Below are 55,748 nucleotides of genomic sequence, written 5' to 3' on the forward strand. Positions count from 1 at the left end.
ATGCTCAGCGAAATTGAATTCTCCGTGAAGATGCGGAGTACCCGCGGTTAGACGGAAAGACCCCGTGCACCTTTACTGCAGCTTCAGAGTGGCATTAGGAAAGAGTTGTGTAGCATAGGTGGGAGGCTTTGAAGCGAGAGCGCCAGTTCTCGTGGAGCCATAGGTGAAATACCACCCTGCTGTTTTCTGATGTCTAACCAGCTACCGTTATCCGGTAGTGGGACCCTCTGTGGCGGGTAGTTTGACTGGGGCGGTCGCCTCCTAAAGAGTAACGGAGGCGCGCGATGGTAGGCTCAGGACGGTTGGAAACCGTCTGCAAGAGTGCAATGGCATAAGCCTGCCTGACTGCGAGACTGACGAGTCGAGCAGAGACGAAAGTCGGTCATAGTGATCCGGTGGTCCCTCGTGGAAGGGCCATCGCTCAACGGATAAAAGGTACGCCGGGGATAACAGGCTGATGATTCCCAAGAGCTCATATCGACGGAATCGTTTGGCACCTCGATGTCGGCTCATCACATCCTGGGGCTGGAGCAGGTCCCAAGGGTTTGGCTGTTCGCCAATTAAAGTGGTACGTGAGCTGGGTTCAGAACGTCGCGAGACAGTTTGGTCCCTATCTGCCGTGGGCGTCGATACTTGAAAGGAGTTGCCCCTAGTACGAGAGGACCGGGGTGAACGTACCTCTGGTGTACCTGTCATCCTGCCAAGGGTGCCGCAGGGTAGCTATGTACGGACGGGATAACCGCTGAAAGCATCTAAGCGGGAAGCCTCCCTTAAGATAAGGTATCTTCGAACCGTCGTAGACCACGACGTTGATAGGCCGGGTGTGGAAGCGCAGTAATGTGTGGAGCTAACCGGTCCTAATAGTTCTTTTCGCGCTTGTAGGATCCATACCATCAACGACAGCTCTGATGCTGTCCGCGAGGTGGAGGAAACTCTAGCCGGATAAGCCCAACAAAGCTCAAAGCATCGATTTAAACCCATGTCCGCCAGCTCTATTGCTTGGTGACCTTAGCGTCTGTGACCCACCCGATCCCATCTCGAACTCGGCCGTGAAACCGGACAGCGCCGATGGTACTAGTGCTCAAGCACTGGAAGAGTAGGTCGTCGCCAGGCATTAAAGCCGGCGGGCATGCGGGAAACAAACCCATTCACAGTTTCAAAAAAGCCGCTGCCGGGCAAACCCGAGCGGCGGCTTTTTCGTCTCTGGCCTCTCCAAGCCGGTGACGAAGGCGCCATCGAAGTGCGCAGCACTTCGCAAGGCCGACCGGCCGTCCGCAGCGACGCGACCTTCAGGTCGCATGAGCGAGGATAGCCAAGCCGACGGAGGTCGGCGCCGGCGCTTGAGGCGAAACAAAAAATTACCGCGGGGTGGAGCAGTCCGGTAGCTCGTCAGGCTCATAACCTGAAGGTCGTTGGTTCAAATCCAACCCCCGCAACCACCATTACAGAACACTCCCTCCGGACAGCCCAGTCGGCGTCATTCAGCGAAGCCGCGTAGGTCGCCAAATCGACCACATTTGCGGAAATCTCTCCCTCGGGCGCCTCGCCTGGATAAATCGTGACGCTCTGAATGAGCGCTCCGACGACCTCCACGGCCTGCAATCGAATGGTCTCATCTTCCAACGCCGCGCGAAGGTTCTTCACCTTTGCCTTGAACCGCTGGACAAGGACCGGGTGAGGAAGGACTTTCATTTTGGGACTGGCGGTGGGCTTTGCTGTTTCGAGTGCATTCTTTTCGCGCTCAAGATCGGCGAGCATCTTGTGCAAGGTTGGGCTCGCTGAGCTAACAAGCATATTGTTGGCGAGTGTCGCGATCTGTCCTTCGAGCTCCTTCAACCGCGCCGCGTTTCGGATGTCACTGGCGTCCGCGCTGCGGCTCTGAAGCTCGATTTGCCTGTGGACCTTGGCAACGAAGAGCTCGACAAGCTTCGGATCCAGGAGATGGTTCTCGATACAGGAAAGCGCTGCCTCCTCGATATCGCGACGCCGGATCGACAGTGAGTTGTGGCAGGTACCCCGCTCCCTGTTCCCCGGACAACGGTAGTAATCTTTGCGAGCAATCGTAAACTTCGAGCCGCACGATGCGCGCTTTGCAGCAATGCTCGCTTGGGTTGATCAAGATCGCGGCCTCTATCTCATCCCAGACGAGGACGCCGACGAATGGGGAGAGATCTCCTTCAAGTTCGATCGCGGACTCCGAAAGGTCGATCAGCCTTGGGCTGATGAGGCCGACCGGCAGCGCGGTCTCGCCGAAGCGATGGCCCTGCTCCTGGCTGAAGGGTTCGAGCGCCGGGCCAGCTGACCCCGGAATGAAGTGAAGTCTCGGCGTGTAGGCCGAGTGAGTTATGAAAATAGATGAGGGAGGTCGAGCTCGGCCAGAGCGGCCTCCCTCGAAGGAATAATACAATGAATGCAATTTCTTTGCACCGCCCTCTCGAGGGCGAGCCCATGCTGCGGCCTATCACCCATCGCACGGGTAGCCGCTTCGCCTCACTGCTGATCTCTTGCGGCCTCGTCACCGTCGAGACAGTTCGCTTCGACGAACGCATCAGGGGCGGCTTCTTCGAGAGCGAAGATGCCGGAGTGCTGGTCACAGCTACCAGCTGCGATCGACCGCTTTTCTGTCACGAGTGTGAGGTTTTGGCGCACTTTGCGCACAAGGATCTTGTCCTGATGCGCTTCGATCCGCTCGAAGGCGCCTCCTTTGACGTCCTGCTCGAAGGTAGCCAGGCCTGGCAGTGCAACTATCTCGCGTGGGGGCGCGAAGGTGAAGATCTCTGGCTCATTCCCGCACACACCGAAGGACCCTTCTTCCGGCTGAGCGAGAAGGGGCTCGAGACTTTTCAGGGGGCTCCTTACGAAAGCGGCTATCAGCGCTACGCCGGCATTATCCGCGCAACCGAAACTCCCTCGTTCGATGGGAGGTTCTAATCATGGCTCAGGTCACATTACAGACTGGCTTGGATAGCGGATGCGAAGAGGATGCACCACGCAACAAGATGAGCGTCTTCGTTCATGGCATGTGCGACGCGCATCCCGATTTCGCCTTCTCCCGGTATTGGTACAAACAGCAGGAGAACAGGGAGGGCGTGCGCTCCTGGCTCGACAAGAAGATGTTCCCCGGAAAAGACCCCAACTTCGGCTACGCAGCCAAGTACGATGTCCTGCTCCCGCTCACGGCTCCCGGCGATCTTGTCAGGGCCGGGGCGCTTGTCGACCGGTTCGACGATACCCTTCCGCCTTACGAGCATCATGCGATGATCCAGGTGAAGATCATGCTCGACCCCGAAGAGGCTTGGCACCTCGGCTTCGAGCGGGTTCGCAGCTATGCGCGGGCGCATTTCGCTCCACGCCTTGCCACGATCTTGATCGCCCATATCCCCGCGATGGGAGGCCTAAAGGGGCAGGGCAATCACGTTCATTGCGGTGTTCTCTCGCGCGAGTTGAACATCAACGGTTTCGGTGGCGCGTGCACCACCCTGTGTAGCGACCAGGGTTATCAAGCTGCCTTGGCTGCCTGGCGCGAACACAAGGAACAGTGGGAGCCGGGCGCATGAGCAAGTCACAGCGGGCCACCGCATCCGATCCTCTCGCCCGGCATTGGGCCCGGAAGGGCTCAGACGAACTCGATATGATCGAGGCTACTCTCGACCTCGCTCGCCAGCTTCTGGCGAGCGAGGAGGTCCAGCCATACGCGGGAGGGGAAAACCCGTTCGAGCTTGCTCCCTACCCGTGGGAAACCGCGGAGACGACTGCCGAAGATAAGCGTCGTATTTTCCTTGGGACCGTGAGTGAAATGGCCACTGGCCAAGGTCACACGGCTTGGTTCGCGGCTGGTCTCGCCAGGGATGAGAATGAGTTCCGCAGGAAGCTTGCTGCTCATATCGGACATGTTCTGGCCAATGGCGCAGAGGTCAGTGCGGGCTTGGGGGACTTCCCCTTGTCGCGGACCTTCATCTCGGCGCCGCTGCGACGGACTTTGGAGAGATTCGACAACAGCAAGGATGCGCCAGCAAGTTTCTTTTTCACCAGCCAATGGCACGAAAATCGTTCGTAAATCTGAAGCAACTGCCGCTCACTGCTAAGTTATAGCAGGGGCGGCCGCTTTGCGCCCATATTCGCCATTCCAACGATCGTTGCGATTGCCCGAAAGCCGACGTTCGCATGGTCGGCAATCTGCCATGTTTGGATTCTTTCCACTACCGAATGCGGCCGTTTGGTTATGCTATTCGAATAGCTAAACCGCCGAGCTGAATACTCGGCCTTGCGGCTGCCGATAGCGATCGAAGATTGCCGCGACGGTTCGCGCATAGGGCAAGCCTTCGGGCAGGATATCGAGCCATTGCCGGTCGACCGAAGCAAGCCCGCGATCAAGGAATGGCCGCAGTGCCTCGCTCGCCTCCCGCATCAGGCAGGCACCGAGTTGCGCGCGGCCCTGGCACAGCAGTTGCTCGATAACGGCCGCTCTATAGCGGTCGTCGGCGGTGCGCCTGATGCCTCGATTGGCTGCGAGTTGATCCTGCGAGGCGATCATCCGGTAGCGGCCGCTGTTCTTTTCGTTCTGCGCAAGCAGGTGCGGGAAACTGCTGATGGCCGATGCGCCGAGACCGATCAATATGTCGCTCGGATCGTCGGTAAAACCCTGGAAATTGCGGCGCAGCTTGCCCTCGAATGCCGCCCTCGCCAGCGGATCGCCTCCGGGCTTGGCAAAATGGTCGAACCCGATCGGCACATAGCCGTGAGTGGCGAAGTAAGTATAACCAAGCTCGGCCATGGCGAAGCGCTGGCGCTGGTCAGGAAGGTTGCTGTCGTCGATAGCCCTTTGCCGCGGCACGATATGCGGGACATGCGCGTAACCGAACAGAGCCACGCGGTCGGCGCCAAGCACACGAGTACGCTGGAGGCTGTCCTCCAGATCGCGCATCAATTGGCCGGGAAGTCCGTACATGAGGTCGAAATTGAGCGAGGTAACGCCCGCATCGCGCAGCCAGTCGACCGTCTGGACGATACAGTCTTCCGATTGGACGCGGCCAATGCCCTCTTGGCAATGGGTCGCGAAAGTTTGAACACCCAAGCTGGCACGTTCGATGCCGACACGCTCGATCGCCGCAGCCCACTCGCGAGTCATCGTTCGCGGGTCGAGTTCGATGGAAATGGTCGGATCGGGCGCGGCAAAGTTGAAGAACAGCGCATCGACCACGCGCTGGAAGTCGTCCGGGGCGAGGGCATTGGGGCTCCCGCCGCCAAACGAGATGCGCCTTATGCGGGTCGATGGCGGGAGCAGCGATGCGACGTGGACGATCTCATGATGGAGAGCATCGAGGTAGGATTCCAGCCGCTGACGCCGTCCCGCAGCTGCCGTGTTGCAGCCGCAGTAGAAGCAGATTTTCTCGCAGAACGGGATATGAATGTAGAGCGAGACGTCGCCATCTGCGTGGCGCAGGGCCTGCCGGTAATGGTCGGGATCGAGCTCACCGAATTCTGCAGCGGTGGGGTAGCTCGTATAGCGGGGAACGGGCTTTGCGAGTAGGTCTGGGTAATAGGTCCACATGGCGACCCTAATGGGCCGGCGATGAAGATCGGTCATTGAGCCAGATCAAATCTTTTGCGGCACGATCCGGCATGGCAAGCTTTTGCAGAACAAGGCGGATCGGGAGGCGACTTGCGCTTGATCGGGATTTCCACAAATCCGCCGCCGCATAGCTTGGCGGTGATTTTTGTGTCGGCAGCAGGCAGTGGTCCCAGCGCCAACGGCAAGAGGGCGCACAGTGCGGCAAGCGATGCGAGGCTCATCGCTCGTCTTCTTCGTCGTCGATCAGGATGCGCCGGGCGGCACCGTCCAGATCCTCGAACTGGCCCTTGCGCATGGCCCAGAAGAACGCCGCCAGACCCAGCAATCCTAGCCCCAGTGCGATAGGGATCAGGAAGGCCAGCCCACTCATTGCGCGGCCTTTGCGAGCCGGAGCGAATTGCCGACGACCACCAGCGAACTCAGTGACATAGCGACGGCGGCAATAAGCGGAGTGACCATGCCTGCCAGCGCCAAGGGTACCGCAAAGACGTTGTAGATTATCGCGAATGCGAAGTTCTGGCGCACGATTACCATGGTCTTGCGGGCAACCCGCACGGCTAGCGCGACCGGCATGAGCGCCCGGCCAAGAAAAACGGCGTCGGCTGCCTGCTGGCTCGCATCGCTGGCGCTTCCAGGCGCGATCGATGCGTGCGCGGCGGCCAGAGCGGGGCCGTCGTTCATTCCGTCACCGACCATCAGCGGCTTGTGCCCGTCGGACTTCAGGCCTTCAAGCAAACGCAGCTTGCCATCGGGAAGCAGTCCGGCCTGGGCGGCAATGCCGAGCTTCCTTGCTATCGCTTCAACCGGTCCGGGCCGGTCGCCCGATATGATCGAGGACCCTACGCCTTCGCGATTCAATGCTGCAAGCGCTTCTCCGGCATCTTCGCGGGGCGGGTCCGTAAAGGCGATCTCGATCGCCTCATCGCCAATCTTGAGACTGGTCGCGATGCGGTCGCCGGCATTCTGCGGGCGAACGAGCGCGACCGGCGTATCGCCGCTGCGCGCCAAGATACCGAGGCCGCTTTCTTCGCGCAGCCCGGACAAGGTGGCAGGCGCGATCCCTTCCGCTTCGAGCATCTTCGCTATTCCCTTGCTCAGCGGATGCCTGCTGCTGCGCGCCAAGGCGAGCGCGACCGAAGCCTGATATGTGGTGAGGTGGCCGAGTTGTGGTACCGGCTCGCCCAGCGTCAGCGTGCCCGTCTTGTCGAACAGGGCGACATCGACTTCAGCCAGCCGCTCGAGAGCGCTGCCGTCCTTGACCAGCAATCCGCGTTTCGCGAGAGCGCCCGAAGCCACCACCTGCGCGGCTGGTACGGCAAGTCCCATGGCGCATGGACAGGTAATGATCAGCACGGCGATCGCAATGATCACCGACTGGTGCCAGCCAGCCCCGGCGATCATCCACCCTGCAAAAGCCAACAGGGCAAGCGAATGGACGGCCGGAGCATAGAGACGGGACGCACGGTCAGCGATGCGGACATAGCTGCTCCGTGACTGCCCTGCTTCGTCCATCAGCCGGGCGATTTCCGCGAGCGCCGTGTCGGAAGCTGCCGCAGTTACCCGCACCTGCACGGGATTGCCGAGGTTGATGGCGCCCGCATGGACGAGATCGCCCTGCCGCACCCCCTCGGGTGTGCTCTCTCCGGTCAGCATGGCGTTGTCGAGCGTGGTCGAGCCCTCTTCGATGACACCGTCTGCCGCCAGCGCCTCTCCGGCCGCCACCAGCATCAGCATAGCGGGTTCAAGATCTTCCGCGGCCAGCCTCCGGTGCGCGCCGTTGCCTTCCAGGACCGTCGCGCTTTTTCCCATCCGCGAGAGCAAGGCACCGATGCCCGCACGCGTCTTGTTGCGCATCACCGCATCGAGCGCCCGACCGGCAAGCAGGAAGAACAGCAGCATCACTGCGCCGTCGAAATAGGCATGCTCCCCTCCGGTCATCGTCTCGGAAATGCTTAGGCCCGTTGCCAGCAGGACGCCGATAGAGATCGGCACGTCCATGTTGGTGCGGCGGTGGCGCAGGGCCATGGCAGCGCTTTCGAAGAATGGGCGACCGGAATAGGCGACGACAGGCACGGCGATCAGCGCGGACAGCCAGTGAAAGAGCTCGCGAGTCACACCGCCCGCGCCAGACCAAACACTGACCGACAGGAGCATGATGTTCATCATGCCGAAGCCCGCCACGGCCAGAGCACGCATCAGCGCTTTGCTCTCCCGGTCGTCCGTTGCCAGCGGGTTGTCGGCAACCTTCTGGGCTTCGAACCCGATCTTCTCGATTGCCTCGACCAAGTTCTGTTCTGTCAGACCCTTATTGTGTCGGACCGCGACCCGCTTGGATGAAAAATTGACTCGCGCCGCTTCGACACCGTCGATTTCCGCCAGTCCGCGTTCGATCTTCGCGATGCAGCCGGCACAGCGCATGCCCGGAACCGTAAAGCGGCTGTCCGTGAGCCGTGCGCCATCGATCGGCCCTCGGGCGAACGGAGCGTTCATTGCAGCTCCGTTTCTTCGACCCAGCGCGTGTCGCCATGCTCGATTGCGAGGCGTGCGATCCAGCGGCCGGACGGCAAGGTCTCGGCCGAGGTATAAGTCTCGTCAGCGAGCCTCTCGAAAGTCATCGCACGGTCCTCAGGCTGGCCAAGCGGCCTGCGCAGACTGGCCGACAGCTTTGCGTACCCCGGAACGCCCGTGGTGGTCACGATCAGCCGCCCATCCTCGGCGCGGGACAGCTTCGCCGAATAGCCCAGTTCTCCGGCAGCCCGCGCGTCCTCCAGCCAACCGTTGAACTTCTGGCTCGCGACGTATGAGTTTTCGACCACGACGCCCCCGAACCCACCGACAGCCAGCGATGCCATGTAAAAATTGACAGCGATCACGATCGCGAAACCGCCGACCAGTATCATAGCCATGTGTTTTCCGGTGAAGGGGCGCTGCATCATTCTTCCTCCGGCGCATCGAAGCGGGTCTGGACGGTATCGGTCTCGCGCTGCGCGTCGAGCGAGGTGACTCGGAAGGTAAACTGCTGGGATTCCGCACCCTCTGGGACAGCGACATAGGCGCGCACCTGCCGCACCAGGTCGGCGGGAACCGTTACCCTTTGGACGGATGATGCCTCGTCGCGCCCGATCGTGTCGGTCCACATCACGCCGCCGGCCAGGCCCTCGACCGCAATCTCCATCTCTCGCGGCCGGCTTTCCATATTGCGCAGCTTGAGCGTGTAGGAATTACGCACCGAACCATCCGACAACAGCATGAAGGGCGGGTTGCGATCGGGCGCGACGGTGAGTTCGGTGTGGCTGCGGTTGCCCAGCGCAAACAGTAACGCGCCGCCGATGCCTGCCCAGATCATGAAATAGGCGATGGTGCGAGGACGCATGAGCGTGCGCAGCGGTGACTTCGGCTCACCTCCCGCCGCCTCGCGCTCGCAGTCTTCCAGCGTCGCATAATCGATAAGTCCGCGCGGGCGGCCGATGTCCTTCATGACCTTGTCGCAAGCGTCGATACACAGCGCACATGTAATGCACCCGATCTGCGGGCCCTCGCGGATATCGATGCCGGTGGGGCAGACCTGCACGCATTGCGTACAATCGATGCAATCGCCGAACTGACCCGGATTCTTCTGCGCTTTCTTGACGCTGCCGCGCGGTTCGCCCCGCCAGTCCTTGTAGGTGACGATCAGCGATTTCTCGTCGAGCATGGCGGTCTGGATGCGCGGCCAGGGGCACATGTAGATGCAGACCTGCTCGCGCATGAAGCCGCCCAGGGTGACGGTAGTCAGCGTGAGGATGGCGACGGTGATATAGGCGACAGGCGCTGCTTCGCCGCGCCAGAAATCATGCACGAGGGTGGGCGCGTCGGCGAAATACATTATCCAAGCGCCACCGGTCCAGAAACCAATTACAAGGTATATCGACCATTTGAATGCCCGGCGCATGACCTTGCCCCAGGTCCAAGGTGCCGCATCGAGACGCACGCGCGCGTTGCGGTCCCCGTCGACGAAGCGGTCGACATGCTGGAACAGGTCGGTCCACACCGTCTGCGGGCAGGCATAGCCACACCACGCGCGGCCAACCGCGCTGGTGACGAGGAAAAGCCCGATCCCCGCCATTATCAGCAATCCGGCGACGAAATAGAATTCGTGTGGCCAGATCTCGATGCTGAACATGTAGAAGCGCCGGTTGGCGAGATCGACCAGCACCGCCTGGTCGGGCGCATAGGGGCCGCGGTCCCAGCGCAGCCACGGGGTCACGTAGTAAATCCCCAGCGTGACCAGCATCACCAGCCATTTGAAACGCCGGAAAGGCCCGTCGATGCGCTTGTTGTGGACCGCCTTGCGCGGTTCGTAGAGCCGTTCGGGCAGGTGCTCACGAGAAGGCTCGTGAGGCTCGTGGCGGCGCGTGGCCGCCTCGGGCTCGGCAACCGCACTGGAAACAGGCTCGTTGGTCTTGGCGACGCCGTCTTCGACGACCACCGACCAGTCGCGCCCGCCTCCCGGCTTGGGGTCGTCAGGGTTGCTCATCGACCTCTACCTCGGGATCCTTGGCGACTTCGATGAAGTCTTCGCCTCCCCCGAGCGAATGGACATAGGCGGCCAGCATCTTGACCGTGACAGGATCGAGACGCCCCTCCCACTTCGGCATCATGCCCATGCGCGGGTCGAGGATCTGTCGCTTGATCGCCTCGCGGCTGCTACCGCGCAGCCAGATGGCATCGTTGAGCCGTGGAGCGCCCAGTTCGCGGTTACCGCCACCACTGGCACCATGGCAGGCTACGCAGTTGTCAGCGTAGAGCTGCGCGCCAGCCCTGCTGCTTTCCGCCTTTCCGCTGAGCGAGAGGACATGGTCCACGAGCTGGTCGAGCTGCGCGTTGTCGAATGCTCCGGCGAAGGGCGGCATCTGGCTGGTGCGCGTCTCGTCGTCGCCAGGCTGCCGGATGCCGTGCGTCAGCGTGTAATGAATTGCCTTGAGATCGCCGCCCCACAGCCAGTCGTCATCGTTGAGATTGGGATAGCCGAGCTCCTGGCTGCCCGCCGCACCGGAGCCATGGCACTGGACGCAATTTACGCGGAAAGCTGCCGCGCCGCCGGCAACGGCCTGTTGCATCAGCTCGCTGTCTTCACCCAGCCTTTCGATCGGCGTGCGAGCCAGTTGTTCGCGCATTGTGGCGCGCGCCTGGTCGGCGGCGGTCATTTCCTTGGCCAGCTGGCCGCGGCTGGTCCAGCCGAGCACGCCTTGTGTCGCCTTGTCGATCATCGGCCAGGCCGGATAGGCAATGACATATCCGATCGCGAAGACGACCGTGAGATAGAAGGTCCACAGCCACCAGCGCGGCAGCGGCGTATCCAGCTCCTCGATACCGTCCCATTCGTGGCCGACAGTCCGCGTGCCGGTCGGTTCATCGATGCGCTTATTCGCCATCGTCTTGTCCTTCGAAGATCAGGGTTGCAGCCTCGTGGTTGCGGTCTTTTGCACCCGGGCGGAACGGCCAAGCGCACAGGCCGACGAAGAGCAGCAGCATCACGACAAGTGCGTAGCTGTCCGCAAAATGGCGCAGTGTTTCGTAAAAGCTCACCGGCCCTTCTCCTCGGCAAGTTCCTCCAGCCCCGCGGCGCTTTCGAAATCGACCAGCGTGCCCAGCATCTGGAGATAAGCGATGAGCGCATCCATCTCGGTCAGGCGATCGGGATCGCCATCGAAATCGCGGATTTGCGCCTTGGGATAGCGCTCTGCGAGATTACCCGAATCGGCGTCGGGATCGGCCTGTGCGAGCATGTCCGCCCGAGCATTTGCGAGGTCTTCCTCGCGATAGGGAACGCCCACGCGCATCAGCGCAACCATGGTCGCTTCGGGATCGCCGATCTCGAGATCAGTTTCCTTGAGGAAGCCGTATTGCGGCATCACGCTTTCGGGCACCACGCTCTGCGGATCGGTGAGGTGCTGCACATGCCACTCGTCCGAATAGCGTCCACCTACACGCGCCAAGTCTGGCCCTGTGCGCTTCGACCCCCACTGAAAGGGGTGATCGTACATGCTTTCCGCTGCAAGACTGTAATGGCCGTATCGTTCGACCTCGTCCCGGAACGGGCGGACCATCTGGCTGTGGCAGACATAGCAGCCCTCGCGAACATAAATGTCACGGCCAGCCTGCTCGAGTGGAGTGTAGGGTCGTACGCCTTCCACCTGCTCGATCGTGTTTTCGAGATAGAACAGCGGCACCAGCTGCACGAGACCGCCAATGGCGACGGTCACGAAGGTACCGATGGCAAGCAGGGTGATATTGCGTTCGAGCCGCTTGTGGCCCGTGACGGTCTCTTCGACGATGGGATCGGTCATGATTGCTGGATCCTATTCGGCCGGAACGGCACTGGGCTGGTTGACGATGGGACGGTCTGCCTGCGGGTCGTAGGCCGCGTCGCGCAGGGGCGCTTCGTCCCGCAGCTTGCCGGCCAGCGTCATCCAGATGTTGTAAGACATGATCAGTGCACCGCCGAGGTACATGAGCCCGCCGACTGCGCGCATAACGTACATTGGGAACATCGCGGCGACGCTGTCGGCGAACGACCAGACGAGATAGCCGTCGGGGCCGTATTCGCGCCACATGAGACCCTGCATGATGCCGGCGACCCACATGCTGGCGGCGTAGAAAACGATGCCGATCGTCGCGAGCCAGAAGTGCCAGTTGATCATGCGCAGCGAGAACATCCGTTCGCGCTTCCACAGGCGCGGCACGAGGAAATAGACGCAGGCGAAGGTGATCATCCCGTTCCATCCCAGCGCGCCTGAATGGACGTGGCCGATGGTCCAGTCGGTGTAGTGCGACAGCGAGTTCACGCTCTTGATCGACAGCATCGGACCTTCGAAGGTGCTCATGCCGTAGAAGGCGAGCGCCATCACCATCATGCGGATAATCGGGTCGGTGCGGACCTTGTCCCAGGCACCGTTCAGGGTCATCAGCCCGTTTATCATCCCGCCCCAGCTCGGCATCCACAGCATGATCGAAAAGACCATGCCCAGCGTCTGCGCCCAGTCCGGCAGTGCGGTGTAATGGAGGTGGTGCGGACCCGCCCAGATGTAGAGGAAGATCAGCGACCAGAAATGGATGATCGACAGGCGGTAAGAATAGACCGGGCGCTCGGCCTGCTTCGGGACGAAGTAGTACATCATCGCCAGGAAGCCCGCGGTCAGGAAGAAGCCGACCGCGTTATGGCCGTACCACCACTGGGTCAGCGCATCCTGCACGCCCGACCACACGACATAGCTTTTTGCGCCGAGCAGGCTGACGGGCATGGCCAGGTTGTTTACGATGTGAAGCATCGCCACGGTCACGATGAATGCGAGGTAGAACCAGTTCGCGACGTAGATGTGCGGCTCTTTGCGTTTGGCGAGCGTGCCCACGAACACGATAAAATAGGCTACCCAGACGATGGTCAGCCACAGATCGACATACCACTCAGGCTCGGCATATTCCTTGGATTGGGTAACGCCCAGCAGGTAGCCGGTGGCCGCCAGCACGATGAACAGTTGGTAGCCCCAGAACACGAAGCGGGCGAGACCCGGAAAGGCGAGCTGGGTTCGGCAGGTGCGCTGGACGACATAGAAGCTGGTCGCCAGCAGGGCATTCCCGCCGAAGGCGAAGATCACCGCGCTGGTATGGAGCGGGCGCAGGCGGCCGAAATTCAGGTAGGGCTCGAAATTGAGCCACGGGAAGGCGAGCTGCGAGGCAATGAATACACCTGCCAGAAGGCCTGCCAGCCCCCAGAACATCGTGGCTATGACGCCCCAACGGACCGGGTCGTCGTCATAGCGCGACGGACCTTCGGGCATGTTGAAAAAGCCCTGCGCCTTGCCCATGGGGTCGAACCGCGATGCGCTTAGCCAGATCATCACGAAGCCCAGCAGGGCGATGATCCAGGCATGCGCGGCAAAGCCGCTATCGGCTGCACCAAGGGCCGCCGCCATCGCGGCAAGCATCACCAGGAACCACAGGCCCACCCGACCCAGCGCAGTTTCCGCTCGCATAAAATTCTCCGTCCTTTTGCCGGGGGTTAGGCTGCAGGGCCGCGATGGGCATTGACCCAGATCAAATTTGGAAAAGAAATCACGCCGCCTCGCGCATAAACCCCGCACGACCCCGCAGGAGCGAGGGTTTGAGGAGGACGATGCCGGAGCGCCCGAGGGTTTCGATGACCCGCTCGTCCCTCAGCTTGGTGAGCTGCCGGCTGACCGTTTCGATCGTCAGGCCGAGGCTCTCGGCAATGTCGCGGCGGGACATTGGCAGGTCGAGCCCGACGCGGCCGTCCTGCTCGACACCGATCCTCTCGGCCATCGCGAGAAGGAATACGGCAAGCCTTTCGCGTGCGTTCTTGCGTCCGAGCGCGATGGTCTTCTCGCGGCAACGCCGCAGCGAAAGCGTCGTGTTCTCGAGCAAATACTGCAACACGCCCGCCTCGCCTGCTGCCAGCGCAAGGAAATCCGTGGATGCGAAGGTCAGGATATCGCTATCGCGCAGCGCGCTGACCGAGTAGGAATAGTTATCGGGTTCGGGGACGGTGAAGACATCTCCGGCGAAATGGAACGCCACGATCTGGTCGCGCGATTGCGAGGCATGGGCGACCAGCTTCGTCGCTCCCCGCGCGACGTAAACGATCTGCTGCCCGTCCTCCCCGATCTCGAGCGACGCATCATGCACAAGCTGGCGCAGGATCGCGAGCGAGCGAAATCGCAGGTGGGCCGCGTCGGTCAGGCTGGCGGGAAGGACCTGGCAGGCGAACAGCTCGAAGGCCTGTGCGAAGGTAATCATGCAGGCTGATTGCTGCGAAACCGGTCGCAACGCCTTGATCCAGATCAATGCCGGGCGATTTGCTCACCCCTAATCCAGCACCCGACGCCGCAAGAACCCTGGGTCGCATCGTGCGACCACTGCGGCGCTAAGGATATGATGATGAAAAAGTTGCTCGCGGCTGCACTCACCGGTGCGGCGATGCTCGCAACCCCTGCGATGGCGCAGGCCGACGAAGGCAAGATCCAGTTCAAGCTTCTCGGCACCTATGTGATGCCCGACGGCGAAATTACTTCGGTCAATACCGACATCGTCGGCCTTCCCGCCGGCACGCAAACCACAGCCAGCGACAATTTCGTGCCCACGCTGGCGATCGAGTATTTCGTCAGCCCTGAATTCTCGATCGAGACGATCTGCTGCATGACGCAGCACGATGTCGATGCGGTCTCCGGCCTGACCGGCGCCGAACTCGTTTCGGATGGCAAGCTCATCCCGGCTACTTTCACCGCCAAATACCACCTGAACGCGGGCGATGTGAAACCTTATGTCGGAGCAGGCGCGACCTACTTCTGGTGGGTCGATGCCGAGCCCGGCGCGGATACGATCCCACTCGGTGTGACGCGTACGACGCTTTCCGACGAGTTTGGCTTTGTCGTGCAGGCAGGTGTCGACATCGCGCTCGGAGACGGCGGCATGGGCGTCGCGCTGGACGCCAAGCGCTATTTCGTGGGCACGACCGCACGATGGTACGCTGGCGATACGCTGGCCATCGAGACCGAGCACGATCTCGATCCTTGGGTCCTGAGCGCGGGCGTCAGCTACCGCTTCTGACCACAATCCAAAAGGACCGTCCTTCGGGGGAGTGGGCGGCCCGCCAGACCCCCGGCACTTCCTCCCGCCGGGGGTCATTCATTCAGCGAAGGACAAGACCATGTCGCACACGACTTTCAAGGACTGGCCCGCAATGGGAGCCGGGCTGATCCCCGCGATCAAGGAACTCCACAAGGGTGCGCCCGGAGTAATGAAAGCCTTTCGCGAGATGGGCAGCGCGGCGCACGAAGGCGGCGCGCTCGATCCCAAGACCAAGGAATTGCTCGCGGTTGCGATCTCGGTCGCAGTGCGCTGCGATCCCTGCATCACCTATCACGTCGAGGGAGCGCGCAAGCACGGCGCGACGCGCGAGGAGATAGCTGAAACACTCGGCCTGGCGATCTATATGGGCGCCGGACCCAGCGCGATGTATGCAGCGCAAGCCCTCGAGGCCTACGACCAATATACCGATCAGGCATGAGGCAAGCGGCTGTGAAGATATGCCGGTCTCGCTCAAAAGGTCCTAGCAGCGATAAGGATCGAGCAAATTTTGCCTGACGGCAGCTAAACCGATAGGAAGCTCCGAAAGCTGACCGTCGGCTACCGGCCCATATGCGGCCATTTTCGGAATATTTCTCCGCACCAACAAGTTCACCGCCGTACGACCGCGTGGTTCGTAAGGCGAAAGCGAGTTCTGCAAAGGTCAAATCGAGCCCCCGCAACCAAATCAATAAGCCCGCCATCCCAGGCGGGCTTTTTTGTGCCCGAAAGGCACTTACGCCTCGTCTTTGCCGTGTTTCGAAAACGATATGCAGGCAAGTTTGGTTTGCGAACATTCGCAGTCTACGAAGCAACCGCATTGGACGAATTCATTGCAATAAAGCGCCGTACCAAGCCGCTGATCGGGGCTCGTTGCCTCGCAGTATCTGACTTATTGCCTCCGTCACTACTGTCGATCGCGTCTGGCATTGGTTCACTGTAGGCTTTCGATACAGCGTGAAGCCTGCGGCGCGGCTCTCGACGGCATTTGTCTTCGCTAGGTAAGCCAAGCGTTAACCATTTTTACCTAGGCCTGTTAGCGAAGGGGCGTGGACGGGTCCGCCCCCTGTGAGGGGTCTTTTAAGAATGACACATGGCTTGGTGTCCGCACAGCGGGCGTTAGGTGCCGCGCCGGTCCAGGTGGGCGGCACGGTTGCGCAAGGTTTCGAACCGGTGGTGCAAGCGTTTACCGCGGCCCTGGAGGCCCGCACGGCGCTTGGCGCGGCCTGCACGATCTATCACCGCGGCGAGAAGGTCGTCGATCTGCAGGGCGGATGGAAGACCACCGATCGCACCCGTGCATGGGATAGCGATACCGCGACGCTGGTCTATTCGCTGACCAAGGGTCTGACCGGTATCGCCGCAGCCGTGGCGGTCTCGCGCGGGCTGTTCTCCTATGAGGAACGGGTCGCCGACATCTGGCCGGAATTCGCCGCGCACGGTAAGGACCGGATGAGCGTGGGCGAGGCGCTGAGCGAGCAGGGCGGGCTTGCGGCCATCGATTTCAAGCTCACGCTCGACAATCTCGCCGACGAGGACGCGATTGCAGCGGCCATCGCGGCGCAAAAGCCCAACTGGACGCCGGGCGAACACGCCGGCAACCACGCCTACACGCTTGGCTGGATCGCCAGCGAACTCATCCGCCGCCGCGATCCGCAAGGCCGTAACCTCGGGCGTTTCTTCGCCGAGGAAGTCGCCGCTCCGCTGGGCGCAGACGTCTGGATCGGCCTGCCCGAAAGCGTGGATCGCGACCGGCTGGCGCGGATCAAGGGCTTCAAACTGCAGGACCTCTTCATCCACCACACCACCATGCCTTGGGCGCTCACCTTCGAGATGTGCCTGCCCGGCACGCTCGCCTTCCGCACGCTCAACAACCCGCTGATCATGCAAGGCCCCGGCGCGCTCGATTGCGAGCAGTTCTGGCAGAGCGGGCAGGGCGGGGCAGGCGGCATCGCGTCTGCCGATGGGCTTGCGAAGGTCTACCAGGCCTTCACCGCAGGCGGCGCGGCGCTAGGCATTACGCCTGAGGTCATGCGCCACCTCACAGAGGGACATAAGCGCCCCTCAAAGGGACTGAAGGACAAGGTGCTGAGCGCCGAAATGTATTACTCGCTCGGTTTCGAAAAGCCGTTCGAGCAATGGGAATACGCCCGCACCCGCAGCGCCTTCGGCAGCTTCGCGGTGGGCGGTTCGCTGGCCTATGCCGACCCGCAGGACGAGGTCGCCTACGCCTGGATCACCAACACCCTCGGCACCGGGAAATGGGACGACCCGCGCGAAAAGATCGTGCGCGAGGCCTTCTATTCCTGCCTGGAGAATATCGCATGAGCATCGCCCATATCGTCCTGTCGGACCTCCACCTCGGCGCGCGTGACAGCCTGCTGACCCATGTCAACGGCGCGGACGAGATTGCCGACGGGCCTTCCGAGGTTCTGGCGAGCTTCGCCAACGCGCTGCGTGAGACGCTGAAGGAGGGCGAGAAGCCGCAACTGGTGCTGCTCGGCGATGCGCTGGATCTCGGCCTCTCGCCCTTTGGCGATGTGTCCAAGAGCTTTCTCCAGCTGATCGACGCCTTCTTCCCGGCCGATGGCGGGGAAATATTCAGCCGCGAAATCATCTACGTCGCGGGCAATCACGATCACCACCTCTGGCGCATGGCGCAGGACCACCGGTTCGTGCGCTCGGTGATGAAGGGCGAAATTCCGGGCGATCTCGAACACGTCACGACCATCACCGGCACGCCGACGCATCGCTGCCGCATGATGGAATCGCTGATCGCGCATCGACCGCACATGGCGGGCGCGCATGTCCACATCGCCTATCCCAACTGGGGCGTCGCCGACCGAAGCCGCAACCGCGCAGTCGTGATGCACCATGGGCATTACATCGATTCCATGTACCGTGCCCTGTCGAACTTCCGCAGCTTCCTCGAAGGGGGCGAAGCGCGGCCGGCGACCATGCACGAGCTGGAAGAACAGAACGGCCCGTGGATCGACTTCCTGTGGTCCGACCTTGGCAGCGCCGGCAAGATCGGCGGCGAGGCGGGCACGCTTTACGAAACCATGCTGAGCGCGGGCGCGAGCCATGACATGGCCGAAAGCATCGCGCGCCGCGTCACCGGCGGGCTGCACGCGAAGCTCGGCATCAATCCCAAGATGGAGCTGAAATACGGCATCACGCTCGATAACCTGATCCGTGCAGGCGTGGACCTGACGGCCGGACGCGGTGCGGAAAAGCAGCGCGAGGGCTATCGCCATGTGCTGGGCGAGGACGAGGTCGACGATATTGGCTGGTATCTCGGCACGCCCATGGCCGCGCAGCTGCGCGAGGAGCTGGGCGAGCTGCCGCAGGAGCTGCATTTCGTCTTCGGCCACACGCACAAGCCGTTCCAGGACGAGCTGATGGTGGAGGGTTACGACTTGCCTGTAGGCGTTTTCAACACCGGCGGCTGGGTGCTCGACGAGCCGGGCCTGATGCCGGTGCAGGGCTGCGCCGCCATGCTGGTGTCGGACGAGCTGGAAGTTGCTTCGCTGCGCCTGTTTAACGATCCGGTCGACGGCGTGATGCTGCCCGTCCGCGTCGAAGGCAGCGGGCGCGAGACGAAGCTGGTGGGCGAAGCCGCCGTCGCGGTTGAGGCCGCTGCCTCGCACTGGGCCGATTTCTCCCGCGCCGTCCACACGCGCATCGACGAGGAGGGCGCCAAGCGCGTGCGCCGCTTCCTCGACAAAACCGAACACATGCGGGAGGCCGCGGAATGACCACCATGCAGAAACGCATCGCCAAGCCGCTGTCGCAGGCGAAATCGCACTACACCGTCGTCGTCATCGGCTCTGGCTATGGCGCAGGTGTCGCCGCGAGCCGCCTTGCGCGTGCCGGACAGGATGTCTGCGTGCTCGAACGCGGCAAGGAGTTCCTGCCGGGCGAATATCCCGACAAGATCGCCGACGCCCAGGGCGCGATGCAGTTCAACGCCAAGGGTGGCCGCATCGGCGAACCTGATGCGCTGTTCGAAGTGCATGTGAACGACGACCAGTATGCGCTGGTCGGTTGCGGCCTCGGCGGTACCTCGCTGATCAACGCCAATGTCGCGCTCGAACTCGACAAGCGCCTGCTCGACGAAGCGCACTGGCCCACCGCCTTCCGCGAGAACCGCGAGGAGATCGACGCCTATTACGAGCGGGCGCGCGAGATGCTTTCGCCCAATCCTTATCCCGACAGCTACCCCGCGCTCGGCAAGCTGGAGGCGCTGGAGCATTCGGCCAAGGCGATGGGCAAGCGATTCTACAAGACGCCGATCAACGTCACTTTCGAGGACAAGACCAACCGCTTCGGCGTGCCGCAACCGGCCTGCACCAATTGCGGTGATTGCGTTTCGGGCTGCAATGTCGGCGCGAAGAACACTACGCTGATGAATTACCTGCCCGATGCGGCGAACCATGGTGCGGAAATCTTCACGCAGGCCAAGGTGCTCTGGATCGAGCGCGAAGGCGATATGTGGCGCGTTCATCTCGAAGCCAATGGCAAGGATGCAGGGCACGGACCTGCCACCATCACCGCCGAGCATGTCATGCTGGGTGCAGGCGCAATCGGTTCGACCGAAATCCTCCTGCGCTCGCGCGACAAGGGCTTGGAGCTGTCAAAGCGCCTTGGCCACGGTTTTTCGGGCAATGGCGACGCGCTGGGCTTTGCCTATGACAGCTATTTCAAGACCGAGAAGCAGGGCGATGTGCTCACCGCGCAGCCGATCCACGCCATCGGCGTGGGCGCGAACAACGTCGCCAAGGAAACCTATCCCGGCCCCTGCATTACCGGCGTGATCGATATTCGCGACACGAAGGACGTGACCAAGGGGCTGGTGATCGAGGAGGGCGTGGCCCCCGGCATCCTCGGCGCCGCGCTCGCGCCTGCTTTCTTCTTCGGCGAGGCGCTGGCCGACGGCTTCACCCGCTTCGGCATGGACCAGGTCAAGCCGCGCCTGCTCGACGCCAAGGCGATGGGCGAGGCGTTCCAGGCCGACCCGGCCAGCATCGGCGAATGGGCCTACAAGGGGCCGCTCTCGCGGATGCAGACCTATCTCGTGATGAGCGTCGACGATTCGCACGGCGAGCTTGCGCTCGAAGATGACCGCATCACCGTTCGCTGGTCCGATGCGGGCAAGCAGGACACCTTTACCCGCGACGACGATCTGATGCGCGAAGCCGCCGAAGCGATCCAGGCGCAATATTTCTCCGACCCGATATGGAACGCGCAGATGGGCCGCAAGCTCGTCACCGTCCACCCGATCGGCGGTTGCGGCATGGGCGATGATGCGGCGAGCGGCGTGGTGGACGATACCTGCCGCGTCTTCGCTGGCGAGGCGGGCACGGAGGTCCACGAGGGTCTCTACGTGTGCGATGGGGCGGCGCTTCCGGGCGCGGTCGGCGTCAATCCGCTGCTGACGATCACCGCCGTGGCCGAACGCGCGCTCGAGAAGATGGCGCAGCGCAACGGATGGTCCATCGACTACACGCTGGGCGCCGAAGGTCCGCTGCCGGAGCCGGTGGAGGACGATTGCGGCGTCGATGACGAACCGTTCAAGGTCAACTTCGGCGAAAAGCTCGAACTCTCGGTGGCAAAATGGGTCGCCGGACACGCCATCGATCCGGTCTCGCGCCAGATCGAGGCGGCAGCGCTCCATTTCGAGAACGACGCCATCGACGAGGGTAAGGCGGCGATCCGCAAGCTGGTGAAGGAGCATCCCGAGGCGATGAGCCCAGGGCTCGCCTTCACCGAGACTATGGCCGGACATATCAGCGCCAAGGGCCGCCACCATCGCCCCTGCGATCATGCCGAGCGTATTCGCGACGATTACGCCAACGGCGCGGCATGGGGGCGCTGCGAGGGAAGCGAATGTAGCTTCCTGCTAACGGTCACCACCGAAAACCTCCACCGCATGATCGAGGAGCGCGAGCATCGCTCGGCCATCACCGGCACGGTGCTGGTGAGCGCGATTTCGCCCGACCCGCTTCCCGTGCGCGCAGGCACGTTCCGCCTGCTGGTGGCCGATCCGGGCCAGCCGGAAAGCTGGAAAATGCTGTACGACATGGTGCTGGAAGGTCCCGAAGGGCCGATCCACTTCCACGGCTTCAAGACGCTGCAGCAGCGCGGCAAGTCCGATCCCTGGACCGATCTCACGACGCTGTTCGTCACCCTGCGCCACGGCGAGGACGAGACTGGCGAGTTGATCGGGCGCGGCGTGCTGAAGCTGGGCGTCAACGAATTCATGCGCCAGCTGACCACGATCGAGGTGCACGATTCCGACACGCTCGTCGGCCATGTCGTGAACCTCATCCCCAAGGCGAAGAAGGCCATCGAGACCGTCTTCGTCGCCAAATACGCGGGCTTCTTCGCGATGACCGTCTTCCGTGCCTATGGTGGGATGCTGGCGACGCTGAACAACTTCCCCAAGACCGATGCGGAAAGCTTCGTGGCCCGCGAGATGCGCCTGCCGCCCGCCGAAAGGCACGTGGTGCCGACGGGCGACGGGGTGAACATCGGCCTGACCCGCTATCGCGGCGGCACGCGCGGCCCGCTGGTGCTGGCCCCCGGCTTCTCGGTGCGTGCCTCCAGCTTTGCGACGCCCACGGTGGACGAGAACCTCACCGAGAGCCTCGTCGCCAAGGGCTACGACGTGTGGCTGTTCGACTACCGCGCCAGCAACGACGCGGGCAACGACGTCGAGCGCCCGCCCGAATTCACCATCGACGATATCGCCCGCTACGACTGGCCCGCCGCGGTCGGTGAAATCCGCAAGGTCACCGGCGCGGACAGCGTCCAGGCGCTGGCGCATTGCGTGGGGTCCATGAGCCTCCTGATGGGCATCGGCGCAGGCCATGTCTCGGGCGTGCGTTCGCTCATCAGTTCGCAGCTGACGCTGCATCCGGTCACCGACTGGCTGAACTACCTCAAGGCCGATCTCGGCGTGGCAGGCGCGCTGTCGCAGATCTCGCTGCTCGACGGGCATCTCGATTTTGTCAGCCAGGGGACCGAGACCGATTACGAGATCGACGCGGTCGCCTACCAGATCCCCATGCCGGACGGGCAGGCCTGCAAGAACCCGACCTGCCGCCGCGTGTTCGGCGTGTTCGGCCCGAGCTGGGATCATGCGCAGCTGGGACACGATACGCATAACGCGCTGGGCAGCATGTTCAGCCGCGTGTCGCTCAAGCCCTTCGAACAGCTCGGCACGATCATGCACGAGGGACTCGCGGTCGATGCAGACGGGCAGGCGGTTTACACCAGCGCCGATGCCGCGCGACGGCTGGCGCTGCCGATCAGCTTCCTGTCGGGCGCGACCAACCGCATCTTCTATCCGGAGAGCGGGCAGCGCACGCGGATGTGGCTGGCCGAGCGCAACGGCGGCGATCTCTACCAGCAGCGCGTCGTGCCGAACTACGGGCACATGGACCTGTTCATCGGCTACAACGCCCATCGCGACGTGACGCCGGTGATCCTCGAGCAGCTCGAATGGCTTGACGCGCAGGCCGAGGCGAGAGGAGAACGCCGCACGGCGTGACATGCTCTCTTGCGGGGCGGCGGGAGCGGGACTAGTCACGCGCCATGACCGAAAAAGCCACAATGACCGGCCGCCCCGTAATCTCCGCAACCGGCCTCTTCACCCCGTCCGAAAGCATTACGAACGAGGAGCTGGTCGCCAGCTTCAACGAATACGTGCGGCGCCACAATGCGGCGAACGCCGAGGCGATCGAGGCGGGCGAAGTGGAGGCTCTCAGCGAAAGCTCGGTCGAATTCATCGAGAAGGCGAGCGGCATCAAGGCCCGCCACGTGATGGCAAAAGAGCCGGTGCTCGATCCGGAAATCATGGCCCCGCGCTGGCCGCAACGGTCGAACGACGAGCTGTCGATCCTCGCCGAAATCGGCGTGAAAGCGGCGACACAGGCGCTGGAGCGCGCCGGGCGCAAGCCGGAGGATGTCGACGCGGTCCTGTGCGCGGCCTCCAACATGGAGCGCCCCTATCCGGCGATGGCGATCGAGATCCAGCAGGCGCTGGGGATCGACGGCTTTGGCTTCGACATGAACGTCGCGTGCTCGTCTGCCACCTTCGGCATCCAGACCGCGGCGGATTATATCCGTGCAGGCAATGCGAAGAGCGTGCTGGTCGTCAGCCCGGAGATTACCAGCGGACACCTCAACTGGCGCGACCGCGACAGCCACTTCATTTTCGGCGACGTGGCGACCGCCGTGCTGGTGGAAGACGCTGCCATCGCCCCTGCGGAGCATTGGGACATCCTCGGCACCAAGCTGAAGACGGTTTTCTCCAACAACATCCGCAACAATTTCGGCTTCCTCAACCGCGCCTATCCCGAGGATGCGGGCGGGCCGGACAAGCTGTTCGTCCAGGAAGGGCGCAAGGTTTTCAAGGAAGTCGTGCCCATGGTCGCGCAGATGATCGTGGACGAAGCCGAGCGGCTCGATCTCGATCCGCAGGGCCTGCGCCGCCTATGGCTGCACCAGGCAAACACCGGCATGAACCGCCTGATCGCGCACCGCGTGCTGGGTCACGAGGCGAATGAGGACGAAAGCCCGACGGTGCTCGACACCTATGGCAACACCTCGAGCGCAGGCTCGATCATCGCCTTCCACCTGCACAGCGAGGACCTGAAGGCCGGCGACACCGGTCTCATCTGCAGCTTCGGCGCGGGTTATTCGGCGGGTACGGTGTTCGTCCGCAAGTCGGCCTGACCGCCGGGGACCGGCACGCGGTCCCACGCCTTGAAGACGAGCTCGGCGAATTTCCAGATCAGCCACACGGCGACGAGGCTGACGAGCCCGTCGAGTGCGTAGTGATAGGCAAGGTGGACCGATCCGATCCAGATCACCACCATGAACCAGAAGAAGAACCGTCCGGCCTTCACCGAGGTTTCGCGAGCGGCCAGCCAGAACAGCACGCACACGGCGATGTGCATGGAAGGCATGGCGCTGATCCCGCGGCCAAGGCTGTTGTCGGAATTCTGGTAGCCTTCGAGCAGCATGTCCTGCACCGGCACGGTCATCACCGGCACCTGCTCGTTGGCCCATCGCAGATAGTCCATCTGCGGGGCGAAATCGGGGATGCCTAGGATCGGCTCGGCGAACACCGGCCCGACCGAGGCAAGCCAGGTCGCCATGAGACCGCCGACGATGGACCAGGCCATCGCGTAGCTCAGGAAGAACTTGCGCCGCACATCGGCGTTAATCGCCGGAGAGATCGCGACCACCGCGACGCCGAAATAAAGGAGAAGGATCCACAGATGATAGAGAACGGCGATGAGCGCCGTCACGATCGGATATCCAAAAACTGGCTGCAGCACTTCCCACGCGTCGTACCCGAACAGCAGCGCGCGCTCCCACGCGATGAATGTCGCGTCCCAGTCGAAATCGGTGAAGAGCGGGATCATCGCCTTCAGGCTGGAAAAGACCGGGATCAGGATAGCGCAGATGAGGAGGACCGGCACACTTGCCACGAGCCGCAGGAGCGCCGAGCGGGTGAAATAGCGCTCCTTCGCCCACGAAAGCGGGCGGGCGGGTCTGTCGCGGTAAAGGCGCCACAATATGTCGACGAAGAACCAACCGATCGCGCCGGTGTAGATGAGCTGGATGCTCATGTTCGAATTCGCATTGTCATACGGAATGTCGAACCGCGCCCACAGGTAGAACACCACCGCCGCGCAGGCGAGGGCGTAGACATAGACCGGAAATTCCCCCCACCAGCGGCGGGCAACCTGGGCAAGCGTTTTCATAAGGCGGCGTTTACCATCGTTGGGTGAAGGAATCTCTAAGCCGGTGATGCACCCGCGTTGCAAGCTTGTGGGCCACGCTTTCCCCGCGTAGTGGACAGCTATGGCAGGAGACCTCCAAGACAATCAGGGGCGGGGCGATACGGTTTCGGCCCTGCCGCGCATCCATCCCGAAGGTCGCAAGTTCGGACTTGCCGCGCTGGGCCTGTCGCTAATTTTCGCGTGGTTTGCGTGGGAAACGCTGGCATGGCCGATGGCTTTCCTCTCGCTCGGCTTTTTCGCTTTCTTCCGCGATCCGGAACGCGTCGTGCCGCAGGACGACCGCTTCATCATTTCGCCCTCCGATGGCCGCGTCCTTAAGATCGAGGAAGTCGCGCCGCCGCGTGAGCTGGTGGTCGACGATGGCAGCGGGACCGAAGGGCTGGCCAACGTGCCCGTCACCCGCGTCTCGATCCACCTGTCCCTGTTCGATGTCCATGTGAACCGCACGCCGATCGCCGGCATGGTGCGGCGCCTGATCTACATTCCGGGCAAATTCCTCAACGCCGATCTCGACAAGGCAAGCGAGGACAACGAACGCCAGCACATCCTGATCGAGCGGTCGGACGGGTTGAAGGTCGGCTTCACCCAGATCGCCGGCATCGTCGCGCGGCGAATTGTTTCCTTTGCGAAACCGGGAGATACGCTGGGCGTTGGTCAGCGGGTGGGCATGATCCGCTTCGGCAGCCGGGTGGACATCTACCTGCCGGCTGGCACGGGGTCCTACGTCATGGTCGGCCAGAAGGTGGTTGCGGGGGAAACCGTGATCGCCGCCGTGGGCAGCCAGCCCCTGCTTGAAGGAGTTACGCAATGAGCCTGCTGTCCGATCCCACGCCGCGCCCCGAGCCGGAAGAGCGCGCGCGGCTCGGCCCCAAGGCGGCCGAGGACGAACAGCCGGTCATGGGCAAGTCGCGCGGCCTGTCGCTGCGCGCCATGGCGCCCAACGCGATTACGGCGGCGGCGCTGTGTTCGGGGCTGACCGGCATCCGCTTTGCCATTTCCGAACAGTGGGCGGCGGCCGCCGTGGCGATCATCGTGGCCGGCATCCTCGACGGGATGGACGGGCGCATCGCGCGCCTCCTGAAGGCACAATCGCGCTTCGGGGCAGAGCTCGACAGCCTTGCCGATTCGCTGAGCTTCGGCACCGCGCCCGCGATCATCATCTACCTGTGGTCGCTTTCGGCGGAGCCGCGCTGGGGCTGGTTCGCCGCTCTGGCGCTGGCGATCTGTTGCGCCCTGCGTCTTGCGCGCTTCAACGCGCAGATCGACATGGAAGAGCAGCCGCACAAATCGCTCGGCTTCCTGACCGGCGTTCCGGCACCCATGGGAGCGGGGCTCGCCTTCATGCCGTTCTACCTGTGGTCGGCAACGGGCTTCGACGTATTTCGCGAGCCGATCTTCGTGGCGCCCTGGCTGCTTGCGACCGCTCTGCTGATGATTTCGAGCATGGCGACGCCGAGCTGGACGTCGCTTCGCCCGCGACGAGGCATTCGTCTCTGGGTACTTGCGTTCGTGGGATTGCTCTTCGCGGCACTGCTGGTCGAGCCCTGGTGGACGCTGAGTGCGATCGGGATCGGTTATTTGGCGCTGCTGCCGTTCACGCTGATGCGCTACGCACGGATCAAGCGGCGCGCTGCGTCACCTGCCGGATGACCGGATAGGCGCGGACCTGACGCCCGAAGCCATTTGCACTGCCTGTAATGATCGATGGGCGAGGGCCGACGCCCGCGCTCGCATACCCCTGTTTCATGCGCTGCCGCAGCGTGCCGAAAGCGGACCACCAACGCAGTCCGCTATCGGCGAGTACGAGCACCGTCGCCACACTGGCGAGGGCGAAAGCGGCAATGAGAACAGTTGCGAACATATCGGCCATCTCCTCCCCGCCCGCCTGTGCACAAAGCTGTTGACAGCCGGGGTAAATTTACGGGAAAACCCCTAAATCCCGCCGGGTGTTCCGGCGATGAGAACAATGTTCCTGTTTTGTTCTCCTTAGTCAAGCGCTTTTTGCGCCCAAGCTGTCTTTTTTTGGGACAAAATGAGTCTGGATTTCGCTTTGGAATCCCGCTAGACGCGCGCCGTTCGCCCCGGATTCGGCCAATTCGGGCCATTCAAAGGGCGGACAAATCCACATGGAAGGCACACATACCGGTGCCCGGCGCGGGACACTCCGCACCACGGGTTCCAGCCTTCCAGAGGTACAACCGGAAAGGAAATGATCATGGCGGCTCCTACCGTCACCATGCAGCAACTGATCGAGGCCGGCGCACACTTCGGCCACCAGACCCACCGTTGGAACCCGCGCATGAAGCCGTACATCTTCGGCGCGCGCAACGGCATCCACATCATCGACCTGTCGCAGTCCGTGCCGCTTTTCGCGCGCGCTCTCGACTTCATCGGCCAGACCGCGCGTTCGGGCGGTAAGGTCCTGTTCGTCGGCACCAAGCGCCAGGCGCAGGACCCGATCCGCGAAGCCGCGCTCGCTTCGGGGCAGCACTTCGTCAACCACCGCTGGCTGGGCGGCATGCTCACCAACTGGAAGACGATCTCGGGCTCCATCAAGGAACTCAAAACGCTGGAAGAAACGCTCTCGGGCGACACCAGCGGCCTGACCAAGAAGGAAGTGCTGAACCTCACGCGCAAGCGCGACAAGCTCGAGCTTTCGCTCGGCGGCATCCGCAACATGGGCGGCATTCCGGACGTGATGTTCGTGATCGACGCCAACAAGGAAGACCTCGCCATCAAGGAAGCCAACGTGCTTGGCATCCCCGTGGTCGCCGTGCTCGACACCAATGTCGATCCGAACGGCATCGCCTTCCCGATCCCGGGCAACGACGACGCTGCCCGCGCCATCAAGCTCTATTGCGACGCGGTTGCCGAAGCAGCTCGTTCGGGCAAGGGCGAAGGCGTGACCGATTCGGGTGCCGACGTCGGCGCGATGGAAAATCCGCCGGAAGAAGCTGCGGCCTGAGGCCATTCCCGTGGGGCGGCTGCGTAGCGTGGCCGTCACACAAGCGAACTATGCGCCGGGCCGCTGATACCAGCTGGCCCGGTGCTGCACGCATCCAAGACTACCCAAGAAGGAATTTACCATGGCTGCATTCACTGCCGCTGACGTGAAGGCCCTGCGCGAGAAGACCGGCGCGGGCATGATGGACGCCAAGAAGGCTCTCGAAGCTGCGAACGGCGATATCGAAGCCGCTGTCGACGCCCTGCGCGCCAAGGGGCTCGCCACCGCCCAGAAGAAGTCGAGCCGTACCGCGGCCGAAGGTCTCGTCGGCATCGCCGTCGAGGCTACCCGTGGCGTTGCCGTCGAAGTGAACTCGGAAACCGACTTCGTTGCGAAGAACGACCAGTTCCAGGACTTCGTTCGCAAGACCACTCAGGTCGCGCTCACCACCGACGGTGACGATGTCGAAGCCCTCAAGGCTGCCGGCTATCCCGACGGCGGTTCGGTCGCCGAAAAGCTGACCAACAATGTCGCCACCATCGGCGAGAACCAGCAGATCCGCCGCATCAAGACCGTTTCGGTCACCAACGGCGTGATCGTGCCCTACATGCACAACGCGGTCGCCCCCGACCTCGGCAAGATCGGCGTCCTCGTCGCTCTCGAAAGCGAAGGCGACAAGGCCAAGCTGGAAGAGCTGGGCAAGAAGCTCGGCATGCACATCGCCGCCGCTTTCCCCCAGGCCCTGACCGCTGACGGCCTCGACGCCGACGTGATCGAGCGTGAACGCGCGATCGCCAAGGAAAAGGCTGCCGAAAGCGGCAAGCCCGAAAACGTCCAGGAAAAGATGGTCGAAGGCGCGGTCAACAAATACGCCAAGGAAAACGCCCTCCTCAGCCAGGTTTATGTCATCGACAACAAGACCCCGATCGCACAGGTCGTGGAACAGGCTGCCAAGGACGTCGGCGCCAAGGTCGAACTGGTGGACTATGTCCGCTTCCAGCTCGGCGAAGGCATCGAGAAGGAAGAGAGCGACTTCGCAGCCGAAGTCGCCGCTGCCGTCGGCGGCTAAGCGAAAGCTTGCTTCGTGAAGAATTGGGCCGCCGGAGTTCGCTCCGGCGGCCTTTTTTCTTTCAGGCCATACGCGGATGAAGGTAGCCGACCAATTGCTGGTGTCTGTCACGCAGAGAAAACGGAGCTATTGCACTTTATTTAATGTGCATCCACGCCGAGAGCGCTGGGATGAGCGGGCCTCCGGTCATAAACCAGACGGAAGCCAACATTGCTCGCTCCCATCGCCGGGTCCCGTCCACTACGCGATGCAGGTCGATAACGTTGGCAGTAATTTGGCGCACACAAATAACTGCCCCCCTTAATTACCCTAGAGGGAAATTTCGGATTTACCGGATCATAAGCCAGGGTTTCGCTTGGTCCTTGGGGATTGTCCCGGTCGTTAGGATCGTGTCCCGCGCGATAGAGATCTGCGGTCATTTCCCACACATTGCCGACCGTGTCGTAAAGGCCGTTCGAGTTGGGCTTGTAGCATCCAACGGGTGCGATGCCTTCAAATCCATCTATCTTTTCATTGGCTACGGGAAAGACCCCCTGCCAGCTGTTCGCTTCAGCGGGCTGTTCACGGCTTGGTTTGGCGTCTGCTTTTGCGGCGTATTCCCATTCGGCTTCGGTGGGAATGCGTCCTCCAGCCCATTTTGCGAAGGCTTCCATGTCCTGGTAGGCGAGATGAACTGCCGGTTCATTCGCGCTGTAGTCTCGCCCCTTTGGGCCAAAGGGTTTTTTCCAGTTTGCACCGGGCAGGTAAATCCACCAATCGCGATAGTGGCTGGACGCCTTCGAAGGCGGAGTGAAAACTGCAGATCCCGGACTAAGCATGTGTGCTGGAATTTGGCTCCGAGGCACATCGAAAAGGGCAGGGTCGACGGGCTTTTCCGCGATGGTCACATAGCCTGTCTCCTCCACGAAGCGCGCGAACCTCTCGTTCGTAACCTCGGTCGTATCGATCCAGAAACCGTTCACGCGGGTTCTGCGCACAGGCCCTTCCTCGCTATAGATACCTTCCTGACCCATCAGGAACTCCCCGGATTCGAGGCGCACAAAGCTCTTCTGAGGTAAGGAGCATTTTCGCTGGGCCGATATCTCCGCTTGGGAATCTACGCTAGATTCCTTTTTTGGTGAGCAAGCGCTTAGGGTGATCATGCAAACAACCGCGACCATTCTATGCATGAATCATGCAACCTTTCGTTTTCGGCCGTGAACTTGGCTCATATGGATTTTTTAGTGGCTGGAGTATGGTTGGTTGACATATTTGGTCTCAGACCTTGGTTGGAGTCCGAACGATCTTATGATCCCGAAGCGACCTTACAGGGTTCTTTGGCGCTCGTCACATCCACAATCTTACGAACAGTTGGGGTCGTGGATCTCACTTTCCGCTAGCAGGGGTTGCCTATTGGGAAAATTCAAATCGATTATTAGGATAAGTCTGCTGAACGGTTGACTTGAGAGAAATTGAAAACCAAGGTCAAGCAAAGTTCGATTGGGGCGGAATTCCATGAAGTTTAAGTTTGTGCTGGCCTTGGCCGGTTGCCTCGCCGCGTGCGGTGGGGAAGGCGGATCACAACCGGCACCCGTCGCGACGTCCTCGCCGACGCCGACACCGACATTGACACCGTCACCGGTTTCCGAACAGCCCAACGTGATCGTCATTCTCGCCGACGATCTCAATGATTATGTCGAGCCGCTACAAGGCCATCCACAGGCATATACGCCTAACTTCTCACGGTTGGCGCGGCTTGGCGTCACGTTTTCCAATGCCCATGCAAATTCACCCGTCTGCTCCCCTTCAAGGGCGAGTTTCATGTCCGGTTATCTTCCGTCCACCAGCGGAAAATACCATTCGACATATCATTTTCGCGATCATGCGGTCCTCAGTGATGCAAAACTTCTTCCAGAGCATTTTCGGGACAACGGATATGCGGTCTACAATGCGGGAAAACTTTTCCATGAGCAGCAGTATGACAACACCGTTTTTGGTAATTTTGAGGAGGAGACACAGGCAACCGGCCGAAATGATCGGTCGGGGGGTTATTTTGGCCCCATGTCTGAATTTGGTCCTTATCCGTGGGACGGGGTTTCGATAGCTGAGGGCAAACCTACTCGTTTCATTCCTTACGGGGTAGAAGGTGCTGACTGGAGTCGGCTGAGGTGGGGTAAGGCGGAATTGTTGCCGGGTGGGCGCTGGAACAGCAATCCGGACTTGCCGGCTGCCATACAATCATGGTCATGGGGCTATGGCAGGATTTCCCAGCCGCCAACGTTTACGTCCGACATGAACAGCTCCTATCCGGCGGGGCATAGCTATAGTGGTTTCGCGGGTCCGTCGGGCGAATTCCGCTATGTCAGCGATAGCGATCGTTCGCTTCTGACCGATGAGCGTATTGCTCGCTGGGCCTCGGAAGTGCTGCGCAAACAAACCCCGAGCGAGCATAAATTTGCAGAAACTGCGCCATTAACCAGCCAGCAATTTATGATGATGCTTGGGCTAACGAAAACGCATAGCGCCAGATACATCCCGGACGCCTATTTCGACGAGTTTATCGCTGCACGAGGCCTACAGTCGATCGACGATGTTCAATTCCCCGAATTATTCGAAGGAAGTCTACACAATAGCGACCTCGCGGACGTTCCGAATTCCGCACTCTATGGCCATGGCCGCAAAAATTTCGACCAGCTAATTGAAGCTGGAAGCTCAGGTGGATTCATCCCAGATCTGGTAAATCCTGGCTCGTTCATACCGAACACCCAAGAGAATCTCCTCCGAAGTCAAATTCTCAGCTACCTCGTGTCGGTGTATGTGGTCGATCAACAGCTTGGACAGATTCTCGATGCAATCGAAGCTGATCCGACGATGAGGAGAAATTCGATCGTTATCGTAACGTCCGATCACGGTTGGGCGACTGGCCAGAAAATGATGTGGGGAAAGATGTCACTTTTCAGCGAAAGCACGCGGATACCGTTGATTATCGCGGATCTGAGAGGGCGCTTCGATAACTCGCGCGGAACAGTGTCGGACATTCCGGTATCGCTGATTGATATTTATCCGACGCTGATCGAACTCGCGGACATACAGGAGGTGTTAGTGCCTGACGGCCGTCCGCAATTAGATGGGCAGTCGCTCGTTCCCGCTATGATGAATCCAGGGCGACCTGCGATGAGCAGAACGCCATACGCCATAACGTCTAACTTTGGTGGTTACTCTGATTCAATTTCGACCGCGGTTCCCAGCTTTCGCAACCATACCATCCGTGGCGGTCGTTGGCGCTTCACCCTTTCACGCGGGAGCGCAGAGGAACTTTACGATCATAAGGCTGATCCCAACGAGTTTCATAATATCCATGATCGCGCTTACTGGATCGATCTTAAACGAAAGCTCGATACCGAGTTGCGGTCGCAAATCGGTATGTAGTATCTGGCGGGGGTCGCCCTCGAGTTGCAGCTCGGCGAAGGCATCATTCCGGTTTTCGCGGGACAACGAGCGCCGCCAAATTTGGGTGCTGCCCCTGTGATGCTCTAATCCTTTCTCTTTGCGCCGTGCACCCTTCCTAGCTAAGGACCCCCAAACCCCAGAAATAGAGACTGCCTCCATGACCCTCCCCAAGATGAACCGCGTCCTCCTCAAGCTTTCGGGCGAGGTGTTGATGGGGGACCAGCAGTTCGGGATCGACCCGGCCTTCGTGCTGGAGCTTGCCAAGGAAGTGAAGGCGGCCAAGGATACCGGCCTTGAAATCTGCCTCGTCATCGGCGGGGGCAATATCTTCCGCGGCATGGCGGGTGCGGCGCAGGGCATGGACCGCGCGCAGGCCGATTACATGGGTATGCTCGCCACCGTGATGAACGCGCTTGCGATGCAGAGCGCGCTCGAGCAGTTGGGCGTGGAAACCCGCGTGCAGAGCGCGGTACAGATGGACCAGGTGTGCGAACCGGTGATCCGCCGCCGCGCCGAGCGTCACCTCGAAAAGGGCCGCATCGTGATCTTCGCCGCCGGCGTCGGCGCGCCCTATTTCACCACCGACAGCGGCGCTGCCCTGCGCGCTGCCGAGATGAAGTGCGACGCGCTGCTGAAGGGCACCAGCGTCGATGGCATCTACGACAGCGATCCCAAGAAGAACGCCGATGCCAAGCGTTACGAAACCGTGAGTTACTCCAAGGTGCTCGCAGACGATCTCAAGGTCATGGACGCCAGCGCCGTGGCCCTTTGCCGCGACAACGAGATTCCCATCGTGGTGTTCTCGATCCGCGAGAAGGGCAATGTCGTGAAGGTTCTTTCGGGCGAGGGCACGCAGACCATCGTCACCGACCACACCGCTTGATACGAAACGAGAAAGACAAGAGGAAGCCGATCATGGCCAAGTACGGAGCTTATAATGAAGTATGATAGGGCCGATATCGAACGCCGCATGAAGGGCGCGATCGAAAGCCTGAAGGGCGATCTTTCGGGCCTGCGCACGGGCCGCGCCAACACCAGCCTGCTCGATCCCGTGGTGGTCGAAGTCTATGGCTCGATGATGCCGCTGAATCAGGTTGCCACCGTCTCGGCGCCCGAACCGCGCATGCTCAGCGTGCAGGTGTGGGACAAGGCCAATGTCACCGCGGTCGAGAAGGGTATCGCCAAGGCCAATCTCGGCCTCAACCCGATGATCGACGGCCAGAACGTGCGCCTGCCGATGCCCGATCTGACCGAGGAACGCCGCAAGGATCTCGCCAAGCTTGCCGGCCAGTATGCCGAACAGTCCAAGATTGCGATCCGCAACGTCCGCCGCGACGGCATGGAAGCCTTGAAGGAAGACGAGAAGAAGAAGGAAATCTCCGAAGACGACCGCAAGCGGTCCGAGGACGAGGTCCAGAAGCTGACCGACAAATACGTCGCCGAAGCCGACCAGGCCGCATCGGCCAAGGAAAAGGAAATCATGACGCAGTGATTATGCGTTTTTTCCAGTTTTCCGTTCGGGCTGAGCTTGTCGAAGCCCCGTCCTTCCTTCAGGAGCTGCACTAGAAGAAAAGTGCGGCCCTTCGACAAGCTCAGGGCGAACGGATTTGGGTATGGAGCCTGACAATAAGATCGCCCGCCATGTCGCCATCATCATGGACGGCAACGGGCGCTGGGCCAAGCGAAAGCACCTGCCGCGCGCCATGGGTCACCGCAAGGGCGTGGAGGCGGTGCGCGAACTGGTGCGCAGTCTCAAGCACACCGAAATCGAGTGCCTGACGCTCTACGCCTTCAGCAGCGAGAACTGGAAGCGCCCGGAGGACGAGGTCGACGACCTGATGAATCTCATGCGCAAGTTCATCAAGTCGGACTTGCCCGAATTCATCGCCAACGACGTGAAGCTGCATATCCTCGGCGACTGGCGCGGGCTGGCGCCCGACATCGTCGCCATGTTGGAGGATGCGCTGGAGCAGACCTCGGGCGGGTCGCGCACGTTGGCCGTGGCGCTCAATTACGGGGCGCAGGCGGAAATCGCCGCGGCCGCGCGGTCTGCGGCCGAGCAGGGCTCGATCACCGAAGAGGCGATCGAGGCCAATCTCTACACCGCCGGCTTGCCGCCGCTCGATCTTCTGATCCGCACCAGCGGCGAAGTGCGCCTGTCCAATTTCCTCTTGTGGCAGGCCGCCTATGCGGAAATGATCTTCACGGAAGTTTTGTGGCCCGACTTCACGTTCGCGCATCTGCAGGATGCGCTGGACCAGTTTGCGGGCAGGGAGAGACGTTTTGGCGGCAGGTGAGAGCGGAGCGGTTTCGTCGGGGGCGAAATCGAAGAATGCGGACCTGCCGATACGGCTGCTGTCCGCCGCCGTGATGATGTCTATCGCCGTGGCCGCCGTGGTGGCGGGCGACCCTTGGCTCGACGGGTTCATCGTCCTCGTCTCGCTGGCGACCTTCGTCGAGTTCGTGCTGCTGATTGTCAAGGTGACGCGGAACGTGCCCTTCCGGCTGGCCGCTATCCTCGCAGGCGCGGTTTATATCGGGCTCGCCGGGTTCGTCCTTTCGCGGCTGCCGGTCCCGATGATCGTGGGCGTGATCGGCGCGGTGATCTTCGTCGACACCTTCGCCTATGGTTTCGGGCGCACGCTGGGCGGGCCGAAGATTGCGCCAAAGATCAGCCCGTCCAAAACCTGGGCCGGGCTACTCGGCGGGATCGTGGGCGCCAGCACCTGGCTTGCGCTGTTTGTCTATGTCGCGGCGCGGCAGGTCAGCGGGGCCAACACACTCGGCTTCGAAATCGCCGAAATCGGCACGCTGGTCGCCATGGGTGCAGCGATTGCGGTTGCCGCGCAAAGCGGCGATTTCTTCGAGAGCTGGCTCAAGCGCAAGGCCGGGGTCAAGGACAGCTCCAACCTCATTCCGGGCCATGGCGGCTTCTTCGACCGGACCGACGGAATCATCCCTGTGGTGCTGCTTGCCGGACTGCTGCTAAGCTCCGCGCCATGACACGGTCGCTTACAGTCCTTGGCGCCACCGGATCGGTGGGCGCATCCACGCTCGACCTCGTCCGGCGCAATCCGGACGCGTGGCGGGTGGAGGCGCTGACCGCCCATTCCAATGTTGCCGACCTCGCCGCGCTGGCGAAAGAATTCGGGGCCAAAATCGCCGTGATCGCGGACGATACCCGCCTTGGTGAACTGCGCGAGGCGCTGGCGGGATCGGACGTCGAAGCCGCCGCCGGACGCGCGGCGCTGTGCGAGGCTGCGGCGCGCCCGGCCGATATCGTGATGGCGGCCATCGTCGGCTGCGCCGGGCTTGGCCCGGTGATGGCCGCGATCGAGCAGGGCCGCACCGTCGCGCTCGCCAACAAGGAGGCGCTGGTCTCGGCGGGCGAGGTCATGACCGCCGCGGTCGAAAAACACGGCGCCACGCTGCTTCCCGTCGACAGCGAACACAACGCGATTTTCCAGTGTCTGCAGGGCGGCAAGCTCGACGAGGTACGCAGCATCACGCTCACCGCCAGCGGCGGCCCGTTGCGGCTGGTCGAGGATCTCGAAGCGGTCACGCCCGAACAGGCGATTGCGCATCCGAACTGGGATATGGGCGCCAAGATCAGCGTCGACAGCGCGACCATGTTCAACAAGGGCCTCGAACTGATCGAGGCGCATCATCTCTTCCCCGTCGGCCTCGACCGCATCCGGATCGTGGTCCATCCGCAGAGCGTCATCCATTCGATGGTCGAATACCGCGACGGGTCGACGCTGGCGCAGCTCGGCCCTTCGGACATGCGCGTGCCCATCGCTTCTTGCCTCGCCTACCCTGCGCGCATGGACACGCCGATGGCCCCGCTTGACCTCGCCGTCATCGGCGAACTCAGCTTCTTCCAGCCCGACGAGACGCGCTTTCCGGCCACGAAACTGGCGCGGCAGGCGGCCGAGGCGGGCGGGGCGGCCCCGGCCACGCTCAACGCCGCCAACGAGGTCGCCGTGGCGGCTTTTCTCGCCGGTCAGATAAAGTTCAGCCGCATTGCTGCATTGGTGGAGGACACACTCAATGCCGGAAACCTGCCGCCCGCGCCGCGTTCGCTCGATGACGTTCTCGTGTTAGACGAGGCCGCGCGCAAGGCCGCCACGGCCCGAATGGAGACTGCCTGACCTTGGACGGATCGATCCCCTTCTGGATGTATATCCTCGGCTTCCCGCTTTTGCTGGGGCCGCTCGTTACCCTGCACGAACTCGGCCACTACCTCGTAGGGCGCTGGTTCGGCGTGAAGGCGGAAGCCTTCTCGGTCGGCTTCGGCAAGGAACTGTGGGGCTGGACCGACAAGCCCGGCACGCGCTGGAAACTCTCGGCGATCCCGCTGGGCGGCTATGTCCAGTTCAAGGGCGATATGGACCCGGCCAGCATTCCGCACCCCGATAAGATCGACGAAGCGAGCGCGGAAGAACGCGATGGCAGTTTCCAGCATGCCTCGCTCGGCAAGCGCGCGCTGATCGTCTTTGCCGGACCGGCGATGAATATCATTATCACGCTGGCCATCTTCGCGAGCTTCTTTGCGATCTACGGGAAGCCCGTGGCGGCAGATCCTACAGAGACGACCGTCATTACCCGCTTCGCCGACGAAAGCGCCGCGCGCGACGCTGGGCTAGAGATCGGCGACCGCATGATTGCCATCGACGGCGAGCCGGTAGCGGAATTCCAGGACGTGGCCGACCGGGTGCTGATGTATCCGGGGCGCACCATCGACATGGAGATCGAGCGCGGTGGCGAGCGCCTGACGCTACCGGTCGAGATCGCCGACATCACCGAGACCGACCGTTTCGGCAACGAGAGCCGCATAGGCCGCATCGGGGTCTATTCCTCCGAGCTTGCGGTGGAGGACGTCGGAATCGGCGAATCCATCTCTCTCGCCTTCGTTCAGACCGGCAAGCTGGTCGATATGATGGTGACGGGGATCAAGCAGATCGTCGTCGGCGATCGCTCGGTCAAGGAGCTGGGCGGGCCGGTCACGATCGGCAAGTTTGCAGGCGAGCAATTGAGCATGGGGCCGCTCGCCTTCATCAACTTCGCCGCGCTGATTTCGCTTAACTTGGCATTCATCAACCTCCTGCCAATCCCGGCGCTCGACGGCGGACACCTGGCTTTCTACGCGGCTGAAGCGATCCGCCGGAAACCGCTGGGGCCGAAGTCTACGGAGGTGGCCTACCGGGCCGGCGTGGCACTGGTGCTCGCCCTGATGGTATTTGTCACCTTCATCGATATCGCCAAACTTCCCGTCTTCGGGAATTAGGCGGGGAAAGGCCGAGCCGGATACGCCTAGCGAGGCGTCACACGGCTTGATCGTGGGGCCTGCATCGGGCAGGGGGCCAATCGGCCGCCTGCGCCTTGCAGGCGAGGAATGATTTCAAGGACGGGAACTCCCTTGTCGATGACTGGATTTGCGAACGCCGCGACGACTTCGAAAACGCGGACCACGCGCCTTGTGGCGGGCCTGATGGCAGGCACGATCATGGGCACGATCCCCTCGATCGCGCTGGCTCAGGAAAGCGGTGAAGAGGGTGCCGGCGAAACCGCCGCAACCGTGCAGCAGCAGGACACGGTCCGCTCTATCGCGGTCGCCGGCGCGCAGCGTCTCGAGCCGCAGACGATCCTTTCCTACATCCGCCTGCGTCCGGGCGACACTTACACGCAGGCCGCGGGTGACCAGGTCCTCAAGGACCTTTACGCGACCGAGCTGTTCTCCAACGTCAGCGTCGTCAACAACGATGGCAATGTCGTCATCACGGTGGCCGAAAACCCGGTCATCAACCGCATCCTGATCGAGGGCAACGACCGTCTCAAGGCGGACAAGATCATCCCCGAAATCCGGCTCGCGCCGCGCCAGATCTTTACCCGTTCCAAAGTGCGCGCCGACGTTGCCCGCATCATCGAACTCTACAAGCGCCAGGGCCGCTTTGCCGCCACGGTCGAGCCGCAGCTCGTCCAGTTGGCGCAGAACCGCGTCGACATCGTGTTCGAGATCGAGGAGGGCCCCAAGTCGAAGGTCCGCCAAATCAACATCATCGGCAACGAGCAGTTCTCCGACGGCAAGCTCAAGGGCGAGATGGTTACCGAGGAGACGGGCAAGCTGCTGAGCTTCCTGAGCTCCAACAACAGCTACGACCCCGACCGCCTCGCGTTCGACCAGCAGAACCTGCGCACCTTCTACCTGACGCAGGGCTACGCCGATTTCCGCGTCGTTTCGGCCGTCGCCGAGCTGACGCCGGACAAGGAAGACTTCATCATCACCTATGTGGTGGAAGAGGGCGAGCGCTACAAATTCGGCGATGTCGAGGTACAGAGCGAACTGCGCGATTTCGACAGCGACCTGATGACGCGCCAGCTGCCGATGAAGACCGGCGAATGGTACGATGCCAAGCGCGTCGAGGACACGGTCGAACAGCTGACCGACCTTGCCGGCACCTTCGGCTATGCCTTTGCCGACATCCGTCCCGAATTCCGCCGCAATCCCGAAGACCTGACGATGGACGTCACCTTCGTGCTGCGCGAGGCCCCGCGCGTCTACGTCGAGCGCATCGATGTAAACGGCAACACGCTGACGCAGGACAAGGTCGTACGCCGCGAATTCCGCGTTGCGGAAGGCGATGCATTCAACAGCCTCGCGATCAAGCGTTCCGAAGCGCGTATCCGTTCGCTGGGCTACTTCCAGGAACAGTTCGAAGTCACGCAGGTCGAAGGCAGCGCGCCCGACCGCGTGATCCTCGAAGCGAATATCGAAGAGCAACCGACCGGCGAATTGCAGCTCTCGGCAGGCTTCTCGAGCCTCGAGCGCTTCGTGCTCGCCGGTTCGATCCGCCAGCGCAACTTCCGCGGCCGCGGGCAGACGGTGGGCCTCAGCGTGAACTATTCGCGCTATTCGAAGTCGGCGCAGGTGAGCTTCAGCGAGCCCTATCTGTTCGACCGCAATATCTCGATGGGCGCGGATATCTACCACCGCGAATACGACAACGACTTCTTCGCCAGCGAATTCAACCGCTATCGCCAGGCGACGACTGGCCTTTCGCTGCGCGCGGGTGTGCCGCTGACCGAATATATGTCGGCCATCGCCAGCTACACGCTTAACTTTGAAGATGTGACGATCGGCACGCAGTTCTTCGACGACATCGACGGCGACAACATCGACGAGTGCATCGGCTCGCGCTTCATCTGTGAGGCGGTCGGCAAGCGGACGAGCTCGATCCTCGGCCTTACGGTCAATTACAACTCGCTCAACAGCAGCCTTCGCCCCACCAGTGGCGAAACGATCTCCTTCTCGACCGAATTCGCCGGTGTCGGCGGCAATGTCGATTACCTGCGCATGCGCACCCGCATGGCAAAGTATTTCAACGTGGGTTCGGGTTTCATTTTCTCGCTCCAGGCCGAAGGCGGCTGGATCGAAGCGCTCAAGAGCAACGCCGAACCCGGCTTTGACGATGTGCGTCTGACCGACCGCTTCTTCCTCGGCGAACCGCAGTTCCGCGGCTTCGATATCCGCGGCGTGGGTCCGCGTATCGTCCAGCTCGCCTATCTCGACGACGATGCTGATCCCGATACGCCGCGCGTCCTGCAGACGCTCGAAGCGTTGCGCGAGAACGACAACAATCGCAGCATCGATTATTCGCTCGGCGGCCGCGCCTATTACCTGGGCCGCGCCGAACTCGATATCCCGCTGGGAAGCGGCGCGACCGAGATGGGTATCCGCCCGTCGATCTGGGTCGACGTAGGCTCGCTCTTCGCGGTGGATCGTCCGATCCTGCGGGATAACCCCAACGGCGTGCAGTCGACCATCAACGGCCAGCTGGTCTACCTTGGTCCGCTGTACGATCAGGACGGCAATCCGGTCCTTCGCGACCCGAACAACACGCCTGACGATCCGACCGACGACGTCCCCGCTATCGGCCAGACGCTCGACCAGTTCGACGCCGACGGGAACGCCAACGATCCGTTCATCCCGCCGTCCACCTTCTACAAGGAAGTGCTGCTGGGCGACAGCATCTCGCCGCGCATTACCGCCGGCGTCGGGGTGAACTGGAACTCGCCCTTCGGTCCGTTCAGGATCGATATCTCTCACGTCATTAAAAAGCAGCGTGGTGACGACACCAAGACGATCTCTTTCAACGTAGGAACGCAATTCTAATGAAGATTCTCAAGCAGACCATCGCCGCAGCGAGCCTGGCTGTCGCCGGCATCGCCGCAACGCCGCTCGCAGCGCAGGTCAGCGGCAACATCGCCGTGGTCAATCCGCCTGCCACGATCGCCGGTTCGAGCGCGCTGAGCACCGCGTACCAGCAGATCAACACGACCTACGCGGCACAGATCACGCAGGCACAGCAGAAGCAGCAGCAGGCGCAGGCGCTCCTCCAGCAGCTTGATACCAACAACGACGGCAATCTCGACCAGGCCGAGCAGCAGGCGGCGCAGACCGCTCCGCAGGCTCAGCAGATTCAGACGCTTGAGCGCGAGATCGCCCAGCTGCAGAATCAGGTCGATGCTGCGCGCGTCTATGCGATCGAGCAAATCCTCCAGCAGTACGGCGCCGCCCTGCAGACGGTCGTTTCGGCCGACAACATCCAGGTCGTCCTGTCGCCCGAAGCGGTTGCCTGGTCGAACCCGGCCACCAATATCAACCAGAAGGTCGTGAACGCGCTCAACACCCGCGTGCCCTCGGTCCAGATCACCCCGCCGCAGGGCTGGCAGCCGAGCCAGCAGGCCGTCGGTGTGTTCCAGCAGGTCCAGCAAATCCTGATGGTTGCCGCCGCCCGCCAGCAGGCCGCTGCCGCGCAGCAGCCGGCTGCCCAGGCGACCGGTCGCTAAGAAAACGCAAGGAGCAGGGGATATGAGCGAGACCGGTTTCGACGTCGTCGAGGTGCTCAAGCGCCTTCCGCACCGCTATCCCCTGCTCCTCGTCGACCGCGTGGCCGAACTCGTCCCGGACGAGCGCATCCACGCGATCAAGGCAGTCAGCTTCAACGAAGACTTTTTCCAGGGGCACTTCCCCGGCGCGCCGATCATGCCCGGCGTGCTCCAGATCGAGGCGTTGGCGCAGGCCGCCGGCGTGCTCGCGGTGGAAAGCCTCGGCCTCGCCGGCTCGGGCAAGCTCGTCTATTTCATGGCGATCGAGAACGCGAAGTTCCGCGCACCCGTCACGCCGGGTGTGCTGCTCGATCTAAAGGCGGAATTTGTCCAGAAGCGCGCCCGCGTCTGCAAGTTCGCAGGCGAGGCTTCGGTCGATGGGATGGTGACCTGCGAAGTCAGCTTCACCGCCATGATCGCCGACGCGCCCGAATAACCTTGCGAATCTCGGGCCGCGCCGCTAAGGGCGCAGCCTTTCCCAACACAGCTGGATCGGTCGGAACCGCTCCGAAGCTAAAAGGACGTATATCATGAAGGCCGAAGGTCACCCCGATTACCACATGATCACGGTCAAGATGACCGATGGCACCGAATTCCAGACGCGCTCGACCTGGGGCAGCGAAGGCGACACGCTGACGCTCGACATCGACCCCACCAGTCACCCGGCATGGACCGGCGGCAAGCAGCAGCTTCAGGAAGGCGGCCGCGTTGCAGCCTTCAACAAGCGCTTCGGCGGTCTCACGCTCAAGAAGTAAGCTTCTTCGGCGACGAAATCTTAAGGGCGGTCCTTCGGGGCCGCCCTTTTCGTTTGCGGATCAGGGCTTGGTCGGCTCGAACCGCAACACGCCGGTATATTCATAGGCGTTGCCATCACCTGGATGGCGCTGGCCGTTGAACACCGGGACTTGCGCCAATTCATAGATCGACATGCCGTCCACGCAGGCGAGGTTGACCCCGTAGTGATCGGGCTCGGAGCGCAGCTGGTGGAAGGTGTGGATGCCGCAGCGCGAACAGAAGCGGTGCTTCGCCTGCCCGCTCCCGAAGGTGTAGAGCGTGAGCGCGTCCTCGCCCCGCGTGATCTCCAGCGAGGCCATCGGCACATCCAGCATCACCACGCCCTTCATCGCGCAGATGGTGCAATTGCAGCGCCGGATGATCGCGCCTTCGGGCACCGTGAAGCGGAACCGGACCGCCCCACAATGGCAGCCGCCTTCGCGCGTTTCCCCGCCCGCGATCACCAGCCCCACTCCTTCTCGCGGTACCATTTCGTGATCACGTATTTGACGCCCTTCCTGACCTTCATCCCGTGGTGGATGGTGTTGGGGTTCTCGCGCCCGTCGGGCCGCATATTGTTCCAGCACACCAGCTTGCCCGTCTCGGGCTGGAACGTCTTGCCCACCGCCTTGAAGCGAGTCGCCCCGCCGGCCTCCACTGCGTTGAGATAGACCATGAAGGTCCAGGTCCGCTGTCCGGCGACCGAGCAGTATTTCTCCCAGTCCTGACCTCCGCGGTTGAAATAGTCGCAATGCGGCTTGAACTCCTGCCCCACGTCATAGCGCTGGCCCTGCAGCGGCTCGCCGTACTTGGGATCGATACCGTTGAGCGCGGCAAGCAGGGCCTCGAGCTCGCGCACCACCGGCTCATCCGGGTCGAGATCGCAGGTCTCGCTGGTGCGGAAGTAATGGTCGTCGCCCGCGTCGGCGAGGGTGGAGGGACGGCGGTCCTTCTCGATCAGCGCGACAAGCTGATCGCACATCGCAGGCGAGGCGAAATCGCGCAGCTGGAAGAGCTCCGCCTTGGGCGTCGGCACGCGCTGCATCCCCGGACGGGACAGCAGGAGCTCGCTTGAAGATTCGCCGGGATTGGTCATCGCGTGCCACGTTATCGGTCGGGGAGCGCGCCGCAAGCAAAGAAAGAAAATTGCGCGTGGCAGCGTGTAATCGCTTTTTCGCTTCCCATAGGGGCCATGTTGTGCAACAGGCGCACGCCGTTACGCAAGGCGGGTTGACGGCCCGTTATCCGCGTATATGTGCCGCCTTCCCGGCAGCGTTCCGGGGGCATGTGGCGATCGTAGCTCAGTTGGTTAGAGCGCCGGTTTGTGGTACCGGAGGTCGCGGGTTCGAACCCCGTCGATCGCCCCATTTTCTCCTTTCGCGTGCTGGTTTGAGAGACACCTTATTCCAAGGGGCGAGAGGCCGATGACAGCGTTCTGGACCGAAGCGGATTACGACGACCACGAACTGGTCGAGGTCGTGCGCGACCCAAAGAGCGGCCTTACCGCGATCATCGCACTGCACTCCACCCATCTCGGCCCCGGCGCGGGCGGCACGCGCTTCTGGCACTATGCCAATCCCGAAGACGCGATGCGCGACGCGCTGCGCCTGTCGCGCGGCATGAGCTACAAGAACGCCATGGCGGGCCTTCCCATGGGCGGCGGCAAGGCCGTTATCCTCGCCGATGAGGACAAGACCAAGACGCCCGAAATGCTGGCGGCCTTCGCCGATGCGGTCGAAGGGCTGGGCGGCAAATACGTCACCGCCGAAGACGTCGGCATTTCCGAAGCCGACATGGCCGCCGTGGCCGAGCGTACGCAATATGTCTCGGGTCTGCCGGTGAGCGGCGAGGACGCCGCCGGCGGCGACCCGGGCCCGTTCACCGCGCTCGGCATCTTCCTCGGCATCAAGGCCGCGGTGAAGCATAAACTCGGCAAGGACAGCATGGACGGCGTCCATGTCGCGATCCAGGGCACGGGCAGCGTCGGCGGCGGTGTCGCCCGCCTGCTCGCCAAAGAAGGCGCCAAGCTGACCCTGTCGGACATCCACATGGACCGCTGCAAGGCCCTGGCCGCAGAGCTCGACGCCGAATGCGTCGGCCCCGATGCGATCATGGCGGTTGCGTGCGACGTGTTCAGCCCGAACGCACTCGGCGCTATCCTCGACGACGAAGGCATCGCCAAGCTTGATTGCAAAGTCGTTGCAGGAGGGGCGAACAACCAGTTGAAGCGCCCCGAACACGGCCCGATGCTGGCCAAGCGCGGAATTCTCTACGCTCCCGACTACGTGATCAACGCGGGCGGCATCATCTCGGTCACGCTCGAATATTTGTGCCGCAACGACAAGGCACCCTGCGATATCAACGAGGTGCGCAAGCGCATCGCGCTGATCCCGGGCCGTCTGGAGCAGATCTGGCAGGAAAGCGACAAGAGCGGCGTTTCGCCCGACCAGGTCGCCGACAAGATGGCGCAGGAGCTCATCGGGCGCTAATCCGCCTTGCGAGCAGGGGCGGGGGCTGCAATAGGCTGACCCACGGCTTTCACCATGCACGGCTTCGCTAATCCCAAACGGTTTCTCGCGCTGGCGAGCTGGCTCACGCCGCTCCTGCTGGTGTCTGGGCTTGTGCTAACCGCCGCGGCGCTCTTCTGGGGTTTCACGCAGGTTCCGCCCGACCGGCTGATGGGCGAGACCGTGCGCATCCTCTTCATCCATGTGCCGACCGCGTGGCTGGGGATGGGCGGATGGACCGCCATCGCCGTTTCGAGCCTCGTCTTCCTCGTCTGGCGCCACCCGCTTGCGGCCATTGCGGCGCGCGGGGCAGCGGTTCCGGGGCTGGTCTTCACGCTGATCTGCCTCGCCACCGGCTCGATCTGGGGCCGGCCCACATGGGGGACCTGGTGGGTGTGGGACGGACGGCTGACCTCCATGCTGGTCCTCGCCTTCCTCTACGTTGCCTATATCGCGCTCGCGCAGGCGGCGGAGCGCGAGGGCATTTCGGCCCGCATCCCGGCCATCTTCGGCCTGCTGGGCGCGATCAATATTCCCATCATCAACCGCAGCGTGGTGTGGTGGAATTCGCTCCACCAGCCGCCCAGCATCACCATGGGCAAGAGTGCGATCGACGGTATCTTCCTCGGTCCGCTGCTGGTCGCGGTGATCGGCTTCTCGCTGATCTTCGGCGGCGTAGTGCTGGCCCGCATGCGCGCCCTGCTGGCCGACATACAGGCCGAGGCGCGCCTGCGCCGCCGGGCGATGGAGGCCGACTGATGCGCGAGGCTCTCGACCAATGGACCTTCGTCTACGCGGCCTATGCCATCGGCGTCGGCGGCACTCTGGCGATGATCGCATGGAGCTGGATCGCGATGAAGCGCGCCGAGGCCCGCCGCGAGAAAGCGCGTAAACGATGAAAGCCAAGCACCAGCGCCTCGTCCTTGTCATCCTCGCGCTCGTCGCGCTCGTCGGCGCAGGCCTGCTCGCCGCCTATGCGCTGCGCAACCAGGCGAGCTATTTCTACCTTCCCGAGCAGATGCAGGCCGACCCGCCCGAAGTCGGGCAGGCCGTACGCCTCGGCGGAATGGTCGCGCCGGGCTCGCTCGCCACGCAGGCGGACGGGATCACGGTGACCTTCACCGTGACCGGCCGCGAGAACTCGGCCGTTCCGGTCCGCTACGCCGGTATCCTGCCCGATCTCTTCGTCGAGGGGTCGGGCGTGGTCGCGGAAGGGCGGCTCGCTGCCGATGGCACCTTCGTTGCCGACAACCTCCTTGCAAAGCATGACGAGAATTACGTCCCGCGCGAACTGGAAGGCATGAGCGAGCACCAGGCGGCCGAAATGGCCGAAGAGACGACGGTCGGCCTCGAATGATCGCGGAAATCGGTCTGGCAGCGCTGTGGCTGGCCGCGGCCCTCGCCGTGCTGCAACTCGTCGGCGGCGCTCTGGCGCTGCGCGGCGGGACCGAGAGCGAGCTTGCCGCGCTGACCCGTCCGGCCGCCGTCTTGCAGGGCGGGCTGGTGGCGCTGTCCTTCGCCATGCTGCTGTGGGTCTTCGCGATCACCGACCTCTCGGTGAAGCTGGTGGCGATGAATTCGCACAGCGCCAAGCCGCTGATCTTCAAGCTGTCGGGCGCGTGGGGCAATCACGAAGGCTCGATGCTGCTCTGGGTCACCGTCATGGCGCTGGCAGGCGCGCTGATCGCCGGGATCGAGCGACGCTTGCCCGAACGCACGATGCAGGCGACGCTGGCCGCGCAGGGCTTCGTCGCGCTTGGCTTCTACGCCTTCCTGCTGCTGAGTTCGAACCCCTTCGAGCGTTTGCCGCAGCCGGCTGCCGAGGGGCTGGGCCTCAACCCGCTGCTGCAGGACATCGGCCTCGCCTTCCATCCGCCCACGCTTTACATCGGCTATGTCGGCCTCTCGGTCGCGTTCAGCTTCGCTGTCGGCGCGCTCATCACCCGCGAGGTAACACCCGCCTTCGCCCGCGCCATGCGCCCATGGATCCTCGGCGCCTGGGTGTTCCTGACGCTCGGCCTCGTCGCGGGCAGCTATTGGGCCTATTACGAGCTGGGCTGGGGCGGCTACTGGTTCTGGGACCCGGTCGAGAACGCCGCATTGATGCCATGGCTCGCCGCGACGGCCCTCCTGCATTCCGCGGGCGTCCTCGCCAGCCGCGACGCGCTGCGCGTGTGGACGATCATGCTGGGCGTGGTCGCCTTTTCCATGTCGATGCTCGGCACCTTCCTCGTGCGCTCGGGCGTGCTCACCAGCGTTCACGCCTTTGCTGTCGACCCGGAGCGGGGCAGCTTCATCCTCCTCCTTCTGGCGCTCTATATCGGCGGGGCGCTGCTGCTTTTCGCCCTGCGGGCAGGCGCGATCAGCGAGGGCGAGCGTTTCTCCGTCGCCAGTCGCGAGGGCGCGCTGGTGGTCAACAACGTCATGCTGAGCGCGATCCTCGCCGTGGTTCTGCTGGGCACGCTCTATCCCTTGCTGACCGAGGCTTTCGACGTGCGCGTTTCCGTCGGTCCGCCCTATTTCAACCCGGTCGGCGCGATCTTCGCCTTCCCGATGCTGGCGGTGATGGCGGTCGGTCCGCTGCTACGCTGGCGCAGAGACAGCTGGGGGCGGATATCGAAGGAACTGGCGCTCGTGGCCGCCTTGTTGCTGGCCGGGATCGTCCTCTTCGCCGTTCTGGGCGAGATGGCGCTTTTGCCGCTGCTCGGCCTCGCTTTCGCAATCGCACTGGCCGTGGCGAGCCTCCTGCCGCTGAAGGGCCGCCGCCTCAAGCGCGTACCGATCGCGACCTGGGGCATGATCACGGCGCATTTGGGCATTGCGGTGATGCTCTTCGGCATGGCGAGCGAAGGCGCTTTTTCGCAGGAGCGGCTCGCTGCGCTGGAAGAGGGCGGGACGACCAGTGTGGGCCCGTGGGCCGTGCGCCTCGAAGCGGTCGAGCCGGTCGCCGGGCCCAACTGGACTGCGCTCGCCGGGCGGCTTACGGTGCGCCACCGCGACGGCGAACCGCAGACAATTGCCCCGCAATCGCGCAATTTCTGGGCCCCGCCGCAGCAGACGACCGAGAGCGTGCTCGTCACCCGCTGGAACGGCCAGCTCTACGCCGTTATGGGCGGTTCCAGCACCGACGGGCGCTGGCAGGTGCGGCTGTGGTGGAAACCCTTCGTCACGCTGATCTGGTATGGTGGCCTGCTGATCGCGCTTGGCGGTGTCCTCGCGCTGGTGGGTCGGATCCGCAGCGATCTCAAGCACCGTTACATAAGCCGCCGCATAACCGAGCGGCGCGAAGAAAGAGAGAACGCCTAGATGAGCTGGCGCCTGTGGTTACCCTTCCTGCTGTTTTTTGGCTTTGCCGGGCTGGCCGCCTACCAGCTGAGCCAGCCGAAGGACGATACCGTCAAGAGCACGATGGTGGGCAAGGAACTGCCCTATTTCACGCTGCCGCCCGCCAGTCTCGAGCGGCCCGGCGTCGACAGCCGCTATTTCTACGAGGGCGAGCCCAAGCTGCTCAACATCTGGGCCAGCTGGTGCCTGCCCTGCATCGCCGAAGCTTCGCAGCTCGAGCAGCTGAAGGAAGAGGGCGTCGAGATCGTCGGCGTCGCCATCCGTGACGAGCCGACCGATGTGATGCGGTTCCTCACCGAACACGGCAATCCCTACAGCCGCATCGGGCGCGACGACCTGTCCGAAGTGCAGCTAGCTATCGGGTCCTCGGGCGTGCCCGAGACCTTCGTGATCGATGGCAAGGGCGTGATCACCTACCAGCACGTCGGCGACATACGGCCCGAGCATGTGCCGATGCTGCTCGAAGAACTGCGCAAGGCTGGGCGGTGAAGGGACTTCTCGCCATTTTGGCAATGGTGCTGGCGATGCCGCTGGCCGCGCAAGGCAGCGCGCCGCCTGCGCCCTATGCCTATCGCCAGCTCGACGATCCGGCGCAGGAGGCTGCCGCGCGTGAGCTCATGCACACGCTGCGCTGCATCAAGTGCCAGTCGCAGTCGATCGCCGATAGCGATGCCCCCATGGCGGGCGACATGCGACACCAGGTCCGCATCCGCATCGCCGCAGGGGAAGAGCCCGAGGCGGTGCGCCGCTGGCTGATGGATCGCTATGGCGATTATGTCAGCTACGAACCGGTAATGAGCGCCACCACGTGGCCGCTCTTCGCCATTCCCCCGATCCTGGCGCTGCTGGCGGGGCTGATCGTCTGGCGGCGGCTGCGGAGGCGCGCGTGAGCTGGCTACCCGTCATTGCGCTTGCGGCCATCGCTTTTGCCGCGGCGGTCGTCCTGCTGCGAGTCGGGCGCAAGGGGTGGAGCCTCCTGGGCGCGACCCTGCTTTTCGGGCTGACCGGATACGCCTTGCAGGGCTCGCCCGACCAACCCTCGTCGCCCGGCAAGGCGCAGGTCGAGCAGGCGGCCAGCGGCGAACTGCTGGTCGAAGCACGGCGCGAGTTCTTCGACACCTCGCAATTCCCGGCACGCTGGGTGGTCACAGGCGACAGTTACCTGCGGCGCGGCAGCTATGCCGAGGCGGCCAATTTCTATCGCAACGCGATCGAGGAGAACCCGGCCGACGGGGAGGCATGGATTGGTCTGGGTATCGCACTGGTGGAGCACGCAGAGGGCAATCTCACCCCCGCCGCACTCACCGCTTTTCAGCGCGCGCAGATGCTCGACGAGAAAAACGGCGGTGCGCGTTACTTCCTGGGCCTCGCGTGGCTGCGCGCGGGACAGGCCGAGCGTACACGCGAGCTGTGGCGCGAGGCGGTGATCGAAGCTCCCGAAGACGCGCCATGGCGCAATTCGCTCGCGCTTCGCGCCATGCGGCTCGAGCAGATGATGGACGCGGCAAGCGCGCCGCCGCCTGCCGAGCAGGGACAGGGCCAATAGGCTCGAACCCGCAAGATGTTGCCCCGTTCCCGTCACGGTGCTAAGCGCCGCGACCTTGCACGGGGCGTGACCCCGAAAAGCCAAGGTTTTGACGCAATGCGGCAGGTAACACCCACTTTATGACCGAGGCCACCGCGCCGAATTCGCAGCCGGAATCCGGCGGCGGGAACGCTCATGGTCATGGCCATGGCGCCTCCAAGGCTGCGCTGGCCGTGGGCGCTATCGGCATCGTCTTCGGCGATATCGGCACCAGCCCGCTTTATGCGTTTCGCGAAACCTTTGCCGGCGCGGTCAATATCGCGATCGACCGGATGCACGTTCTGGGCGTCGTCAGCCTGATCTTCTGGTCGATGGTGATCGTGGTGGCGCTGCAATACGTCACCATCCTCATGCGCGCGGACAACAAGGGGCAGGGCGGCAGCCTTGCGCTGATCGCCCTCATCAGCCGCCACATCGGGACGACGAAATACGCCTGGCTAGTAGTCCTGCTCGGGGTGTTTGCTACGTCGCTATTCTACGGCGACAGCATGATTACACCCGCAATCTCGGTTCTTTCCGCAGTTGAGGGCCTGACGGTGGTCGACCCGGGGCTTGAGACCTTCGTCATACCGATCGCGGTAATTCTGCTAATCTGCCTGTTCGTCCTCCAGCAGCGTGGGACGGCCAAGGTCGGAGCTCTGTTTGCGCCAGTCATGATCGTCTGGTTCACGACTCTTGCCGGGCTCGGGCTCAACCAGATCATCCAGAACCCCGACATCCTCTACGCGCTTAACCCCTATTACGCCGTGATGTTCTTCATCACCGACAAGTTCGTCGCCTTCCTCGCCATGGGCGCGGTGGTGCTGGCGGTGACGGGGTCCGAGGCGCTCTATTCCGACATGGGCCATTTCGGCCGCGGCCCGATGCGCCTCTCGTGGTTCGGCTTCGTCATGCCGTGCCTGCTGCTGAACTATTTCGGCCAAGGCGCAATGATCGCCGGCCTGCCGCCCGAACAGGCCGCCGAAGTCGTGAAGAACCCCTTCTTCCTGCTCGCGGGCGAAGAATACCGCCTGCCGCTGGTGATCCTGGCGACGGTTGCGACTTTCATCGCCAGTCAGGCGGTCATCTCCGGGGCGTTCAGCATCACGCATCAGGCGATGCAGCTGGGCTTCATGCCGCGCCTCTCGATCCGCCATACGAGCGAAACCGAGGCCGGCCAGATATACATTCCGGTGGTCAACTGGGCGCTGATGGTCGCGGTTATCCTGCTGGTGCTGACCTTCCAGAGCTCGTCGGCCCTTGCCAGTGCCTACGGGATCGCGGTGACCGGCGCCGTCACCATCGACACGCTGCTGATGGGTGTGCTGTTCGTGGGCGTGTGGAAGTGGAAGTGGTGGGTTGCGGCGCCCGTGGTGATCTTCTTCCTGATCATCGACGGGGCCTATTTCGCGGCGAACCTGTTCAAGGTGCCCGACGGCGGCTGGTTCCCGCTGGTCGTGGGACTCATCGCCTTCACGCTGCTCACAACCTGGGCGCGCGGCCGCAAGCTGATGCGCGAGCGTATGCACGAGACCGCGCTGCCCATCGAAATTTTCGCCAAGAGCGCCAAGAATTCCGCCACCCGCGTCCCCGGCACCGCCATCTTCATGGCCAGCCAGACCGCCGGTGTGCCCTCGGCGCTGCTCCACAACATCAAGCACAACAAGGTGCTGCACGAGCGCGTGGTCATCCTGACCGTGCTGATCGCCGACAGCCCCTATGTCGATCCCGAGGAGCGGTGCGAATACCATGACCTCGGCGATGGCTTCTATCGCGCCATCCTGCACTATGGCTTCATGGAAGAGACGGACGTGCCGCAGGGGCTGAAGAAGATGACCCGTTGCGGCGGCGATTTCGACATGATGCACACCAGCTTCTTCCTCAGCCGCCAGACGCTGCTGCCGAGCGAGAAGCCGGGAATGCCGATCTGGCGCGAGAAGATCTTCGCCTGGATGCTGCGCAACGCCGCGACCGCGATGGACTTTTTCCGCCTGCCGACCAACCGCGTGGTCGAACTGGGAAGCCAGGTCGAGATCTAGGCCGTCGCCAGCGTCTTGCTGAGATAGTGCGAGGCGTGGCCTTTCGGCCTTCCTTCGAGGGTTGCCGTCAGGGTGTAGCCGTTTTTCTCATAGAAGGGCTTCGCCTGCCAGCTGGTGGTCTCGACCAGCGCTTTCTCGCAGCCGCTTTGAACCGCGAAGGTTTCGGCGGCCTCGATGATTTGGCGCCCGATGCCCGTTCCCCGCGCTTCGTCGGCGAGCCATAGCAGTTCGATGTGTAGCGTGTTCCAGTAGCAGGCGCCGCGCAGGCCGCCGATCACCTGACCCTCGTCATCGGTTGCGACGACGTGGAAGCGCAACTCGGCCTCGTTCGGCTCCAGATCGTGCACGGCGGCGCGGTTGAAGTCGACGATGCCCTGGCTGAGAAGCTTCGCGGTCTCGGGAGGACAATTAAGTTCAATTCGTACCGGCACACCTGTCTCCCCTCGTGGCTCGGCATCTGACCGATTCCCTTAGTCGAGCGGCTTTTCCATCTCGGCCCGCTCGAAGCTCTGATCGCCGATATAGACGACCTGCTCCTCGGTGACAGAAAAACCCATGCTGGCGAAGGCGGGCTGCGCCATCAGGCTGGCGTGGACCCACAGCCGGCGCTCGCCCTTCGCGCGTGCCTTGGCTTCGATAGCTTCGTACAGGTTGCGGAAGAGGCCGCGGCCCTGCGCATGGGGGCGGATATAGGCAAAATCGATATAGCCACCTGCATCGAGGCTCATGAAGCCCAATGTCGGGCCATCGGGCACGCGGGCCATCACGATATCCTGACGGGCAAGCCGCTTGTCCCACGATGCGCCGCTGCGACGCTCGGGCACCCAGGCCTCACGCTGCTCTTCCGTGTAGCGGGTAGGGCCATGCCGGACGGCATCGTACATGATGTCGGCAAGGATATCGTGGTGCTTGTCGCTGGCCCAGACAAGTTCGATCGTGTCGTGCATCGGCGGCGCTATTAGCGCGGCGCTCTACAAATTCAAGGGCGCCAAAATCGCTGGCTACGAACCCGTCGGCGGCTCGTCCTTCAGCACCTCGTCCGTGTCCTCCAGCGAGAGGCCGTGCTTGAGCAGCATCGGGATCTGGCTGAAGGTGAACAGGAAGGTGAGGGGCAGGAAGACCCAGATCTTGGCCCAGAGCCAGCTCTCGAACGTCATCATGCGGACCAGCACTTCGTTGAGGCCTGCCAGCGCGAAGAAGAAAAAGCCCCAGTTGCGCGACAGCTTGAGCCAGCCTTCGTGCGTCACGCCTTCGAAGGCGGCTTCCAGCAGAACTTGCAGCCAGGCGCGATCCCGCAGCCAGCCTATAATCAGGACCGTACCGAAGAGCGCGTAGATCGCGGTCGGCTTGAACTGGATGAAGCGTTCGTCGCGCAGCCAGATGGTGAGCGCGCCGAAGCCGACGATCAGCGTGGTCGAGAGGATCAGCATCGGGCTGACCTTGCCGAATTTCCACTTGCTGGAGACCAGCGCGACGACGGCGGCCACCATGAAGGCAATCGTGCCGTAGATCACCGCGGCGATCTCGCCGAAGGTCGAGGTCTCCGGCGGCTGGTAGAACTTGTAGACGCCGAGAAAGACGAGCAGCGGCCCGTAATCGACGAGCGTATGCAGCCAGCCGGTTGGTTTTTTCTTACCCTCACCACCCGTTCGTGCTGAGCTTGTCGAAGCACCGTCCTTTTGTTCGGGTGCTGCGCTTGAAGAGAAGTGCGGCCCTTCGACAGGCTCAGGGCGAACGGAATGGGGGTCGTCGATAGACATCAGGCAATTCCCGCAATGACGCGCGCGACGAGAGCGGGATCGAAGGGGCGCAAATCGTCGATCTTCTCGCCCACGCCGATGGCATGGATGGGCAGGCCGTATTTCTCCGCCGCCTGCACCAGCACGCCGCCGCGCGCGGTGCCGTCGAGCTTGGTCATGACGAGGCCTGTGACGCCGGCGACTTCCTTGAACACATCGATCTGTGAAAGCGCGTTCTGGCCGTTGGTGGCATCGAGCACGAGCACCACGTCATGCGGCGCTTCGGGGTTGAGGCGGCCAAGGACTTTGCGGATCTTGGCCAGTTCGTCCATCAGCTCGCGCTTGTTCTGGAGACGGCCGGCGGTGTCGACGATCAGCACGTCGGTGCCGATTTCGGTACCCTCCTTGACCGCGTCGAACACGATGCTTGCCGGATCGCCGCCTTCGGGACCGCGCACAATTGGCACGCCCACACGGTCGGCCCAGGTCTGCAGCTGGCCGATGGCCGCCGCGCGGAAAGTATCGCCTGCCGCCAGCATGACGTTGTAATCGTCTTCCACGAAGAGATGCGCCAGCTTGGCGATGGTGGTGGTCTTGCCGCTGCCGTTCACGCCGATGACCAGCAACACCTGAGGGCGCGGGAAGGCGGTGATCTCGAGCGGCTTGGCGACCGGACGCAGGATGGCGGCGATTTCGTCTGCGACCGCCTGTTTCAGCTCGTCGGCGCTGATTTCGAGGCCGAAGCGCTTTTCCTTCAGCCTTTCGCGGATGCGGGCAGCGGCGCTGGGTCCCAGATCGGACATGATCAGCGCGTCCTCGACATCGTCGAGCGTGGCATCGTCGAGCTTGGCCTTGGTCACCGCCTCGGCGAGGTTTTCGGACAGGCGCTCGGATGTTTTCTTGAAGCCGCCGAACAGGCGCTCGGTCCAGCTGGGTTTGCTCATGACAGGAGATTGTCCTCGAGTGTCTTGGGCGTCACGGTGACGATGGAGCCGCGCGGTGTGCCTTCCGGCAGTTTCACGCGGGCGAATTGGGGCGAATAGCCGGTCCCGTCGGCTTCGGCGAGGACCGAGTGCGGCTTATCGACGAGCGTCGCCAGCCACTCTGCACGCAACGCAGCTACCTTGGCGCGCAGTTCGGCGGCGCGGCGCTTGATCGTGGGGCGCTCCACTTGCGGCATGCGCGCGGCGGGCGTGCCGGGGCGCGGCGAGTAAGGGAAGATGTGCCCGTGGACGATTTCGAGCTCGCGAATGATCGAGAGATTGGCCGCGTGGTACTCCTCCGTCTCGGTCGGAAAACCGGCGATCAGGTCCGCGCCGACGACGAGGTCGGGACGGCGGTCCTTCAGCCGCGCGACGAGGGCGACCGCATCGGCGCGCAGGTGGCGGCGCTTCATGCGCTTGAGGATGAGGTCGTGCCCATGCTGCAGCGAAAGGTGGATGTGGGGCATCACGCGCTGTTCCCCAGCGAAAAGCTCGAAAAGCTCCTCGTCCACCTCGATCCCGTCGATGGAGGACATGCGGATGCGGGTGAGGGCGGGGAAGGCCTCCAGCACCGCGCGGACCAGAGTGCCCAGCTTGGGGCTGCCGGGCAGGTCATGGCCCCATGAGGTCACGTCGACGCCGGTCAGCACGACTTCGCTAGCGCCGGTATCGAGATGGCTTTCGACCTCGCGAAGCACTTCGGCGACGGTGAGCGAACGGCTTTTCCCGCGGCCCTGCGGGATGACACAGAAGGTGCAGGCGTGGTCGCAGCCGTTCTGCACCGCCACGAAGGCCCGCGTGTGCAGGGCAGGGACGGGCGGGGCGCTGGGGGGCACGTTCCATGCGCGCGGATCGAGCTTGGCCTCGTTGGCGATCAAGCCGTCGACCTCGGGCATGGCGACGAGCTGGTCGCGCTCGATTTCGGCCGCGCAGCCGGTCACCAGCAGGCGGGCTTCGGGATTGGCCTTGCGCGCCTGCCGGATCGCTTGCCGCGTCTGGCGCACCGCCTCGCTCGTCACCGCGCAGCTGTTGACGACGACGAGATTGTCCTCGCCCGCCAGCATGGCACGGATGCGCTCGCTCTCGGAGAGATTGAGGCGGCAGCCAAGGGATACGACCTGCGGGGCGTTCACGCGTAATCGTCCCACTCGAAACTGCCGCGGAAGCTTTCGGTGGCAGGACCGGTCATCTGGATTGTGCCGCCCGGCTCCCATGCAATCTCGAGATCGCCGCCGGGCAGGGCGACGATGACCGGACTGTCGACAAGCTTGCGACGCATGGCGTGGACTGCGGTGGCGCAGGCACCCGTTCCGCAGGCGCGGGTGAGGCCCGCGCCACGCTCCCATACGCGCAGCCGGATGCGGCTGCGGCTTTCGATGGTGGCGAGGTTGACGTTAACGCGCTCGGGGAAGAGCGGATCGTTCTCGATGTCGGGCCCGATCCGGTCCAGCG

General features: G+C 62.8%; 57 protein-coding genes, 2 tRNA genes and 2 rRNA genes (2 of these 61 only partly in view). 38 read left to right on the forward strand and 23 right to left on the reverse strand.

What is annotated here, in order from left to right; all coding sequences use genetic code 11:
- The 3 genes from K3148_RS10410 to K3148_RS10420 form a co-directional block, all read left to right on the forward strand.
- Positions 1-881: ribosomal RNA gene (locus tag K3148_RS10410) — 23S ribosomal RNA — on the forward strand (it extends 1,909 nt beyond the left edge of the window).
- A 117-nt stretch (positions 882-998) separates the two neighbouring features.
- Positions 999-1,113, forward strand: a 5S ribosomal RNA gene (rrf, locus tag K3148_RS10415).
- A gap of 249 nt (positions 1,114-1,362) precedes the next feature.
- A tRNA-Met gene (locus K3148_RS10420) sits at positions 1,363-1,439 on the forward strand.
- Here K3148_RS10420 and K3148_RS14040 read toward each other — a convergent pair.
- Positions 1,396-2,100 carry a recombinase zinc ribbon domain-containing protein gene (locus tag K3148_RS14040; protein ID WP_425594659.1) on the reverse strand — a complete coding sequence of 235 codons (705 nt, stop codon included), beginning with the start codon at positions 2,098-2,100 and terminating at the stop codon, positions 1,396-1,398. The genes K3148_RS10420 and K3148_RS14040 overlap by 44 nt on opposite strands.
- Here K3148_RS14040 and K3148_RS10425 point away from each other — a divergent pair.
- The 4 genes from K3148_RS10425 to K3148_RS10440 all read left to right on the forward strand — a co-directional run bounded on the left by K3148_RS10425 (position 2,099) and on the right by K3148_RS10440 (position 4,057).
- Positions 2,099-2,302 carry a hypothetical protein gene (locus tag K3148_RS10425; RefSeq protein ID WP_221424736.1) on the forward strand — a complete coding sequence of 68 codons (204 nt, stop codon included), beginning with the start codon at positions 2,099-2,101 and terminating at the stop codon, positions 2,300-2,302. The two genes, K3148_RS14040 and K3148_RS10425, sit on opposite strands and share 2 nt — an antisense overlap.
- A 146-nt stretch (positions 2,303-2,448) precedes the next feature.
- Entirely contained in the window at positions 2,449-2,931 is a 483-nt protein-coding gene (locus tag K3148_RS10430; protein ID WP_221424737.1) for a hypothetical protein, read from the forward strand.
- Positions 2,932-2,999: 68 nt separating this feature from the next.
- The gene (locus tag K3148_RS10435) at positions 3,000-3,557 is read left to right on the forward strand and encodes a hypothetical protein (RefSeq protein ID WP_247711547.1); all 558 of its coding nucleotides are present in this window, start codon (positions 3,000-3,002) and stop codon (positions 3,555-3,557) included.
- Positions 3,554-4,057, forward strand: coding sequence for a hypothetical protein (locus K3148_RS10440; RefSeq protein ID WP_221424739.1), 504 nt, complete (start codon positions 3,554-3,556; stop codon positions 4,055-4,057). Before K3148_RS10435 ends, K3148_RS10440 begins: the two co-directional genes overlap by 4 nt.
- Positions 4,058-4,237: 180 nt before the next feature.
- Here K3148_RS10440 and hemN read toward each other — a convergent pair whose 3' ends face one another.
- From hemN to K3148_RS10495, 11 genes are all read right to left on the reverse strand, one after another.
- On the reverse strand, positions 4,238-5,551 hold the full coding sequence (gene hemN / locus K3148_RS10445) for an oxygen-independent coproporphyrinogen III oxidase (RefSeq protein ID WP_221426687.1): 1,314 nt from the start codon (positions 5,549-5,551) through the stop codon (positions 4,238-4,240).
- 32 nt (positions 5,552-5,583) lie between these two features.
- A complete protein-coding gene (locus K3148_RS10450) occupies positions 5,584-5,793 on the reverse strand; it encodes a hypothetical protein (protein WP_221424740.1) in 210 nt (69 codons plus the stop codon).
- Positions 5,790-5,942: a cbb3-type cytochrome oxidase assembly protein CcoS gene (gene ccoS, locus K3148_RS10455; protein WP_221424741.1), complete on the reverse strand. Its 153-nt coding sequence runs from the start codon at positions 5,940-5,942 to the stop codon at positions 5,790-5,792. Before ccoS ends, K3148_RS10450 begins: the two co-directional genes overlap by 4 nt.
- Positions 5,939-8,062, reverse strand: a complete 2,124-nt coding sequence (locus K3148_RS10460; protein ID WP_221424742.1) for a heavy metal translocating P-type ATPase — start codon at positions 8,060-8,062, stop codon at positions 5,939-5,941. Before K3148_RS10460 ends, ccoS begins: the two co-directional genes overlap by 4 nt.
- Positions 8,059-8,508, reverse strand: a complete 450-nt coding sequence (locus K3148_RS10465) for a FixH family protein (RefSeq protein WP_345719530.1) — start codon at positions 8,506-8,508, stop codon at positions 8,059-8,061. Before K3148_RS10465 ends, K3148_RS10460 begins: the two co-directional genes overlap by 4 nt.
- Positions 8,505-10,088, reverse strand: coding sequence for a cytochrome c oxidase accessory protein CcoG (ccoG, locus tag K3148_RS10470; RefSeq protein ID WP_221424743.1), 1,584 nt, complete (start codon positions 10,086-10,088; stop codon positions 8,505-8,507). The genes K3148_RS10465 and ccoG overlap by 4 nt, the downstream gene beginning before the upstream one ends.
- Entirely contained in the window at positions 10,075-10,986 is a 912-nt protein-coding gene (gene ccoP, locus K3148_RS10475; protein WP_221424744.1) for a cytochrome-c oxidase, cbb3-type subunit III, read from the reverse strand. Before ccoP ends, ccoG begins: the two co-directional genes overlap by 14 nt.
- Complete coding sequence (locus K3148_RS10480; RefSeq protein ID WP_221424745.1) at positions 10,976-11,140, reverse strand: cbb3-type cytochrome c oxidase subunit 3; 165 nt, start codon at positions 11,138-11,140, stop codon at positions 10,976-10,978. Before K3148_RS10480 ends, ccoP begins: the two co-directional genes overlap by 11 nt.
- Positions 11,137-11,901 carry a cytochrome-c oxidase, cbb3-type subunit II gene (ccoO, locus tag K3148_RS10485; RefSeq protein ID WP_221424746.1) on the reverse strand — a complete coding sequence of 255 codons (765 nt, stop codon included), beginning with the start codon at positions 11,899-11,901 and terminating at the stop codon, positions 11,137-11,139. The genes K3148_RS10480 and ccoO overlap by 4 nt, the downstream gene beginning before the upstream one ends.
- Before the next feature lie 12 nt (positions 11,902-11,913).
- Positions 11,914-13,587 (reverse strand): cytochrome-c oxidase, cbb3-type subunit I, encoded by a 1,674-nt coding sequence (gene ccoN / locus K3148_RS10490; RefSeq protein WP_221424747.1) that lies wholly within the window; start codon positions 13,585-13,587, stop codon positions 11,914-11,916.
- Between the two features lie 79 nt (positions 13,588-13,666).
- Complete coding sequence (locus K3148_RS10495) at positions 13,667-14,368, reverse strand: helix-turn-helix domain-containing protein (protein ID WP_221424748.1); 702 nt, start codon at positions 14,366-14,368, stop codon at positions 13,667-13,669.
- A gap of 141 nt (positions 14,369-14,509) precedes the next feature.
- Between K3148_RS10495 and K3148_RS10500 the strand changes: the two genes are divergently transcribed.
- The 6 genes from K3148_RS10500 to K3148_RS10525 all read left to right on the forward strand — a co-directional run bounded on the left by K3148_RS10500 (position 14,510) and on the right by K3148_RS10525 (position 23,938).
- Positions 14,510-15,178, forward strand: coding sequence for an OmpW/AlkL family protein (locus tag K3148_RS10500; protein WP_221424749.1), 669 nt, complete (start codon positions 14,510-14,512; stop codon positions 15,176-15,178).
- Positions 15,179-15,278: 100 nt separating this feature from the next.
- Entirely contained in the window at positions 15,279-15,638 is a 360-nt protein-coding gene (locus K3148_RS10505) for a carboxymuconolactone decarboxylase family protein (protein ID WP_221424750.1), read from the forward strand.
- A 644-nt stretch (positions 15,639-16,282) separates the two neighbouring features.
- Positions 16,283-17,524: a serine hydrolase domain-containing protein gene (locus tag K3148_RS10510; protein WP_221424751.1), complete on the forward strand. Its 1,242-nt coding sequence runs from the start codon at positions 16,283-16,285 to the stop codon at positions 17,522-17,524.
- Positions 17,521-18,954, forward strand: coding sequence for a metallophosphoesterase (locus K3148_RS10515; RefSeq protein ID WP_221424752.1), 1,434 nt, complete (start codon positions 17,521-17,523; stop codon positions 18,952-18,954). The genes K3148_RS10510 and K3148_RS10515 overlap by 4 nt, the downstream gene beginning before the upstream one ends.
- Positions 18,951-22,751 (forward strand): GMC oxidoreductase, encoded by a 3,801-nt coding sequence (locus K3148_RS10520; protein WP_221424753.1) that lies wholly within the window; start codon positions 18,951-18,953, stop codon positions 22,749-22,751. The genes K3148_RS10515 and K3148_RS10520 overlap by 4 nt, the downstream gene beginning before the upstream one ends.
- 44 nt (positions 22,752-22,795) lie before the next feature.
- Entirely contained in the window at positions 22,796-23,938 is a 1,143-nt protein-coding gene (locus K3148_RS10525) for a beta-ketoacyl-ACP synthase III (RefSeq protein WP_221424754.1), read from the forward strand.
- Here K3148_RS10525 and K3148_RS10530 read toward each other — a convergent pair.
- Positions 23,899-24,975, reverse strand: a complete 1,077-nt coding sequence (locus tag K3148_RS10530; RefSeq protein WP_221424755.1) for a phosphatase PAP2 family protein — start codon at positions 24,973-24,975, stop codon at positions 23,899-23,901. The genes K3148_RS10525 and K3148_RS10530 overlap by 40 nt on opposite strands.
- A 100-nt stretch (positions 24,976-25,075) precedes the next feature.
- On the opposite strand from K3148_RS10530, the gene K3148_RS10535 reads away from it, so the two are divergent.
- Positions 25,076-25,825 (forward strand): phosphatidylserine decarboxylase, encoded by a 750-nt coding sequence (locus K3148_RS10535; RefSeq protein ID WP_221424756.1) that lies wholly within the window; start codon positions 25,076-25,078, stop codon positions 25,823-25,825.
- Entirely contained in the window at positions 25,822-26,664 is an 843-nt protein-coding gene (locus K3148_RS10540) for a CDP-alcohol phosphatidyltransferase family protein (protein ID WP_221424757.1), read from the forward strand. Before K3148_RS10535 ends, K3148_RS10540 begins: the two co-directional genes overlap by 4 nt.
- Here K3148_RS10540 and K3148_RS10545 read toward each other — a convergent pair.
- Complete coding sequence (locus K3148_RS10545; protein ID WP_221424758.1) at positions 26,633-26,875, reverse strand: hypothetical protein; 243 nt, start codon at positions 26,873-26,875, stop codon at positions 26,633-26,635. The genes K3148_RS10540 and K3148_RS10545 overlap by 32 nt on opposite strands.
- A 354-nt stretch (positions 26,876-27,229) precedes the next feature.
- Here K3148_RS10545 and rpsB point away from each other — a divergent pair, with 354 nt between their 5' ends.
- Positions 27,230-27,979 carry a 30S ribosomal protein S2 gene (rpsB, locus tag K3148_RS10550; protein ID WP_221424759.1) on the forward strand — a complete coding sequence of 250 codons (750 nt, stop codon included), beginning with the start codon at positions 27,230-27,232 and terminating at the stop codon, positions 27,977-27,979.
- 121 nt (positions 27,980-28,100) lie between these two features.
- Positions 28,101-29,027: a translation elongation factor Ts gene (gene tsf, locus K3148_RS10555; protein ID WP_221424760.1), complete on the forward strand. Its 927-nt coding sequence runs from the start codon at positions 28,101-28,103 to the stop codon at positions 29,025-29,027.
- A 140-nt stretch (positions 29,028-29,167) separates the two neighbouring features.
- Here the strand turns inward: tsf and K3148_RS10560 are convergent, their stop codons facing one another.
- The gene (locus K3148_RS10560; protein WP_345719531.1) at positions 29,168-30,196 is read right to left on the reverse strand and encodes a formylglycine-generating enzyme family protein; all 1,029 of its coding nucleotides are present in this window, start codon (positions 30,194-30,196) and stop codon (positions 29,168-29,170) included.
- Positions 30,197-30,521: 325 nt separating this feature from the next.
- Between K3148_RS10560 and K3148_RS10565 the strand changes: the two genes are divergently transcribed.
- The 11 genes from K3148_RS10565 (at position 30,522) to rpmE (ending at position 42,100) form a co-directional block, all read left to right on the forward strand.
- Positions 30,522-32,435 carry a sulfatase-like hydrolase/transferase gene (locus K3148_RS10565; RefSeq protein ID WP_221424762.1) on the forward strand — a complete coding sequence of 638 codons (1,914 nt, stop codon included), beginning with the start codon at positions 30,522-30,524 and terminating at the stop codon, positions 32,433-32,435.
- Positions 32,436-32,613: 178 nt separating this feature from the next.
- The gene (gene pyrH / locus K3148_RS10570; RefSeq protein WP_221424763.1) at positions 32,614-33,339 is read left to right on the forward strand and encodes a UMP kinase; all 726 of its coding nucleotides are present in this window, start codon (positions 32,614-32,616) and stop codon (positions 33,337-33,339) included.
- Positions 33,340-33,390: 51 nt separating this feature from the next.
- A complete protein-coding gene (frr, locus tag K3148_RS10575; protein ID WP_221426689.1) occupies positions 33,391-33,948 on the forward strand; it encodes a ribosome recycling factor in 558 nt (185 codons plus the stop codon).
- Between the two features lie 121 nt (positions 33,949-34,069).
- Positions 34,070-34,753, forward strand: a complete 684-nt coding sequence (uppS, locus tag K3148_RS10580; RefSeq protein ID WP_221424764.1) for a polyprenyl diphosphate synthase — start codon at positions 34,070-34,072, stop codon at positions 34,751-34,753.
- 73 nt (positions 34,754-34,826) lie between these two features.
- Positions 34,827-35,459: a phosphatidate cytidylyltransferase gene (locus tag K3148_RS10585; RefSeq protein ID WP_247711549.1), complete on the forward strand. Its 633-nt coding sequence runs from the start codon at positions 34,827-34,829 to the stop codon at positions 35,457-35,459.
- Positions 35,456-36,607 carry a 1-deoxy-D-xylulose-5-phosphate reductoisomerase gene (gene dxr / locus K3148_RS10590; protein WP_221424766.1) on the forward strand — a complete coding sequence of 384 codons (1,152 nt, stop codon included), beginning with the start codon at positions 35,456-35,458 and terminating at the stop codon, positions 36,605-36,607. The genes K3148_RS10585 and dxr overlap by 4 nt, the downstream gene beginning before the upstream one ends.
- 26 nt (positions 36,608-36,633) lie before the next feature.
- Positions 36,634-37,743 carry an RIP metalloprotease RseP gene (gene rseP / locus K3148_RS10595; protein WP_221426690.1) on the forward strand — a complete coding sequence of 370 codons (1,110 nt, stop codon included), beginning with the start codon at positions 36,634-36,636 and terminating at the stop codon, positions 37,741-37,743.
- Between the two features lie 138 nt (positions 37,744-37,881).
- Positions 37,882-40,629 carry an outer membrane protein assembly factor BamA gene (gene bamA / locus K3148_RS10600; protein WP_221424767.1) on the forward strand — a complete coding sequence of 916 codons (2,748 nt, stop codon included), beginning with the start codon at positions 37,882-37,884 and terminating at the stop codon, positions 40,627-40,629.
- Entirely contained in the window at positions 40,629-41,306 is a 678-nt protein-coding gene (locus K3148_RS10605) for an OmpH family outer membrane protein (protein WP_221424768.1), read from the forward strand. Before bamA ends, K3148_RS10605 begins: the two co-directional genes overlap by 1 nt.
- Before the next feature lie 22 nt (positions 41,307-41,328).
- On the forward strand, positions 41,329-41,781 hold the full coding sequence (gene fabZ / locus K3148_RS10610) for a 3-hydroxyacyl-ACP dehydratase FabZ (RefSeq protein WP_221424769.1): 453 nt from the start codon (positions 41,329-41,331) through the stop codon (positions 41,779-41,781).
- Positions 41,782-41,875: 94 nt separating this feature from the next.
- Positions 41,876-42,100 (forward strand): 50S ribosomal protein L31, encoded by a 225-nt coding sequence (gene rpmE / locus K3148_RS10615; protein WP_006834406.1) that lies wholly within the window; start codon positions 41,876-41,878, stop codon positions 42,098-42,100.
- Between the two features lie 60 nt (positions 42,101-42,160).
- On the opposite strand, the gene K3148_RS10620 is transcribed toward rpmE, so the two are convergent.
- Together K3148_RS10620 and K3148_RS10625 are read right to left on the reverse strand one after the other, a co-directional pair.
- On the reverse strand, positions 42,161-42,583 hold the full coding sequence (locus tag K3148_RS10620; RefSeq protein WP_247711550.1) for a GFA family protein: 423 nt from the start codon (positions 42,581-42,583) through the stop codon (positions 42,161-42,163).
- Positions 42,580-43,215 carry a prolyl hydroxylase family protein gene (locus K3148_RS10625; RefSeq protein WP_221424770.1) on the reverse strand — a complete coding sequence of 212 codons (636 nt, stop codon included), beginning with the start codon at positions 43,213-43,215 and terminating at the stop codon, positions 42,580-42,582. Before K3148_RS10625 ends, K3148_RS10620 begins: the two co-directional genes overlap by 4 nt.
- A gap of 194 nt (positions 43,216-43,409) precedes the next feature.
- On the opposite strand from K3148_RS10625, the gene K3148_RS10630 reads away from it, so the two are divergent.
- The 10 genes from K3148_RS10630 (at position 43,410) to K3148_RS10675 (ending at position 51,574) form a co-directional block, all read left to right on the forward strand.
- A tRNA-His gene (locus K3148_RS10630) sits at positions 43,410-43,486 on the forward strand.
- A gap of 57 nt (positions 43,487-43,543) precedes the next feature.
- Complete coding sequence (locus K3148_RS10635; protein ID WP_221424771.1) at positions 43,544-44,608, forward strand: Leu/Phe/Val dehydrogenase; 1,065 nt, start codon at positions 43,544-43,546, stop codon at positions 44,606-44,608.
- A 54-nt stretch (positions 44,609-44,662) separates the two neighbouring features.
- The gene (ccmC, locus tag K3148_RS10640; protein ID WP_221424772.1) at positions 44,663-45,385 is read left to right on the forward strand and encodes a heme ABC transporter permease CcmC; all 723 of its coding nucleotides are present in this window, start codon (positions 44,663-44,665) and stop codon (positions 45,383-45,385) included.
- Positions 45,385-45,525, forward strand: a complete 141-nt coding sequence (locus tag K3148_RS10645) for a hypothetical protein (protein WP_221424773.1) — start codon at positions 45,385-45,387, stop codon at positions 45,523-45,525. The genes ccmC and K3148_RS10645 overlap by 1 nt, the downstream gene beginning before the upstream one ends.
- Positions 45,522-45,983 (forward strand): cytochrome c maturation protein CcmE, encoded by a 462-nt coding sequence (gene ccmE, locus K3148_RS10650; protein WP_221424774.1) that lies wholly within the window; start codon positions 45,522-45,524, stop codon positions 45,981-45,983. Before K3148_RS10645 ends, ccmE begins: the two co-directional genes overlap by 4 nt.
- Positions 45,980-47,932, forward strand: coding sequence for a heme lyase CcmF/NrfE family subunit (locus tag K3148_RS10655; RefSeq protein ID WP_221424775.1), 1,953 nt, complete (start codon positions 45,980-45,982; stop codon positions 47,930-47,932). The genes ccmE and K3148_RS10655 overlap by 4 nt, the downstream gene beginning before the upstream one ends.
- On the forward strand, positions 47,933-48,460 hold the full coding sequence (locus K3148_RS10660) for a DsbE family thiol:disulfide interchange protein (RefSeq protein ID WP_221424776.1): 528 nt from the start codon (positions 47,933-47,935) through the stop codon (positions 48,458-48,460).
- A complete protein-coding gene (locus K3148_RS10665) occupies positions 48,457-48,861 on the forward strand; it encodes a cytochrome c-type biogenesis protein (protein ID WP_221424777.1) in 405 nt (134 codons plus the stop codon). Before K3148_RS10660 ends, K3148_RS10665 begins: the two co-directional genes overlap by 4 nt.
- Positions 48,858-49,517 (forward strand): tetratricopeptide repeat protein, encoded by a 660-nt coding sequence (locus K3148_RS10670; protein ID WP_221424778.1) that lies wholly within the window; start codon positions 48,858-48,860, stop codon positions 49,515-49,517. Before K3148_RS10665 ends, K3148_RS10670 begins: the two co-directional genes overlap by 4 nt.
- 119 nt (positions 49,518-49,636) lie before the next feature.
- Positions 49,637-51,574 (forward strand): potassium transporter Kup, encoded by a 1,938-nt coding sequence (locus K3148_RS10675; RefSeq protein ID WP_221424779.1) that lies wholly within the window; start codon positions 49,637-49,639, stop codon positions 51,572-51,574.
- Here K3148_RS10675 and K3148_RS10680 read toward each other — a convergent pair.
- The 6 genes in view from K3148_RS10680 to dapF are tightly spaced (at most 54 nt apart) and all read right to left on the reverse strand, a layout consistent with a single transcriptional unit that may run on beyond the window.
- Positions 51,571-52,005 (reverse strand): GNAT family N-acetyltransferase, encoded by a 435-nt coding sequence (locus K3148_RS10680; RefSeq protein WP_221424780.1) that lies wholly within the window; start codon positions 52,003-52,005, stop codon positions 51,571-51,573. The two genes, K3148_RS10675 and K3148_RS10680, sit on opposite strands and share 4 nt — an antisense overlap.
- Positions 52,006-52,044: 39 nt before the next feature.
- Positions 52,045-52,521 (reverse strand): GNAT family N-acetyltransferase, encoded by a 477-nt coding sequence (locus tag K3148_RS10685; protein WP_221424781.1) that lies wholly within the window; start codon positions 52,519-52,521, stop codon positions 52,045-52,047.
- Between the two features lie 54 nt (positions 52,522-52,575).
- On the reverse strand, positions 52,576-53,334 hold the full coding sequence (locus tag K3148_RS10690; protein WP_247711551.1) for an inner membrane-spanning protein YciB: 759 nt from the start codon (positions 53,332-53,334) through the stop codon (positions 52,576-52,578).
- Positions 53,334-54,257 carry a signal recognition particle-docking protein FtsY gene (ftsY, locus tag K3148_RS10695; protein ID WP_221424782.1) on the reverse strand — a complete coding sequence of 308 codons (924 nt, stop codon included), beginning with the start codon at positions 54,255-54,257 and terminating at the stop codon, positions 53,334-53,336. The genes K3148_RS10690 and ftsY overlap by 1 nt, the downstream gene beginning before the upstream one ends.
- Complete coding sequence (locus K3148_RS10700; protein WP_221424783.1) at positions 54,254-55,429, reverse strand: MiaB/RimO family radical SAM methylthiotransferase; 1,176 nt, start codon at positions 55,427-55,429, stop codon at positions 54,254-54,256. The genes ftsY and K3148_RS10700 overlap by 4 nt, the downstream gene beginning before the upstream one ends.
- Positions 55,426-55,748, reverse strand: partial view of a diaminopimelate epimerase gene (dapF, locus tag K3148_RS10705; protein ID WP_221424784.1) — the end only. Its footprint extends 487 nt past the window's final position; the window shows 323 of its 810 coding nt (coding positions 488-810); its start codon lies beyond the right edge, outside the window; its stop codon occupies positions 55,426-55,428. Before dapF ends, K3148_RS10700 begins: the two co-directional genes overlap by 4 nt.

Origin of the sequence: Qipengyuania aurantiaca, from assembly GCF_019711375.1 — a bacterium.
Classification (GTDB): Bacteria; Pseudomonadota; Alphaproteobacteria; order Sphingomonadales; family Sphingomonadaceae; genus Qipengyuania; species Qipengyuania aurantiaca.

Coding starts and splice junctions, on each gene's coding strand:
- K3148_RS10510 (WP_221424751.1), top strand. CDS start 16,283: ATGACACATGGCTTGGTGTCCGCACAGCGGGCGTTAGGTGCCGCGCCG.
- ccmC (WP_221424772.1), top strand. CDS start 44,663: ATGCACGGCTTCGCTAATCCCAAACGGTTTCTCGCGCTGGCGAGCTGG.
- K3148_RS10685 (WP_221424781.1), bottom strand. CDS start 52,521: ATGCACGACACGATCGAACTTGTCTGGGCCAGCGACAAGCACCACGAT.
- K3148_RS10520 (WP_221424753.1), top strand. CDS start 18,951: ATGACCACCATGCAGAAACGCATCGCCAAGCCGCTGTCGCAGGCGAAA.
- K3148_RS10605 (WP_221424768.1), top strand. CDS start 40,629: ATGAAGATTCTCAAGCAGACCATCGCCGCAGCGAGCCTGGCTGTCGCC.
- tsf (WP_221424760.1), top strand. CDS start 28,101: ATGGCTGCATTCACTGCCGCTGACGTGAAGGCCCTGCGCGAGAAGACC.
- K3148_RS10585 (WP_247711549.1), top strand. CDS start 34,827: ATGATGTCTATCGCCGTGGCCGCCGTGGTGGCGGGCGACCCTTGGCTC.
- K3148_RS10460 (WP_221424742.1), bottom strand. CDS start 8,062: ATGAACGCTCCGTTCGCCCGAGGGCCGATCGATGGCGCACGGCTCACG.
- K3148_RS10450 (WP_221424740.1), bottom strand. CDS start 5,793: ATGAGCCTCGCATCGCTTGCCGCACTGTGCGCCCTCTTGCCGTTGGCG.
- K3148_RS10565 (WP_221424762.1), top strand. CDS start 30,522: ATGAAGTTTAAGTTTGTGCTGGCCTTGGCCGGTTGCCTCGCCGCGTGC.
- ccmE (WP_221424774.1), top strand. CDS start 45,522: ATGAAAGCCAAGCACCAGCGCCTCGTCCTTGTCATCCTCGCGCTCGTC.
- ccoO (WP_221424746.1), bottom strand. CDS start 11,901: ATGACCGATCCCATCGTCGAAGAGACCGTCACGGGCCACAAGCGGCTC.
- K3148_RS10525 (WP_221424754.1), top strand. CDS start 22,796: ATGACCGAAAAAGCCACAATGACCGGCCGCCCCGTAATCTCCGCAACC.
- K3148_RS10535 (WP_221424756.1), top strand. CDS start 25,076: ATGGCAGGAGACCTCCAAGACAATCAGGGGCGGGGCGATACGGTTTCG.
- K3148_RS10560 (WP_345719531.1), bottom strand. CDS start 30,196: ATGCATAGAATGGTCGCGGTTGTTTGCATGATCACCCTAAGCGCTTGC.
- K3148_RS10645 (WP_221424773.1), top strand. CDS start 45,385: ATGCGCGAGGCTCTCGACCAATGGACCTTCGTCTACGCGGCCTATGCC.
- K3148_RS10425 (WP_221424736.1), top strand. CDS start 2,099: ATGCTCGCTTGGGTTGATCAAGATCGCGGCCTCTATCTCATCCCAGAC.
- K3148_RS10655 (WP_221424775.1), top strand. CDS start 45,980: ATGATCGCGGAAATCGGTCTGGCAGCGCTGTGGCTGGCCGCGGCCCTC.
- K3148_RS10500 (WP_221424749.1), top strand. CDS start 14,510: ATGAAAAAGTTGCTCGCGGCTGCACTCACCGGTGCGGCGATGCTCGCA.
- K3148_RS10440 (WP_221424739.1), top strand. CDS start 3,554: ATGAGCAAGTCACAGCGGGCCACCGCATCCGATCCTCTCGCCCGGCAT.
- hemN (WP_221426687.1), bottom strand. CDS start 5,551: ATGTGGACCTATTACCCAGACCTACTCGCAAAGCCCGTTCCCCGCTAT.
- uppS (WP_221424764.1), top strand. CDS start 34,070: ATGGAGCCTGACAATAAGATCGCCCGCCATGTCGCCATCATCATGGAC.
- rpmE (WP_006834406.1), top strand. CDS start 41,876: ATGAAGGCCGAAGGTCACCCCGATTACCACATGATCACGGTCAAGATG.
- K3148_RS10625 (WP_221424770.1), bottom strand. CDS start 43,215: ATGACCAATCCCGGCGAATCTTCAAGCGAGCTCCTGCTGTCCCGTCCG.
- bamA (WP_221424767.1), top strand. CDS start 37,882: ATGACTGGATTTGCGAACGCCGCGACGACTTCGAAAACGCGGACCACG.
- K3148_RS10515 (WP_221424752.1), top strand. CDS start 17,521: ATGAGCATCGCCCATATCGTCCTGTCGGACCTCCACCTCGGCGCGCGT.
- pyrH (WP_221424763.1), top strand. CDS start 32,614: ATGACCCTCCCCAAGATGAACCGCGTCCTCCTCAAGCTTTCGGGCGAG.
- K3148_RS10465 (WP_345719530.1), bottom strand. CDS start 8,508: ATGATGCAGCGCCCCTTCACCGGAAAACACATGGCTATGATACTGGTC.
- ccoN (WP_221424747.1), bottom strand. CDS start 13,587: ATGCGAGCGGAAACTGCGCTGGGTCGGGTGGGCCTGTGGTTCCTGGTG.
- K3148_RS10635 (WP_221424771.1), top strand. CDS start 43,544: ATGACAGCGTTCTGGACCGAAGCGGATTACGACGACCACGAACTGGTC.
- K3148_RS10505 (WP_221424750.1), top strand. CDS start 15,279: ATGTCGCACACGACTTTCAAGGACTGGCCCGCAATGGGAGCCGGGCTG.
- fabZ (WP_221424769.1), top strand. CDS start 41,329: ATGAGCGAGACCGGTTTCGACGTCGTCGAGGTGCTCAAGCGCCTTCCG.
- K3148_RS10540 (WP_221424757.1), top strand. CDS start 25,822: ATGAGCCTGCTGTCCGATCCCACGCCGCGCCCCGAGCCGGAAGAGCGC.
- K3148_RS10660 (WP_221424776.1), top strand. CDS start 47,933: ATGAGCTGGCGCCTGTGGTTACCCTTCCTGCTGTTTTTTGGCTTTGCC.
- ccoP (WP_221424744.1), bottom strand. CDS start 10,986: ATGGCGAATAAGCGCATCGATGAACCGACCGGCACGCGGACTGTCGGC.
- K3148_RS10675 (WP_221424779.1), top strand. CDS start 49,637: ATGACCGAGGCCACCGCGCCGAATTCGCAGCCGGAATCCGGCGGCGGG.
- K3148_RS10495 (WP_221424748.1), bottom strand. CDS start 14,368: ATGATTACCTTCGCACAGGCCTTCGAGCTGTTCGCCTGCCAGGTCCTT.
- K3148_RS10690 (WP_247711551.1), bottom strand. CDS start 53,334: ATGTCTATCGACGACCCCCATTCCGTTCGCCCTGAGCCTGTCGAAGGG.
- dxr (WP_221424766.1), top strand. CDS start 35,456: ATGACACGGTCGCTTACAGTCCTTGGCGCCACCGGATCGGTGGGCGCA.
- ccoG (WP_221424743.1), bottom strand. CDS start 10,088: ATGAGCAACCCTGACGACCCCAAGCCGGGAGGCGGGCGCGACTGGTCG.
- K3148_RS10430 (WP_221424737.1), top strand. CDS start 2,449: ATGCTGCGGCCTATCACCCATCGCACGGGTAGCCGCTTCGCCTCACTG.
- K3148_RS10545 (WP_221424758.1), bottom strand. CDS start 26,875: ATGTTCGCAACTGTTCTCATTGCCGCTTTCGCCCTCGCCAGTGTGGCG.
- ccoS (WP_221424741.1), bottom strand. CDS start 5,942: ATGAGTGGGCTGGCCTTCCTGATCCCTATCGCACTGGGGCTAGGATTG.
- rseP (WP_221426690.1), top strand. CDS start 36,634: ATGTATATCCTCGGCTTCCCGCTTTTGCTGGGGCCGCTCGTTACCCTG.
- K3148_RS10435 (WP_247711547.1), top strand. CDS start 3,000: ATGAGCGTCTTCGTTCATGGCATGTGCGACGCGCATCCCGATTTCGCC.
- rpsB (WP_221424759.1), top strand. CDS start 27,230: ATGGCGGCTCCTACCGTCACCATGCAGCAACTGATCGAGGCCGGCGCA.
- ftsY (WP_221424782.1), bottom strand. CDS start 54,257: ATGAGCAAACCCAGCTGGACCGAGCGCCTGTTCGGCGGCTTCAAGAAA.
- K3148_RS10530 (WP_221424755.1), bottom strand. CDS start 24,975: ATGAAAACGCTTGCCCAGGTTGCCCGCCGCTGGTGGGGGGAATTTCCG.